General features: G+C 52.5%; 56 protein-coding genes and 3 tRNA genes (2 of these 59 cut by a window edge). 27 read left to right on the forward strand and 32 right to left on the reverse strand.

Annotated features, from left to right (window positions below):
• Window positions 1-460, reverse strand: partial view of a tRNA/rRNA methyltransferase gene (locus AAIG39_RS17010; protein WP_343194330.1) — the 5' portion only. The gene continues 227 nt to the left of window position 1, outside the view; only the first 460 of its 687 coding nucleotides appear in the window; the start codon lies at window positions 458-460; its stop codon lies off the left edge, out of view.
• A gap of 399 nt (window positions 461-859) precedes the next feature.
• Entirely contained in the window at window positions 860-1000 is a 141-nt protein-coding gene (gene yjjY, locus AAIG39_RS17015; protein WP_086870418.1) for a YjjY family protein, read from the reverse strand.
• Between the two features lie 95 nt (window positions 1001-1095).
• Between yjjY and arcA the strand changes: the two genes are divergently transcribed.
• Window positions 1096-1812 carry a two-component system response regulator ArcA gene (gene arcA, locus AAIG39_RS17020; protein WP_039078271.1) on the forward strand — a complete coding sequence of 239 codons (717 nt, stop codon included), beginning with the start codon at window positions 1096-1098 and terminating at the stop codon, window positions 1810-1812.
• 41 nt (window positions 1813-1853) lie between these two features.
• Here the strand turns inward: arcA and creD are convergent, their stop codons facing one another.
• From creD to creA, 4 genes are read right to left on the reverse strand one after another with little or no spacing between them, the layout of a single operon-like run.
• Complete coding sequence (gene creD, locus AAIG39_RS17025) at window positions 1854-3233, reverse strand: cell envelope integrity protein CreD (RefSeq protein WP_343194331.1); 1380 nt, start codon at window positions 3231-3233, stop codon at window positions 1854-1856.
• Between the two features lie 56 nt (window positions 3234-3289).
• On the reverse strand, window positions 3290-4714 hold the full coding sequence (gene creC, locus AAIG39_RS17030; RefSeq protein WP_343194332.1) for a two-component system sensor histidine kinase CreC: 1425 nt from the start codon (window positions 4712-4714) through the stop codon (window positions 3290-3292).
• Window positions 4714-5403 (reverse strand): two-component system response regulator CreB, encoded by a 690-nt coding sequence (gene creB, locus AAIG39_RS17035; RefSeq protein WP_343194333.1) that lies wholly within the window; start codon window positions 5401-5403, stop codon window positions 4714-4716. The genes creC and creB overlap by 1 nt, the downstream gene beginning before the upstream one ends.
• 11 nt (window positions 5404-5414) lie before the next feature.
• Window positions 5415-5885, reverse strand: a complete 471-nt coding sequence (gene creA / locus AAIG39_RS17040; RefSeq protein WP_090081418.1) for a protein CreA — start codon at window positions 5883-5885, stop codon at window positions 5415-5417.
• Between the two features lie 211 nt (window positions 5886-6096).
• Here creA and robA point away from each other — a divergent pair, with 211 nt between their 5' ends.
• A complete protein-coding gene (robA, locus tag AAIG39_RS17045; protein ID WP_090081416.1) occupies window positions 6097-6966 on the forward strand; it encodes an MDR efflux pump AcrAB transcriptional activator RobA in 870 nt (289 codons plus the stop codon).
• Here the strand turns inward: robA and gpmB are convergent.
• Window positions 6963-7610 (reverse strand): 2,3-diphosphoglycerate-dependent phosphoglycerate mutase GpmB, encoded by a 648-nt coding sequence (gene gpmB, locus AAIG39_RS17050; RefSeq protein ID WP_343194334.1) that lies wholly within the window; start codon window positions 7608-7610, stop codon window positions 6963-6965. The two genes, robA and gpmB, sit on opposite strands and share 4 nt — an antisense overlap.
• A gap of 102 nt (window positions 7611-7712) precedes the next feature.
• On the opposite strand from gpmB, the gene yjjX reads away from it, so the two are divergent.
• Window positions 7713-8228 (forward strand): inosine/xanthosine triphosphatase, encoded by a 516-nt coding sequence (gene yjjX, locus AAIG39_RS17055; protein WP_090081412.1) that lies wholly within the window; start codon window positions 7713-7715, stop codon window positions 8226-8228.
• Here yjjX and trpR read toward each other — a convergent pair.
• Entirely contained in the window at window positions 8219-8548 is a 330-nt protein-coding gene (trpR, locus tag AAIG39_RS17060; protein WP_039078263.1) for a trp operon repressor, read from the reverse strand. The genes yjjX and trpR overlap by 10 nt on opposite strands.
• Before the next feature lie 63 nt (window positions 8549-8611).
• Window positions 8612-10552, reverse strand: coding sequence for a murein transglycosylase (gene sltY / locus AAIG39_RS17065; protein WP_343194335.1), 1941 nt, complete (start codon window positions 10550-10552; stop codon window positions 8612-8614).
• 300 nt (window positions 10553-10852) lie between these two features.
• On the opposite strand from sltY, the gene ettA reads away from it, so the two are divergent.
• Entirely contained in the window at window positions 10853-12520 is a 1668-nt protein-coding gene (gene ettA / locus AAIG39_RS17070; RefSeq protein WP_090081408.1) for an energy-dependent translational throttle protein EttA, read from the forward strand.
• A 110-nt stretch (window positions 12521-12630) separates the two neighbouring features.
• Here the strand turns inward: ettA and nadR are convergent, their stop codons facing one another.
• The 3 genes from nadR to serB all read right to left on the reverse strand — a co-directional run bounded on the left by nadR (window position 12631) and on the right by serB (window position 16409).
• Window positions 12631-13857, reverse strand: coding sequence for a multifunctional transcriptional regulator/nicotinamide-nucleotide adenylyltransferase/ribosylnicotinamide kinase NadR (gene nadR, locus AAIG39_RS17075; RefSeq protein ID WP_343194336.1), 1227 nt, complete (start codon window positions 13855-13857; stop codon window positions 12631-12633).
• Window positions 13858-14044: 187 nt separating this feature from the next.
• A complete protein-coding gene (gene radA / locus AAIG39_RS17080; RefSeq protein ID WP_090081407.1) occupies window positions 14045-15427 on the reverse strand; it encodes a DNA repair protein RadA in 1383 nt (460 codons plus the stop codon).
• Window positions 15428-15437: 10 nt separating this feature from the next.
• Window positions 15438-16409: a phosphoserine phosphatase gene (gene serB, locus AAIG39_RS17085; RefSeq protein WP_090081406.1), complete on the reverse strand. Its 972-nt coding sequence runs from the start codon at window positions 16407-16409 to the stop codon at window positions 15438-15440.
• 105 nt (window positions 16410-16514) lie between these two features.
• On the opposite strand from serB, the gene AAIG39_RS17090 reads away from it, so the two are divergent.
• Together AAIG39_RS17090 and lplA are read left to right on the forward strand one after the other, a co-directional pair.
• Window positions 16515-17159 (forward strand): YtjB family periplasmic protein, encoded by a 645-nt coding sequence (locus AAIG39_RS17090; protein WP_090081404.1) that lies wholly within the window; start codon window positions 16515-16517, stop codon window positions 17157-17159.
• 83 nt (window positions 17160-17242) lie between these two features.
• Window positions 17243-18259, forward strand: a complete 1017-nt coding sequence (gene lplA / locus AAIG39_RS17095) for a lipoate--protein ligase (protein ID WP_090081402.1) — start codon at window positions 17243-17245, stop codon at window positions 18257-18259.
• 396 nt (window positions 18260-18655) lie between these two features.
• Here lplA and deoD read toward each other — a convergent pair whose 3' ends face one another.
• The 4 genes from deoD to deoC form a co-directional block, all read right to left on the reverse strand.
• Entirely contained in the window at window positions 18656-19378 is a 723-nt protein-coding gene (gene deoD / locus AAIG39_RS17105) for a purine-nucleoside phosphorylase (RefSeq protein WP_047371922.1), read from the reverse strand.
• Window positions 19379-19465: 87 nt separating this feature from the next.
• A complete protein-coding gene (gene deoB / locus AAIG39_RS17110; RefSeq protein ID WP_090081399.1) occupies window positions 19466-20689 on the reverse strand; it encodes a phosphopentomutase in 1224 nt (407 codons plus the stop codon).
• 51 nt (window positions 20690-20740) lie between these two features.
• Window positions 20741-22063, reverse strand: coding sequence for a thymidine phosphorylase (gene deoA, locus AAIG39_RS17115; protein ID WP_090081398.1), 1323 nt, complete (start codon window positions 22061-22063; stop codon window positions 20741-20743).
• A gap of 56 nt (window positions 22064-22119) precedes the next feature.
• Entirely contained in the window at window positions 22120-22899 is a 780-nt protein-coding gene (gene deoC, locus AAIG39_RS17120) for a deoxyribose-phosphate aldolase (protein WP_249572993.1), read from the reverse strand.
• A gap of 252 nt (window positions 22900-23151) precedes the next feature.
• On the opposite strand from deoC, the gene AAIG39_RS17125 reads away from it, so the two are divergent.
• Window positions 23152-24717: a YjjI family glycine radical enzyme gene (locus AAIG39_RS17125; RefSeq protein WP_249572994.1), complete on the forward strand. Its 1566-nt coding sequence runs from the start codon at window positions 23152-23154 to the stop codon at window positions 24715-24717.
• Between the two features lie 90 nt (window positions 24718-24807).
• A complete protein-coding gene (locus tag AAIG39_RS17130) occupies window positions 24808-25662 on the forward strand; it encodes a YjjW family glycine radical enzyme activase (protein ID WP_343194337.1) in 855 nt (284 codons plus the stop codon).
• A 1-nt stretch (window position 25663) separates the two neighbouring features.
• Here AAIG39_RS17130 and AAIG39_RS17135 read toward each other — a convergent pair whose 3' ends face one another.
• From AAIG39_RS17135 to AAIG39_RS17170, 8 genes are all read right to left on the reverse strand, one after another.
• Window positions 25664-26443 (reverse strand): metal-dependent hydrolase, encoded by a 780-nt coding sequence (locus AAIG39_RS17135; protein WP_343194338.1) that lies wholly within the window; start codon window positions 26441-26443, stop codon window positions 25664-25666.
• Complete coding sequence (locus AAIG39_RS17140; RefSeq protein WP_090081385.1) at window positions 26440-27516, reverse strand: patatin-like phospholipase family protein; 1077 nt, start codon at window positions 27514-27516, stop codon at window positions 26440-26442. Before AAIG39_RS17140 ends, AAIG39_RS17135 begins: the two co-directional genes overlap by 4 nt.
• A gap of 116 nt (window positions 27517-27632) precedes the next feature.
• Window positions 27633-27794, reverse strand: coding sequence for a DUF1328 domain-containing protein (locus AAIG39_RS17145; RefSeq protein WP_007373037.1), 162 nt, complete (start codon window positions 27792-27794; stop codon window positions 27633-27635).
• Window positions 27795-27923: 129 nt separating this feature from the next.
• Entirely contained in the window at window positions 27924-28541 is a 618-nt protein-coding gene (gene osmY / locus AAIG39_RS17150) for a molecular chaperone OsmY (protein WP_343194339.1), read from the reverse strand.
• A 384-nt stretch (window positions 28542-28925) separates the two neighbouring features.
• A complete protein-coding gene (prfC, locus tag AAIG39_RS17155) occupies window positions 28926-30515 on the reverse strand; it encodes a peptide chain release factor 3 (protein ID WP_090081381.1) in 1590 nt (529 codons plus the stop codon).
• 91 nt (window positions 30516-30606) lie between these two features.
• Window positions 30607-31284: a pyrimidine 5'-nucleotidase gene (gene yjjG, locus AAIG39_RS17160; RefSeq protein ID WP_071193585.1), complete on the reverse strand. Its 678-nt coding sequence runs from the start codon at window positions 31282-31284 to the stop codon at window positions 30607-30609.
• An 18-nt stretch (window positions 31285-31302) separates the two neighbouring features.
• On the reverse strand, window positions 31303-31743 hold the full coding sequence (gene rimI, locus AAIG39_RS17165) for a ribosomal protein S18-alanine N-acetyltransferase (protein ID WP_343194340.1): 441 nt from the start codon (window positions 31741-31743) through the stop codon (window positions 31303-31305).
• Window positions 31712-32125: a DNA polymerase III subunit psi gene (locus AAIG39_RS17170; protein ID WP_090081376.1), complete on the reverse strand. Its 414-nt coding sequence runs from the start codon at window positions 32123-32125 to the stop codon at window positions 31712-31714. Before AAIG39_RS17170 ends, rimI begins: the two co-directional genes overlap by 32 nt.
• Before the next feature lie 289 nt (window positions 32126-32414).
• Here AAIG39_RS17170 and rsmC point away from each other — a divergent pair, with 289 nt between their 5' ends.
• The 4 genes from rsmC (at window position 32415) to AAIG39_RS17190 (ending at window position 33928) form a co-directional block, all read left to right on the forward strand.
• Window positions 32415-33443: a 16S rRNA (guanine(1207)-N(2))-methyltransferase RsmC gene (gene rsmC / locus AAIG39_RS17175; protein ID WP_090081373.1), complete on the forward strand. Its 1029-nt coding sequence runs from the start codon at window positions 32415-32417 to the stop codon at window positions 33441-33443.
• 167 nt (window positions 33444-33610) lie between these two features.
• Window positions 33611-33696, forward strand: a tRNA-Leu gene (locus AAIG39_RS17180).
• A gap of 28 nt (window positions 33697-33724) precedes the next feature.
• Window positions 33725-33810: transfer RNA gene (locus AAIG39_RS17185), tRNA-Leu, on the forward strand.
• A gap of 32 nt (window positions 33811-33842) precedes the next feature.
• Window positions 33843-33928: transfer RNA gene (locus tag AAIG39_RS17190), tRNA-Leu, on the forward strand.
• A 33-nt stretch (window positions 33929-33961) separates the two neighbouring features.
• Here the strand turns inward: AAIG39_RS17190 and AAIG39_RS17195 are convergent.
• A complete protein-coding gene (locus tag AAIG39_RS17195) occupies window positions 33962-34201 on the reverse strand; it encodes a DUF1435 domain-containing protein (protein WP_343194341.1) in 240 nt (79 codons plus the stop codon).
• 252 nt (window positions 34202-34453) lie between these two features.
• Between AAIG39_RS17195 and AAIG39_RS17200 the strand changes: the two genes are divergently transcribed.
• Together AAIG39_RS17200 and fhuF are read left to right on the forward strand one after the other, a co-directional pair.
• Window positions 34454-35518, forward strand: coding sequence for a GGDEF domain-containing protein (locus tag AAIG39_RS17200; protein WP_090081370.1), 1065 nt, complete (start codon window positions 34454-34456; stop codon window positions 35516-35518).
• 104 nt (window positions 35519-35622) lie between these two features.
• The gene (gene fhuF, locus AAIG39_RS17205) at window positions 35623-36411 is read left to right on the forward strand and encodes a siderophore-iron reductase FhuF (protein ID WP_090081369.1); all 789 of its coding nucleotides are present in this window, start codon (window positions 35623-35625) and stop codon (window positions 36409-36411) included.
• Between the two features lie 43 nt (window positions 36412-36454).
• Here fhuF and AAIG39_RS17210 read toward each other — a convergent pair whose 3' ends face one another.
• The gene (locus tag AAIG39_RS17210) at window positions 36455-37795 is read right to left on the reverse strand and encodes a PTS sugar transporter subunit IIC (protein WP_090081367.1); all 1341 of its coding nucleotides are present in this window, start codon (window positions 37793-37795) and stop codon (window positions 36455-36457) included.
• A gap of 337 nt (window positions 37796-38132) precedes the next feature.
• Between AAIG39_RS17210 and AAIG39_RS17215 the strand changes: the two genes are divergently transcribed.
• On the forward strand, window positions 38133-38591 hold the full coding sequence (locus AAIG39_RS17215; RefSeq protein ID WP_090081366.1) for a YbaK/EbsC family protein: 459 nt from the start codon (window positions 38133-38135) through the stop codon (window positions 38589-38591).
• 43 nt (window positions 38592-38634) lie between these two features.
• On the opposite strand, the gene bglJ is transcribed toward AAIG39_RS17215, so the two are convergent.
• Together bglJ and AAIG39_RS17225 are read right to left on the reverse strand one after the other, a co-directional pair.
• Entirely contained in the window at window positions 38635-39261 is a 627-nt protein-coding gene (bglJ, locus tag AAIG39_RS17220; protein WP_090081364.1) for a DNA-binding transcriptional activator BglJ, read from the reverse strand.
• Window positions 39261-39995, reverse strand: coding sequence for a helix-turn-helix transcriptional regulator (locus tag AAIG39_RS17225; protein WP_090081363.1), 735 nt, complete (start codon window positions 39993-39995; stop codon window positions 39261-39263). Before AAIG39_RS17225 ends, bglJ begins: the two co-directional genes overlap by 1 nt.
• A 514-nt stretch (window positions 39996-40509) precedes the next feature.
• Between AAIG39_RS17225 and AAIG39_RS17230 the strand changes: the two genes are divergently transcribed.
• The 9 genes from AAIG39_RS17230 (at window position 40510) to opgB (ending at window position 48025) form a co-directional block, all read left to right on the forward strand.
• Window positions 40510-41286, forward strand: a complete 777-nt coding sequence (locus AAIG39_RS17230; protein ID WP_090081359.1) for a threonine/serine exporter family protein — start codon at window positions 40510-40512, stop codon at window positions 41284-41286.
• Complete coding sequence (locus AAIG39_RS17235) at window positions 41277-41735, forward strand: threonine/serine exporter (protein ID WP_343194342.1); 459 nt, start codon at window positions 41277-41279, stop codon at window positions 41733-41735. The genes AAIG39_RS17230 and AAIG39_RS17235 overlap by 10 nt, the downstream gene beginning before the upstream one ends.
• A gap of 66 nt (window positions 41736-41801) precedes the next feature.
• Complete coding sequence (locus AAIG39_RS17240; protein ID WP_343194343.1) at window positions 41802-42443, forward strand: TetR/AcrR family transcriptional regulator; 642 nt, start codon at window positions 41802-41804, stop codon at window positions 42441-42443.
• A 45-nt stretch (window positions 42444-42488) separates the two neighbouring features.
• Window positions 42489-42944 carry a MarR family winged helix-turn-helix transcriptional regulator gene (locus tag AAIG39_RS17245; protein WP_343194344.1) on the forward strand — a complete coding sequence of 152 codons (456 nt, stop codon included), beginning with the start codon at window positions 42489-42491 and terminating at the stop codon, window positions 42942-42944.
• A gap of 82 nt (window positions 42945-43026) precedes the next feature.
• On the forward strand, window positions 43027-43455 hold the full coding sequence (locus AAIG39_RS17250) for an organic hydroperoxide resistance protein (protein WP_039078233.1): 429 nt from the start codon (window positions 43027-43029) through the stop codon (window positions 43453-43455).
• 185 nt (window positions 43456-43640) lie between these two features.
• Window positions 43641-44180: a primosomal protein DnaT gene (dnaT, locus tag AAIG39_RS17255; protein WP_249572644.1), complete on the forward strand. Its 540-nt coding sequence runs from the start codon at window positions 43641-43643 to the stop codon at window positions 44178-44180.
• 2 nt (window positions 44181-44182) lie between these two features.
• Window positions 44183-44920, forward strand: a complete 738-nt coding sequence (gene dnaC / locus AAIG39_RS17260) for a replicative helicase loader DnaC (RefSeq protein ID WP_343194345.1) — start codon at window positions 44183-44185, stop codon at window positions 44918-44920.
• 74 nt (window positions 44921-44994) lie between these two features.
• Entirely contained in the window at window positions 44995-45498 is a 504-nt protein-coding gene (locus AAIG39_RS17265) for a YjjA family protein (protein WP_090081344.1), read from the forward strand.
• Window positions 45499-45733: 235 nt separating this feature from the next.
• Window positions 45734-48025 (forward strand): phosphatidylglycerol--membrane-oligosaccharide glycerophosphotransferase, encoded by a 2292-nt coding sequence (gene opgB, locus AAIG39_RS17270; RefSeq protein ID WP_343194346.1) that lies wholly within the window; start codon window positions 45734-45736, stop codon window positions 48023-48025.
• A 127-nt stretch (window positions 48026-48152) separates the two neighbouring features.
• Here opgB and AAIG39_RS17275 read toward each other — a convergent pair whose 3' ends face one another.
• Both AAIG39_RS17275 and tsr read right to left on the reverse strand, forming a co-directional pair.
• Window positions 48153-48965 (reverse strand): GNAT family N-acetyltransferase, encoded by an 813-nt coding sequence (locus tag AAIG39_RS17275; RefSeq protein ID WP_343194347.1) that lies wholly within the window; start codon window positions 48963-48965, stop codon window positions 48153-48155.
• Between the two features lie 81 nt (window positions 48966-49046).
• On the reverse strand, window positions 49047-50708 hold the full coding sequence (gene tsr / locus AAIG39_RS17280) for a methyl-accepting chemotaxis protein (RefSeq protein ID WP_090081337.1): 1662 nt from the start codon (window positions 50706-50708) through the stop codon (window positions 49047-49049).
• Between the two features lie 355 nt (window positions 50709-51063).
• Here tsr and AAIG39_RS17285 point away from each other — a divergent pair, with 355 nt between their 5' ends.
• From AAIG39_RS17285 to yjiA, 3 genes are all read left to right on the forward strand, one after another.
• On the forward strand, window positions 51064-53217 hold the full coding sequence (locus AAIG39_RS17285; protein ID WP_343194348.1) for a carbon starvation CstA family protein: 2154 nt from the start codon (window positions 51064-51066) through the stop codon (window positions 53215-53217).
• A 155-nt stretch (window positions 53218-53372) separates the two neighbouring features.
• Window positions 53373-53576: a YbdD/YjiX family protein gene (locus AAIG39_RS17290; protein ID WP_090081333.1), complete on the forward strand. Its 204-nt coding sequence runs from the start codon at window positions 53373-53375 to the stop codon at window positions 53574-53576.
• Between the two features lie 10 nt (window positions 53577-53586).
• Complete coding sequence (gene yjiA, locus AAIG39_RS17295; protein WP_343194349.1) at window positions 53587-54540, forward strand: GTPase; 954 nt, start codon at window positions 53587-53589, stop codon at window positions 54538-54540.
• 7 nt (window positions 54541-54547) lie between these two features.
• On the opposite strand, the gene AAIG39_RS17300 is transcribed toward yjiA, so the two are convergent.
• Together AAIG39_RS17300 and AAIG39_RS17305 are read right to left on the reverse strand one after the other, a co-directional pair.
• The gene (locus AAIG39_RS17300) at window positions 54548-55333 is read right to left on the reverse strand and encodes a hypothetical protein (RefSeq protein ID WP_343194350.1); all 786 of its coding nucleotides are present in this window, start codon (window positions 55331-55333) and stop codon (window positions 54548-54550) included.
• Between the two features lie 68 nt (window positions 55334-55401).
• Window positions 55402-56846, reverse strand: the 3' portion of a protein-coding gene (locus tag AAIG39_RS17305) for a DNA recombination protein RmuC (protein WP_343194351.1). The gene runs 94 nt beyond the window's last position; 1445 of the gene's 1539 nt are visible here — the last part of the coding sequence; its start codon lies beyond the right edge, outside the window; its stop codon occupies window positions 55402-55404.

The following is a 56846-nucleotide window of genomic DNA, read 5'->3' on the forward strand; positions in this document are numbered from 1 at the left end:
GATAACAATAGACCATGACCGCCTGCCCCAGATTGAGTGAGGGATAGTCGGCTACCATTGGCACACCTGTCAGGATGTCTGCAAGCGCCAGTTCATCGTTTGTCAGGCCCGAATCTTCCCGACCAAACACCAGGGCGGCCGAGGGAATCCACGCGCTTTTTTCCGCCAATAATGGCACCAGTTCCGCGGGCGTTGCATAGTAATGGAATTTCGCGCGGCTGCGCGCCGTCGTGGCGACGCTGAACGAAATATCAGCCAGCGCATCGGATAATGCGGGATAAGTTTTAATATTATCAAGCACATCCCCGGCACCATGTGCGACACGGCGAGCGCCTTCCTGTAAATGGGCATCGCTATCAACAATGCGCAAATCGGTAAAGCCCATCGTTTTCATCGCGCGCGCGGCAGCGCCAACATTCTCCGCTCTGGCGGGAGAAACCAGTACAATAGCCAGGTGCATTTTTTACTCTCTTTTTTATCGTCCGACGCGCAAATGGAGGGTTATGTCAGCATATTACGCGTCGCGAATTTACAATTTTGTAACAGCAATCACTGAATTTCGCTTTGCCACCGGTTAAAAAAAGCTAAACTGTTGACTGGCGGTATTATCCGCTCAAATGTTAACAGAAAATGCTTATCCCTATGTTTCTTCATGGCATTTTAATTATGAAGCTGAATCTTCTATTGGATTCAGCTTATTTATCAATTAATATCCGCAACTAGTTGGTTTATTGAAAAATTGTGATAATCGCTAGCATTTAGATATCAAGATTTCACCAAACTGTTAACGTGCTACAATTGAACTTGATATATGTCAACGAAGCGTAGTTTTATTGGGTGTCCCTTGCGTCTTAGCCTGTTATGTTGCTGTTAAAATGGTTAGGATGACAGCCGTTTTTGACACTGTCGGGTTCAAAGGGAAAGTGCCCACGACCAAGCTAATGATGTTGTTGACGTTGATGGAAAGTGCATCAAGAACGCAATTACGTACTTTAGTCATGTTACGCCGTTCATGTTAATTTGCGACATGTACCAGGCTGGTCAGGGACTTTTGTACTTCCTGTTTCGATTTAGTTGGCAATTTAGGTAGCAAACATGCAGACCCCGCACATTCTTATCGTTGAAGACGAGTTGGTAACACGCAACACGTTGAAAAGCATCTTCGAAGCGGAAGGTTACGATGTCTTTGAAGCGACAGATGGCGCTGAAATGCATCAGATCCTCTCCGAAAATGATATCAACCTGGTGATTATGGACATCAATCTGCCAGGTAAAAATGGCCTTTTACTTGCCCGTGAATTACGCGAGCAAGCGAATGTCGCGCTGATGTTTCTGACCGGTCGTGACAACGAAGTAGACAAAATTCTGGGCCTCGAAATCGGTGCGGATGATTACATCACCAAACCGTTCAACCCGCGTGAACTGACCATCCGTGCGCGCAACCTGCTGTCCCGCACCATGAATCTGGGAACAATCAGCGAAGAACGCCGCAGTGTCGACAGCTACAAGTTCAATGGCTGGGAACTGGATATTAACAGCCGTTCGCTAATCAGCCCTAACGGCGAACAGTACAAGCTGCCACGTAGCGAATTTCGCGCGATGCTGCATTTCTGCGAAAACCCGGGCAAGATCCAGTCCCGTGCCGAATTGCTGAAAAAAATGACTGGCCGTGAGTTGAAACCACACGACCGTACGGTCGACGTCACCATCCGTCGTATCCGTAAACATTTTGAATCCACGCCGGACACACCGGAAATCATCGCGACGATTCACGGTGAAGGCTACCGCTTTTGCGGTGACTTGCAGGAATAATCTCCCTTCATAAAAAAAGCGGCGCCAGGCGCCGCTTTTTTTTATTTCCATATCCGTAAATCTTCATCGACAGGAATCTGACTCTCCACGGGCTTTTTCGCCGTTCGTGAGAGTGAGTACCAGTCAAAACGTCGTGTGAGTATCATCACGGTACTCAGCGCCGCAAATAGCACTCCTGTTCCAAGCAACAACGCATTGTCTTCTGAGTTCAGCAGACTCCACATTACGCCATAGAGCATCAATAGCGCGCCGCTAAAAGGCAGGCTGGCACGCCAGCTTTTCAACACGCCCTGCAGATAGACACCATTGATCGCCGTTCCCAGCCCACTGGCGATGATCCACGCCCAGGTAAAGCCAACATGCTCTGACAACGCCAGCAGGACCAGATAGAACATCACCAGCGACAACCCCACCAGCAGATACTCCATAGGATGCATTTGTCGCCCGGTAAGACTTTCAAAGACAAAAAACGCAGCGAAAATAAGAGCGATAAGCAGAATCGCATATTTTACCGCTCTGTCAGTCAGTTGATACTGATCTGCGGGCGTGGCGATATTGACGCTGAATGCAGGCAGACGCCATACATTGTCATCACTCAGACTCAGGATATCGCGGATTTTGCTATCCAGGTTATTGGCAAACCAGGTACTTTGCCAGTGTGCCTGGTAACCCGCCGGGGTAACTTCGCGTTTAGCCGGCAGAAAGTCACCGGTAAAGCCGGGATGAGGCCAGTCCCCCATCAGCGCCATTTCACTGTTTCTGCCAAGGGGAACCACAGAAAAGGCACCGGAGCCATTGAGACTGAAAGAGGCGTTGAGTTTGATACTTTTCTGCATAATATCCGGCGCAGTCAGTGGAACGTGAATACCCTGTAAATCGCTCATCAGCCCCGCCCCTGGCTCAACCCTCAGCGAATCACCATTCACTTTCATCGTCCGTATTTGCCCAATCCCTCTGGCATCACTCAGGGCAAACACGACAAACGGCTCGCCCAGTTGCCTGGTCGCACTCGCCTCCAGGCCAACACGCTTTGGGTCAAACTCCGCGTTAATGCTGATATCTCCATTCCAGACTTGCCCTTCGTAAATACCCACCTGACGATTTTCGACTTGCTGTTTACCCTCGACCAGGAGCGTTTCAGGCAGCCAGAAACGGATATAGCTTTTCGAACTGCGAACCTCCCTGGGGGGTTCATTTCCCGTCGACTCAAGCGTGGTCACAATTTCCGTCACCGGAATGGCAATCAACGGTCCAATCAGCTTTTGCGGTCCGGCGCTACTTTGCCGTAACATGTCGGCGACCTCATTATGGTAATCGCCTCTCTCTTTGATTAAATTGCCAACCATCATCAGTGGGATCAGCAACAGACAAATACACCCTGCCAGGGTGGTAATTTTCCAGAATAATGGTGATTTAAACATAGCCCCTCCTTTGTGTTGCAGGCAGAATAACGGGGCTATAAGAGGAGAATTTGAAGTTATGTGAAGTGACGGTGAAGTGTCAGTCGCGCCTCTGCGCCACCCTGCGGCAGGTTACGTACCTGAATCGTTCCCTGGTGCAAACGCGCCACCTCCTGCACGAATGCCAGTCCAAGCCCACTACTCTTTTGTCCATTCTCTCGCGGTAATGAGTAAAACCGTTCAAAGATCCGCTCAAGAGCGTAATCCGGAATTCCCGACCCGTTATCGCACACGGTGAAGACCGCCTGTTCATCCTGCTCGCGAGCATATAACAAAATGTGTCCGCCGCGAGGGGTAAAATCGATCGCATTGTCGAGAAGATTTCCTAATGCCTGGCTAAGAAGCCCGGCATCCGCCTCAGTGACGAGTTGTCCTGCGTCGCATTCGAGGGTCAGATTTTTGGCGGCCAGCACCACGCTACGTTCGTCCTCAAGCTGTCGGAACAGAGCGTCAACAGGGATGGATGTTGTCACTATCTCCTGGCGATTTTCGAGCTTCGCCTGCTGTAGCAATTTCTCAACCAGCATCTGCATCCGCGTATTTTGCGCCAGAATATTGTTGGTAAAACGAGTGGCGATATCCGGTGGGGGGTTCTCATGGAGAATTTCTGCCGCGCCGCGAATGGCCGCCAGCGGGCTTTTAAGTTCATGAGTAAGCGCATAAACGTACTGCTCAATATAATTTTTCCCTTCGAGCTTAAGGCGCATACTCTCCAGCGCCTGCGCCAGCTTACGCAGCTCACTACTTCCCAGATCAGGAAGTGGTAAAGGATTTTTTTCGCTCACAGCATCCGCATAGCGTGTCAGCTTGCCAATAGAACGGTTAATCCACAGCGTCACCCCAAACCCAATCACCAGAGCAATTCCCAGCAGAGCCGCACTGGCCCAGAGCATGCGCCGCTCACTACGTTTGATGACCGGGGCAATTGCACTGTTGGGTTTACCCACGCTTAAAACGCCAATAATTCGCCCCTGATCGGTGACAGGAGCCGCCACATACATAACCGTACTTTCCGGGTCGTTTGGATCGGAAGGCGTGCTTCGCGCACCATATTTTCCACGCAGCGTAAGCCAGACGTCATTCCAGCGTGAAAAATCCTGACCTACGGCCCGGCCTGCAGAGTCGAAAACGACCTTACCCACCGCATCTGTCATGTAGACATGGTATTCGTTACGTACCTTGCGAATGCCGCTGATATTGGCGTTAATGTTGCTTTGGTTGAGCGAAGTAAACGCCTCTGCCAGCTTGCCATTTTGCGCCTGCCCGGAGAGCAAATCATCGCGCGCCACCTCTGCCAGCAGCGTGGCGGTATCAATCAGCGTACCTTCGGTGGCCCGCCTGACGCCCGGTTTGATCTCCTGGACAAAAATCGACAATACAAACCAGGCGGCAACCGCCACAAGTAAAAAGTAGCCCAAGAGCAGTCGCATTCCAATACGCATTAGCGAATGCCCAGGCTATAACCCATACCGCGATGAGTATTAATCGGCGACACGTCGCTATTCACCGCACGCAATTTAGCGCGCAACGTTTTGATGTGAGTATCGACAGTCCGATCGAAGCTCTCTTCGGCATCGGTCCAGACAAGATCCATGAGTTGCTGGCGCGAAAAAACTCTGCCCGGCGCATGCAGCAGGGTTTTGAGCAGCAGAAATTCATAGCGTGTAAGGGGAAGAATATCGCCACACCAGCGGATAATAGCCGCCTCTTCATCCAGTTCGAATTGCCCGACACGAAGGAGCGAAGATTGCACAGTCGCTTTCTGAAAGCGGCGCAGCACGGTACGTACCCGGGCACATACTTCCCTGGGCGAAAACGGTTTGGCGATATAATCATCGGCCCCCATTTCCAGCCCCAGTAGTTTATCGATCTCATCGCTGCGTGCGGTCAGAAACAGCACCGGTAGCCCCGGTGCCCGAGCCAACAAACGGCGACATAGCTCAAAGCCACTGATATCCGGCAGCCCGACATCCAGGATCGCAAGGTCCGGCAACTGCCGCGTCGCCGCGTCAAGGACAGGCAATCCCCGTTCAAATGACGTAACGGCGAACCCATCCTGCTGCAACATATAAATCAGCGTCTCGGCGATACTTGCCTCATCTTCAACCAGCCAAATTCGCGGTTGTGGCATCTCCATTCCTTTTATTTACCCCACGGCATAATCGGCACCGCACTTAGTGCGTTTTTCGGCGAACCTTCTACCACTTTATCGGAATAGGTTAAATAAACCAGCGCGTTACGTTTGCTGTCATAAAAGCGGACTACCTGCAGTTTCTTAAATACCAGCGAGGTACGTTTCTGGAAGACTACATCACCCTGCGCTTTGCCGTTTTTGATCTTATCACTGAGTTCAATTGGCCCCACCTGCTGGCACGAGATCGCCGCGTCAGATGTATCTTCAGCCAGCCCAAGGCCGCCTTTAATGCCGCCTGTTTTTGCCCGGCTCAGGTAACAGGTCACATTTTGCACCTCAGGATCGTCAAAGGCTTCCACCACAATTTTGTGATCCGGGCCGAACATTTTGAATACCGTATCCACTGAGCCAATCTGTTCCGCATGCGCAGAGCTCCAGAGCAACGCTAATGAGGAAAGTATTAAACGTGTGTATTTCATATTGTTACCATTTTTGAATATAACGTTGAGCGACTATTCTCGGGTTTATCAGGAAAAGGTTTATAGATCACTAATTTACAAAAATTATCATGAAAATCAGACACAATGGGCACTAATGCACAAAAAAAACACTGAATGCTAAAACAACAAACAGTGGTATTATCCCTTTCCTGGTATCAGGCGTAAGCCGTTTTAAGGATGAGGATATTTTATGGATCAGGCTGGGATTATTCGTGATCTACTAACCTGGCTGGAAGGTCACCTGGATCAGCCATTGTCGTTAGATAATGTGGCGGCAAAAGCAGGTTATTCCAAGTGGCATCTGCAAAGGATGTTTAAAGACGTGACGGGCCATGCGATTGGCGCTTATATTCGCGCGCGCCGCCTGTCGAAGTCTGCTGTTGCTTTGCGTCTGACCTCGCGCCCCATTCTGGATATCGCCTTGCAGTACCGTTTTGACTCTCAGCAAACCTTTACTCGCGCTTTTAAAAAGCAGTTTAATCTGACGCCCGCGCTGTATCGCCGTTCACCTGACTGGAGCGCCTTCGGTATTCGTCCACCGTTGCGCTTAGGCGAGTTTGCCATGCCGAGATACGAATTTATCACCCTTCCGGATATGCAGCTTATCGGTACGACGCAGAGCTATACCTGCTCGCTGGAAGAGATTTCCGATTTCCGCAATCAGATGCGTATCCAGTTCTGGCGTGACTTTTTAGGTAACTCGCCAACCATTCCGGCTGAGATGTATGGCCTGCATGAACCGCGACCAAGCCTGGAAAAAGATGACGAGCAAGAGGTGTTTTACACTACCGCCTTAACGCCGGAGATGGCGAACGGCTATATGCATAACGCCCAACCAGTGACGCTCGAAGGCGGTGAGTATGTCATGTTCTTCTATGAGGGGCCGGGGAGTGGCGTGCAGGAATTTATCCTGACCGTCTACGGCACCTGCATGCCGATGCTGAATCTGACACGCCGTAAAGGTCAGGATATTGAGCGCTTCTACCCGCAGGAAGATGCGCGTGCGCAAGAGCCGCCGCTTTACATCCGCTGCGAGTATCTGATTCCGGTCCGCCGTTAACGCTGCAGTTCATCGAGTGCAGGGGCGTCAAGATGTGAGACGTCTCCTGCCGTTTCCACCACCCATCCCGATGCCAGCCATGCGCTATCCTGATAATCGATACGGGAAATAGAGCAGTTACGCAAGCGCAGGCGGCGCTCAGCATAGGCCGGAAGACCCAGAATAGTGCTGACCAGGCAGCCCAGGGCCATACCGTGGCTGACGATCATCGGACGGCTGCCCAGCGGTAACTCCAGCGTGGTCGCAAGGGCGGCATGCATACGATCGGCAAGCTCCTGCATAGACTCACCGCCGGGAATGCGCCCCCCTGCGGTACCATTTACCAGTTGGCGACGCCAGCCTTCTTCTTCTTCGGTCAGGGTTTCAAGGTTACGCTTTTCAAGCACGCCCATATCGAGTTCACGCAGGCGCGAATCGAGGGTGATATCGCAGCCGCATAGCTCTGCGATGATTTCAGCCGTGCGACGTGTACGTCCGAGATCGCTGGCAATGATATGGGTGATGCCCAGCGCTTTCGCGCGTTCGGCCACCTGCCATGCCTGCTTCTCCCCTTTTTCGGTTAACGGACTGTCTGAATGGCCTTGAATACGACGCTCGGCGTTCCACTGCGTTTCACCGTGGCGGACAAGGTATACCTGTAACATGCTTTTATATCCATTATACTGCGATGAAGTTTATTATATGAGGAAGGCCTTACCCGTCATGCGGACAGAACACGTCTCATTACGGGGAGCCAGCTATTGATTATGCACCATGTTGTCGCTGCTACCACAAACCCCGCCAAAATTCGGGCTATTCTGCACGCTTTTAATGAAATTTTCGGTGAAGGTTCCTGCCATATTGACGCTATCGCTGTTGAGAGCGGTGTACCAGAACAGCCTCTGGGCAGTAAAGAAACGCTTGCAGGTGCACGTAACCGTGTCGCAAATGCACGCCACGCCTGCCCGGATGCGGACTTTTGGGTAGCTATCGAAGCCGGCATTGATGAAGGCAGCACGTTTAGCTGGGTGGTCATCGAAAATCAGGAACAGCGTGGCGAAGCGCGTTCTGCCACCCTGCCCTTGCCGGAGGTTATTTTGCAAAAAATCCATGCAGGTGAAGCGCTTGGCCCGGCGATGTCGGCGTACACCGGTATTGATGAGATTGGGCGTAAAGAGGGCGCAATTGGCGTGTTTACCGCCGGAAAACTGACGCGCGCCAGCGTCTATCATCAGGCCGTGATACTGGCATTAAGCCCCTTTCACAATGCAGTCTATCGCTGATCGTTAAGCAGCGTCTGCTCCAGCCATAAACGCAGATCGGCTGGCGCCGCTTTCAGGCTGTTAGAACCGCGGGTGATCGTAGCAATGCCCGCGCCGAGTTCACTTTTGAGTTCACGCTGACTCATCTCCCCGCGCAACAGTTCTTCGATAATGCGTACGCGGGTACCCAGCGCTTCCCGTTCATCAGGGGTGAGCATCAGGTTAAGTAACGGAAGATGCAGATCCTGTTCGTAAGACTGCCTGACGAGTTCAACAAAGCGTAGCCATTCCTGGTGACGCTGTTCGGCCATGGCCGCTGAATAAGGTGATTGCTGGGTCATAATATGCCGCCGTTATGCTATGTACTCGCTAGAGAGTACACAGCATAACACAAACCACAGAAATCAGTAACGACGCTGCCACTCCGCGTCCGTCAGCACTGGCGCTTTGTTACCATTGATAAAGAAACGGTAATACGCGTCATAGGCCAACACGTTTTTCACATAGCTACGGGTTTCGGAAAACGGGATACTCTCGATAAAGGCTACCGCATCGATTCGCCCACCACTGTTGTTCAGCCAGGTCCGTACCCTACCCGGTCCGGCGTTGTACGCTGCGGAGGAGAAGATGCGGTTGTTACCAAACTGCTGATAGACATATTGCAGATAGCTGGTACCGATGTTGATATTTACTTCCGGTTCCAGCAATTGAGCCGCATTGCTGTAGCCTGGAATATTAAACATTTTTACCGTATGCGTTGCCGTCCCCGGCATGATCTGCATGAGTCCACTTGCCCCAACCGGGGAGCGCGCTTTAGGGTTCCAGGCGCTCTCCTGACGAGAAATCGCCATCGCATAGCTTTGCGGAATATCTTTACCGCTCGTATAGCGGGCATACAAGTCGCTGTAGGCCAGCGGGAAGCGTTCTTCAAGGTGATCCCACAACTTACCGGCAATGGTCGCCTGTACGCTTAAATCCCACCAGTGCTGGTTAAACGCATAGCGCGCCAGTTGCGCCTGTTCCTGCACGCTGCGGCTGGTTATCAAGTTAGCCCACTCGCTACGGGCAGTGTTGTCCTGATTCCAGTACATTAGCTCGCGCACACGGGACATTTCAGGCCCGTTTGCCAACGCAGGATCGATACTACCTGGCGCTTTATCAATTTTCATTGTGTACTCTTCGCCCAGGCGCTGTGCCGCCGCCATTGGGTAGAATCCACGTTGTTGCATCAGCGCATGCAGGATCTCTTTCGCCTCGCCGTCACGCCCACGTTCCAGCAGCAGGTCGGCCTGCCAGTAGCGCCACTCATCCTTCTCTTTTGCCTCCATCGGCAGACGCGCAAGCCAGGTATTCAGCCCACGGCGGTCACCGTTGCCGATAGCCATTCGCACGCGTCGCTCGACAATCGAGACAGACTGCGAACGCATGATAGCGTCATCGCGCCAGCGCGCCTGCTCGCTGGTCACATCATTCCCCATCAAACGCCAGGCAACAATATCACGCAGCGCTTGCGTCTGTTCTTCATTGAGTTGTTGCGCCTGTACCAGCGACGGGATCATCAACCGGGCGTTTTCCACATCGTCACGCGCGACGCTTTCGAACGCTTCGGCAGCCATCTGACGGGTGAAATCGGTCGCCCCTGTGGTTCGGGCAAAGGTCATAACACTACCCGGATCGTTGGCCAGCGTAATGATGGCAGAAGAGATGGTCTGATAGTCCGATGGCATCTGCCCCGCCAGCAGAATAACCAGCCGCGTATTGCCCGCTTTCATTGCCAGACGAATACGTTCCAGAAACGCCAGTGGATCTTGCTTGCCGGAAGCGCGCCATGCACCAAACAACCGGTCACAGGCGTTCGGCTGGCTGTTGCCCGTCAGCCACAGCTCTTTCGCCCCTTGCCAGGCCTCTTCAGCCTGGCCGGTGTTCCATTTCGCAAAATAGTAGTTACATTGCGCTTCCGTTGTCGTGGGTTTTTCCGGACTAAACACCAGCAAACCGCGCCAGTCTTCCCGACGCGCCAGCTCATTGATAAAACGTGTTTTCAGAGTGCGGGCCGGCGGCAATGTAGGATTTGCCTGGATGAAATTGGTCACCGTTACGGCGGGCTGATTCATCAGATCATCGGTTATCTGTCGGTACTGCAGATAAGGGTAAAGCGGATAGTTTTGCAGGCCCGGCATCAGTTGCGATACCACATCCATCTGCTTGTTATCCCATGCCTGCTTGATCTGAGCATAGCGATTACGTTGTTCGTCCAGTGAGTCCGCTCGCGCCACATTGCTGAGGGACAGCAAACAAATACTGGCCGCCAGAAAACGCCAGGCGGCATGTTTAGCTCTCTGCACAGCTTATTCCTCTTATATAAACGATACCTACAGCATCATGCCGCATAATGCCTTAATGCTAACCGTGCACGTCGTAACGCGCCACGTAATGCACACTTTTTTACCTTTCTTGTGCGATTTAACACTACGGGTGCTGCTGGCTGGGATTGAGCACGGAAAACGGCTACACTTCGCCTTTGAAAACTATCACCATTCATTAGCCCTGAATAATTCAGGTTACAAGGCGGCGGTACAGGAATCCCTCCTGGCCCGGCACCTGCAACCTGATGGATGAAGGGATAAAAAGAGGCGAAGTCCAACGTGGCTCAATTCGTTTATACCATGCATCGTGTCGGCAAAGTGGTTCCGCCGAAACGTCATATTTTGAAAAATATCTCGCTGAGTTTCTTCCCTGGCGCAAAAATCGGTGTACTGGGCCTTAATGGCGCCGGTAAATCTACCCTGCTGCGGATCATGGCTGGCATCGATACCGATATTGAAGGTGAAGCCCGTCCACAGCCCGGTCTGAAAATCGGCTACCTGCCGCAGGAACCGCAGTTGAACCCGGAACAGACCGTGCGTGAATCCGTTGAAGAAGCGGTCTCCGAAGTGGTTAACGCGCTGAAAGGTCTGGACGAGGTGTACGCGAAATATGCTGAACCAGACGCTGACTTCGATAAACTCGCGGCACAACAGGGTAAGTTTGAAGAGATTATCCAGGCGCACGACGGTCACAACCTGAACGTGCAGCTTGAGCGTGCCGCTGATGCCCTGCGTCTGCCGGACTGGGATGCGAAAATCGCCAATCTCTCCGGTGGTGAACGCCGCCGCGTAGCGCTCTGCCGCCTGCTGCTGGAAAAACCAGACATGCTGCTGCTCGACGAACCGACTAACCACCTGGATGCGGAATCCGTGGCGTGGCTGGAGCGCTTCCTGCATGACTTCGAAGGCACCGTTGTGGCGATTACCCACGACCGTTACTTCCTCGACAACGTCGCTGGCTGGATCCTGGAGCTGGACCGCGGTGAAGGTATTCCGTGGGAAGGCAATTACTCTTCCTGGCTGGAGCAAAAAGATCAGCGTCTGGCACAGGAAGCGTCACAGGAAGCGGCTCGCCGTAAATCCATCGAGAAAGAACTCGAGTGGGTTCGCCAGGGCGCGAAAGGGCGTCAGTCTAAGGGTAAAGCCCGTCTGGCACGCTTTGAAGAGCTTAACAACGTCGAGTACCAGAAACGTAACGAGACTAACGAACTGTTTATTCCGCCTGGAGCACGTCTGGGGGATAAAGTGGTGGAAGTCAGCCATCTGCGTAAATCCTATGGTGACCGCGTACTGATAGACGATCTGAGCTTCTCAGTACCGAAAGGCGCTATTGTCGGCATCATCGGTCCTAACGGCGCGGGTAAATCGACTCTGTTCCGTATGATGTCCGGTCAGGAGCAGCCTGATGCCGGGACTATCACCCTGGGTGAAACCGTCAAGCTGGCCTCCGTCGATCAGTTCCGCGATGCGATGGATAATAGCAAAACCGTGTGGGAAGAGGTCTCCGGCGGGCTGGATATCATGAAGATCGGCAACACCGAGATGCCGAGCCGTGCTTACGTGGGCCGCTTTAACTTTAAAGGCGTTGATCAGGGCAAACGCGTTGGCGAACTGTCCGGTGGTGAGCGCGGTCGTCTGCATCTGGCGAAACTGCTGCAGGTGGGCGGTAACGTACTGCTGCTCGATGAACCGACCAACGACCTGGATATCGAAACCCTGCGCGCGCTGGAAAACGCCCTGCTGGAGTTCCCGGGCTGCGCGATGGTTATCTCGCATGACCGCTGGTTCCTTGACCGTATCGCGACCCATATTCTGGATTACCAGGACGAAGGCAAGGTGGAGTTCTTCGAAGGTAACTTTACCGAATACGAAGAGTACAAGAAACGCACGCTGGGCGCCGATGCGCTGGAGCCGAAGCGTATCAAGTACAAACGCATTTCGAAATAAAAGCAAAAGGGCAACGCAAGTTGCCCTTTTTAGTATTTGCTCCCTTTCCTGGGGGAAGAGAGCCTGGGTAAGCCAGTAGCCAGGCTAAGTAAAACGCCTTATCCGGCCTGCTAATCCCCCATCAACTCTTTTACCAGTTCCACGCAGTGCAAAAACCGTGAGTCGTAATCAGGCTCTTCTACATGTCGCCAGGTAATATTGTTCTCTTTGAGCATATCCACCAGCATCTGCTGGAATTCGCTGCGATCCACCGAACTGCCCAGGCTTCTCAACCCATCGGCAACCCACGGCGTATTATTTTCCAGCAGAATCACCAGATCGAAACGGTATTCATCGATCATCGCCTGCACAAAAGGGTGCTCGCGCCCTTCATACTTCACGCAAAACGCCTGCGTCGTGACAAAATCGGTATCGATAAAAGCCACTTTATTGGCATATTTTACTGCAAAATCAATATACTGCGCCTGCCCCAACGCGATCTTGTCATAGTCAGAATACTGCAAAGCCATCTCATCGCCGCCCAGATGAGAGAAGACATAATCCCGTCCGTACTCCCACGCGCTGGTGGTATTAAAGATATTCGCGAGCTTATTGACCAGCGTTGATTTCCCACTGGATTCGCCCCCAAGTATCGCCACGGTACGCACGAAAAAGGGTTTCACTTCGGTGGGAATATAATCCCAGTAGCGGAACGGGTTCTCACGGATAAGCGCGCCGCTGATGTTCATAAACGTGCGTTTAGGATCGATAAGCACCGTTTCAATACCCAGATGCTCAAGGTATTGAGGAGCGTCTGCCTCTTCCGAACTGTAGATCCGGTCAGGCTGAATGCCCTTTTCATCCATAAAGGCTTTAATACCTTTACTCCAGACATTCCAGCCATGCGGATAAGGCTCCATTCCCTCTTCATTAAACGCATGAATGCGGATGTTTTTTTGATATTTAAAAGTCTGGAGCAACCAGCGCAGGCGGTCGCTGATGGTCGGCTGCTGGGACATCGCACTGTCTTCAAACAGTTCTCGGTCACGCTTCTCGTCGTAACCCATCACGATATGCAACTCGTCCACCTGGCTACAGGCACGCTGAATGAGATAGATATGCCCGGTATGCAGCGGGTAAAACTTACCAAAAACGACGCCAACGCTTTTTTGCCGACGCGGAAATTCTAATCCGAGAAAACGGTGCAGCGCCTCGAGTTTTTGCGCACTGGGACTTTTAATTTTGGCATTCAGGAGTTGGCTCAAATAGCCTTTGGTCATGCCGCTGGCGTCGGCCACCTGCTGCAATGTGCAGCCTTTCTGACGGATTGCGGTCTTGAGATAGTCGAATGACGACACGAGTGCCTCCTGCTGGCTGAACCTGCCTGGCAGCATCAACGTGCCAGGCCTATTATGCAAAATTCCCTATGCATTTCGGGGCAGGAGGCGGTGAGTAAACGAACCCCGAGGAGCATAACTATTGCAGTGCTCCGGGGAAGTAAACGCAGCCATCACACCTGCCGCCAGAAAGACGACGGGAATATAATTATAAGTCGTCAAAGACACTTAGTGCATCTGCGAGTTTTTTAACACCGAAGACCTGCATCCCTTCTGGCGGTTTTTTCGGCACATTCGCTGCAGGTACAATGGCCCGCCGGAAACCATGTTTCGCCGCTTCGGAAATACGCTCTTGTCCGCTGGGGACCGGGCGAATCTCACCCGCCAGCCCAACCTCGCCAAAGACCACCAGATCCTGAGGCAAAGGCCGGTCGCGCAGGCTCGAAACCATTGCCAGTAACAGCGCCAAATCAGCGCTGGTCTCCGTCACTTTTACGCCGCCAACCACGTTAACGAAGACATCCTGGTCGGCCATCTGCAGGCCGCCGTGGCGATGCAGCACCGCCAGCAAAATGGCAAGGCGGTTTTGTTCGAGGCCAACAGCAACACGCCGGGGATTGGACATCATTGAGTGATCGACCAGCGCCTGAATCTCTACCAGCAGCGGACGTGTTCCTTCCCAGACCACCATCACCGAGCTACCAGAAGTTACCTCATCGCCACGGCTAAGGAAAATGGCAGACGGATTGCTCACCTCCCGAAGCCCTTGTTCAGTCATGGCAAAGACACCCAGCTCATTTACCGCGCCAAAGCGGTTCTTATGGCTGCGCAGCGTACGGAAACGGGAGTCCGCATCGCCATCCAGCAAGACCGAACAGTCAATACAGTGCTCAAGGACTTTCGGCCCGGCCAGCGAGCCATCTTTGGTCACGTGCCCGACCATCACAATCGCCACCCCGCGTGTTTTCGCAAAGCGCGTGAGATAAGCCGCCGTTTCACGCACCTGCGCCACGCTGCCCGGCGAGGACTGGATATCTGCCATGTGCATAACCTGGATGGAGTCAATGACCATCAGCTTCGGCTGCTCTTCATCGGCAATCTGGCAGATTTGTTCAATGCTGGTTTCCGACAACATATTCAGATTGGCGGTGGGCAGACCAAGGCGGTGCGCGCGCATCGCCACCTGCTGCAATGACTCTTCACCGGTGACATACAGCGTTTTCATCTGTTCCGCGAGTCTGCACAGGGTTTGTAGCAAAAGCGTCGATTTGCCCGCGCCGGGGTTGCCACCAATTAATATGGCGCTTCCAGGCACTACACCGCCGCCTAACACGCGGTCGAACTCTTTAAAGCCGGTAGAAAAACGCGGCAAGGCTTCCAGGCTGATATCGGAAAGTTTCTGTACTTTCGCCACGCCCGCATTGCCCGCATACCCACTTAAGCGCTCATTTCGCGCTACGGCAGGTGAGGCGGCTACACGCACTTCGGTAATCGTGTTCCAGGCATGGCAGGCGCTACATTGCCCCTGCCAGCGGGGGTAATCGGCACCACATTCATTACAGACAAATGCGCGTTTTGGAGCTTTCGCCACAGAGACCTCGTTATTTCTTCGCCAGACTGGCTGAGAGAATGCAGAACACCCCCATCAGGTCAGCGTGACGGATGGTGACTTCCGCTTTTTCATTCACTTTCGGTTTCGCGTGGAACGCGATACCCAACCCGGCCGCTTTAATCATTGGCAGATCATTCGCACCATCGCCAATGGCGATCGTTTGAGTGGCCGGGATTTCATGTTCCTGCGCCAGGCGTTTCAGGGTATTGGCCTTGTACTGCGCGTCCACAATGTCGCCCAGCACATTGCCGGTGAATTTACCATCAATCACTTCCAGATGGTTGGCTACCGCCGCAGTCAGGCGCAACATCTCGCGCAGGTGGTCGGCAAAGAAGGTAAAGCCGCCAGACGCAATCGCCACTTTCCAGCCCAGCGTTTCCAGTTTTAGCACCAGTTGCGTAAGACCTGGCATCAAGGGCAGGTTATCGCGGACCTGATGCAGAATTCTCGCATCAGCTCCTTTGAGCGTTGCCACGCGTTGACGCAGGCTGGCCGTGAAATCCAGCTCACCGCGCATGGCGCGTTCCGTCACTTCGGATACCATTTCGCCCGTACCAGCCAGTTTAGCGATTTCATCAATGCACTCAATTTGAATCGCGGTTGAGTCCATATCCATTACCATCAGACCGGGATGACGCAGAGACGGAATTTTACCCAGAGGCGCAACGTCCAGCCCTTCGTCATGCGCCAGGCGGGTAGCACGCGGGGTGAGTGAACCGGCAAGCCGGATAACCTGATAATCTTCCACGCACCAGGCTGCCACGATCACCATTGCCGCGCCCAGTTTACGCTGCCAGGCGGTCAGACGTTCTTTATTCAGCGCGCGTCCATACAGAAGCCATCCGCTACGACCCGCGTGATAATCCAGGGGCATGACCTCATCACCACTTAAAGAGAGCGGCAACCCAGGCCACTGAGAAACGTCGTTGGGCAGGTCGCACCAGGTCAAATTATTCGGCATTACAGCTCCTGTAGGGGTATGTGCTGAGGTAAAAATAACGCATGAGGCTACCTTGTAACCAGCGCTTCTGGCAACATTAAGCCGCAAATTTTCAACAGGTGGAATATGGCTCGCGCAAAACTCAAATTCCGGCTTCATCGCGCCGTGATCGTGCTTTTCTGTCTGGCGTTGTTGGTCGCCCTTATGCAGGGCGCATCGTGGTTCAGTCAGAATCATCAGCGTCAGCGCAATCCGCAGCTTGAAGAGTTGGCCCGCACGCTGGCGAAACAGGTCACAATAAACCTTGCTCCACTGATGCGTGCGGAAACGCCTGACGACAAGCGTATCAGCGTTATGCTCCGGCAATTGACGGAGGAGAGCCGAATTCTTGATGCGGGCGTCTATGACGAACGCGGCGATCTGATTGCCCGTTCTGGCGAAAGTATTGATGTGCGCGACAGGCTGGCTCTGGACGGCAAAAAAGCCGGGGGCTACTTCAACCAGCAAATCGTCGAGCCGATTCAGGGAAAAAGCAGCCCGCTGGGCTACCTGCGTTTAACGCTGGATACCCATACCCTGGCGACGGAGGCCAAACAGGTCGACAACACCACCAATATTTTACGCCTTATGCTACTCCTTTCTCTGGCTATTGGCGTCGTACTGACCCGCACACTGTTGCAAGGGAAACGTACCCGCTGGCAGCAGTCCCCTTTCCTGCTTACGGCCAGCAAGCCGGTGCCGGAAGAGGAAGAGAACGAAAAGAAAGAGTAATCTATATACCCTGCGGATTTCACGTTGCACTCTTTGCAACGGCAACGTGAAAAACGACGAGTTTTCAGGAAAGGAAATCTGCCATGTCCACACTGCGTCTGCTTATCTCTGATTCATATGATCCCTGGTTCAATCTGGCAGTGGAGGAGTGTATTTTCCGCCAGATGCCAGCCACCCAGCGCGTACTTTTCCTCTGGCGTAACGCCGATACGGTGGTTATCGGGCGGGCGCAAAACCCGTGGAAAGAGTGCAATACCCGGCGCATGGAAGAAGACAATGTTCGTCTGGCACGACGCAGCAGCGGCGGTGGCGCGGTGTTTCATGATTTAGGTAATACCTGCTTTACCTTTATGGCGGGCAAACCGGAGTACGACAAAACAATCTCTACCGCGATTGTATTGCAGGCGCTGAACTCGCTGGGCGTAACGGCAGAAGCGTCCGGGCGTAACGATCTGGTGGTCAAAACGCCACAGGGCGATCGCAAAGTCTCTGGTTCCGCCTACCGGGAGACTAAAGATCGTGGTTTCCATCATGGTACGCTGTTGCTCAATGCCGACCTCAGCCGCCTGGCAAACTATCTCAATCCGGATAAGAAGAAGCTTCAGGCCAAGGGAATTACCTCCGTGCGCGGACGCGTCGCAAACCTGGTCGATCTGTTGCCGGACATCAGCCATGAGCAGATCTGCGAGGCAGTAACAGAGGCCTTCTTCTCCCACTACGGTGAGCGAGTTGAAGCCGAGATAATTTCACCGGACAAAGCCCCGGATCTGCCGAATTTCGCCGAGACCTTTGCCCGCCAGAGCAGTTGGGAGTGGAATTTCGGTCAGGCGCCTGCGTTCAGCCATTTGCTTGATGAGCGCTTTACCTGGGGCGGCGTGGAGCTACATTTTGACGTGGAAAAAGGGCATATCACCCGCACGCAAGTGTTTACCGATAGCCTGAACCCCGCACCGCTGGAGGCACTTGCCGCACGCCTGCAGGGCTGCCTGTATCGCGCAGATATGCTGGCACAGGAGTGTGACGCGCTATTAGGGGATTTCCCGGAACAGGAAACCGAATTGCGGGAATTGTCCGCGTGGATTGCAGGGGCGGTGAGATGACCTTTTTATGCAAGTCGCTGGCTAATCGAGGCGGCGAGCGGTAAAGCCCACTCCCGGGCTATTTTGCAGACCGGAGAATCCACATTAATATCGCTTCGCAGCACATTGCGCCTGAATTCACTGACGCAAACGACATCGGTAGCATGTCATAGACTGGCGTCATCCGCGTTGGCGGGGCGGACAAATAAAACGAACGTTTTCCGGCATGCATATCGCTGTTGGCGATCAGTCGCCCAAATGCCCATACTTTTTCACTTTGCTGAATAGATTTATGAACAGACACCTGAATGGATTCATAGCGCTGTTCTTATTAAAGAAAAAGAGGAAAACGAGTAGAAGAAAAGTAAATGAGTTGATAAAACGGGCAGCGTATAAGCCGCCCGTTTTGAAACATGCTTACTCTTTATCGCCCAGCAGAACAGATTCCAGCGCGATTTTGATCATGTCGTTGAATGTGGTCTGACGCTCGGCAGAGGTGGTCTGCTCGTGGGTACGGATATGGTCGGAAACAGTACAGATGGTCAACGCTTTCGCACCGAACTCTGCGGCAACGCCGTAGATGCCCGCCGCTTCCATTTCCACGCCCAGAATGCCGTATTTCTCCATGACGTCGAACATCTCGCCGCCGTCCGGTGCATAGAACAGATCCGCAGAGAAGATGTTGCCAACGCGAGCATCTACACCCAGCGCTTTGGCCGCATCAACAGCGTTACGCACCATATCGAAATCAGCAATCGCAGCGAAATCATGGTCTTTAAAACGCATACGGTTGACTTTAGAGTCCGTGCACGCGCCCATACCGATGACGATATCACGCAGTTTCACGTCCATACGTACCGCGCCGCATGAGCCCACACGGATGATTTTTTTCACGCCGAAATCGGTGATCAGCTCTTTCGCGTAGATGGAGCAGGATGGGATACCCATACCATGGCCCATTACGGAGATTTTGCGGCCTTTATAGGTACCGGTGTAACCCAACATGCCGCGCACGTTGTTCACTTCACGGATGTCTTCGAAAAAGGTTTCAGCAATGTGCTTTGCACGCAGCGGGTCGCCAGGCATCAGCACAACGTCAGCGAAATCACCCATTTCTGCGTTAATGTGAGGAGTAGCCATCTTCAGTTCCTTTTTATTCGTTGTGTTTTCCCCCTCTCCCGCAGGAGAGAGTCAGGGCGAGGGCATCAAACGATGCCCGTTCCCAAATCAAAGCATGTTTTTGCCGTAGTCCATGGGTGACGTACCGAAGTACGACGCAATGGTCTGGCCGATATCGGCGAATGTTTCACGGTGGCCAAGTGAGCCTGGTTTTACTTTCGGGCCGTAAATCAACACCGGAATGTGCTCGCGGGTATGATCGGTGCCCTGCCAGGTCGGGTCGCAGCCGTGGTCAGCGGTCAGGATCAGAATGTCATCTTCCCCCACCAGTTCCATCAGCTCCGGCAAACGACGGTCGAACAGCTCCAGCCCACCCGCATAACCGGCAACATCGCGACGGTGGCCCCATGATGAGTCGAAATCAACGAAGTTGGTAAAGACGATTGTCTTATCACCCGCGCTTTTCATCTCCTTCACGGTAGCGTCAAACAGCGCATCCAGGCCTGTCGCTTTCACTTTTTTGGTGATACCGCAGTTGGCATAGATGTCTGCGATTTTCCCCACGGAAACCACCTGACCGTCTTTCTCGTCGACCAGTTTTTGCAGCACCGTCGCTGACGGCGGCTCCACGGCCAGGTCATGACGATTCCCCGTACGCTGGAAATTTCCGGCTTTATCGCCAACGAACGGGCGGGCGATAACGCGACCGATGTTGTAACCCCCTTCGGTCAGCTCTTCGCGGGCGATTTCGCATAGCTCGTAAAGTTTATCCAGACCGAATGTCTCTTCATGGCAGGCAATCTGGAACACAGAGTCAGCAGAGGTGTAGAAAATCGGCTTGCCGGTTTTCATATGCTCTTCGCCCAGTTGATCAAGGATAACCGTACCGGAAGAGTGGCAGTTGCCGAGGTAGCCAGGCAGGTTTGCGCGTTCAACCAGTTTATCCAGCAGTTCCTGCGGGAAGCTGTTTTCATGATCGGAAAAATAGCCCCAGTCAAACAGCACCGGCACGCCCGCGATTTCCCAGTGGCCTGACGGCGTATCTTTACCTGACGATAACTCATGCGCCCAGGCGTACGCGCCTGCGATCTCCGCATTGCCATCCATACCCGCCGGAATGAAGCCGGTCGCGCCTTCATGCGCCTTCGCCAGGCCCAGACGAGTCAGATTGGGTAAATGCAGCGGACCTTTACGACCATTGTCAGCTTCTCCTTTCGCGCAAGCTTCTGCGATATGGCCCAGCGTATCTGAACCTACGTCGCCGAAACGTTCCGCGTCTTCGGTCGCACCGATGCCAAAGGAGTCCAGCACCATAATAAATGCACGTTTCATAGTTTCTCCGTACTTAGTGCTTTAAAAAAAAGCGATCAGATCAGTATATCGTTAATCGGTAATGCGTCGCCAGACTGTTGGTGTCTCTTTTGGCGCTTCATCAGCAATTACAATCGCGGCTTTGACCGCATTTGCCGCTTCCTGCCAGCTTGCTTCATCTTTTGCATGGATCACCGCTAAAGGACGCTGCCCGTCAATCGCATCACCCAGACGCGCCATGTCGGTAAAGCCCACGCTGTAATCAATGGTATCGGACGCCTGACGACGGCCGCCGCCCATTGAGACTACTGCCATCCCCAGCGCACGCGTGTCCATCCGGGCAATAAATCCTTCGGTATCGGCATACACGGCCTTGCTGAGCGTCGCGGTTGCCAGGTATTTGTCATAGTTTTCGACAAAATCAGTAGGGCCTTTTTGTGCAGCAACCATGCGGCCAAATATTTCCGCCGCTTTACCGTTATCCAGCACCGCCTGCAATTGTCTACGCGCCTCGGCGTCGTCTTTCGCCAGTTTGCCGGAGACCAGCATTTCTACGCAGAGCGCCATCGTCACGTCATAAAGACGCGGGTTGCGGTAATCGCCGGTCAGAAAGCGGACGGCTTCACGCACTTCAACAGCGTTACCGGCGCTGGAGGCGAGTACCTGGTTCATATCGGTAAGCAGCGCGGTAGTACGAACGCCGGCGCCATTAGCCACACCAACGATCGCCTGTGCCAGTTCGGCAGAAAGCTCTGGCGTCGGCATAAAGGCCCCGCTGCCCACTTTGACGTCCATGACCAGCGCGTCCAGCCCTTCCGCCAGTTTCTTGGCGAGGATCGAGGCGGTGATCAGCGGAATAGAATCGACCGTAGCCGTAATATCGCGCGTGGCATAAAAGCGTTTATCAGCAGGGGCTAAAGAATTCGTCTGTCCGATAATCGCGACGCCCACATCTTTAATGATGTCGCGAAAGCGTTTGTCATCCGGGAAAATATCAAACCCCGGGATGGCTTCCAGTTTGTCGAGCGTACCGCCTGTATGGCCAAGCCCACGCCCGGAAATCATAGGGATATAGCCGCCGCAGGCCGCAACCATCGGCCCAAGCATTAGCGAGGTGACATCTCCCACGCCGCCAGTGGAGTGTTTATCGACAACAGGCCCGTTGAGATTAAGGTGTTTCCAGTCGAGAACAGTCCCTGAGTCTCGCATCGCCATGGTCAGCGAAACACGCTCCTCAATTGCCATGTCGTGGAAGAAAATGGTCATCGCCAGAGCGGCAATTTGCCCTTCGGACACGGTGTTGTCACGAATCCCGTTGATAAAGAAACGAATCTCTTCATCACTGAGCACATGGCCATCGCGTTTTTTACGAATTATTTCTTGAGCGAGAAACAAGGTAACCCCCTGAAAATCAAGGTTGGTTGCGGCGGACGAGCCGCCGCAAAGGAGAATTAATAGCCGCTTGCGCTCTTACCGTCGCCATGGCCCAGTGCTTTGAGCAAGCTTGCCAGCAGACTGGACGCACCAAAGCGATAGTGGCGCGAATCCGCCCAGTCAGCGCCAAAGAGTTCATCGGCAATCGCGAGGAATTTCTGCGCGTCTTCTGCTGAACGCACGCCGCCAGCCGGTTTGAAACCAACGGTTTTCGAAACCCCCATATCGCGAATCACTTCCAGCATGATGCGCGCGCTTTCCGGCGTGGCATTCACTGGCACTTTACCGGTGGACGTTTTAATAAAATCCGCGCCCGCTTTGATTGAGATTTCAGACGCTTTGCGAATCAGCGCCTCTTCTTTCAGCTCACCGGTTTCGATAATCACTTTCAGCAGAACATTGGCCGCTGCGCAGGCATCTTTACAGGCCTTAACCAGATCAAAGCCCACTTGTTCGTTGCCTGCAATCAGCGCACGGTACGGGAATACCACATCGACTTCATCAGCACCGTAAGCAATTGCCGCACGCGTTTCCGCCAGCGCGATCTCAATATCGTCGTTACCGTGCGGGAAGTTAGTAACCGTTGCGATGCGGATATCTGGCGTACCCTGCTCTTTCAGCGTCTTGCGCGCAATTGGGATAAAACGCGGATAGATACAGATAGCGGCAGTGTTACCAACCGGGGTTTTTGCCTGATGGCAGAGCGCGATCACTTTTTCGTTCGTGTCGTCGTCGTTCAGGGTAGTCAGGTCCATCAGTTTCAACGCACGCAGGCTGCTTGCAGTTAAATCAGTCATTTTTCTCTCCGTCGGCATAAGCCGGTTAAATACGGGTCTGTTATTATTCTAACATTAACCCATCATCACACTTCGACACCCATCACAGTTAATGAAAACCACATTCATATTTGCAAAACTGTAATGAGACATTCATCAAACTTTTAGCCTTAACATAGCCACATACCCGGATCTTTAGGGGTGTGGATCAAAGGCGGGCTCCATTCGGTTGCCTACACTGGGCCGGATGCTCAAGGACTAAGAGGAACGAAGATGTCCATGCCAAATGATTCAGCATACCTGGCTCGTTGCCAGCAGATTGCGACAAGCAATACCCTGACTCCCGCACAAAAACGCCACTTTCTTGCACTTGAGGCCGAAAATAGTCTGCCTTATCCCTCACTAACAAAAGAAGCGCGAGCTGCGCTTGATGAGGGTACTATTTGCGATATGTTCGAAGGGCATGCGCCCTACAAACCACGTTATGTACTGCCGGACTATGCAAAATTCCTCGCGAATGGCTCGCAATGGCTGGAACTCGAAGGGGCAATCGATCTTGACGACGCGCTGTCGATGCTCACCATCCTTTATCACCATGTTCCTTCAGTCACATCCATGCCCGTTTATCTGGGTCAACTGGATGCGATACTGCAACCATATGTTAGAATTCTAACACAAGAAGAGATCGATATTCGAATAAAACGTTTTTGGCGTTATCTCGACAGAACCCTGCCGGATGCGTTTATGCATGCCAATATTGGCCCTGCAGATACGCCGATCACCCGAGCTATTTTGCGCGCCGATGCAGAGCTTAAGCAGGTTTCGCCTAATCTGACCTTTATTTATGACCCGGATATGACGCCAGATGATTTACTGCTTGAAGTGGCGAAAAACATCTGTGAGTGCAGTAAACCCCATATCGCCAACGGCCCCGAAAATGATAAAATTTTCACAAAAGGTGGCTATGGCATCGTCAGTTGTTACAACTCGTTGCCGCTAAGCGGCGGCGGTAGCACGCTGGTACGCCTGAACCTGAAAGCAATTGCCGAACGCAGCAGCACTGTTGAGGATTTCTTTACACGCCAGCTTCCCCACTACTGTCAGCAGCAAATCGCGATCATTGATGCGCGCTGTGACTTTCTCTATTCGCAATCCGGCTTCTTCGAGAATAGCTTCCTGGTCGCCGAAGGGCTGATAGATCCGAATCGTTTTGCGCCTATGTTTGGCATGTACGGACTGGCAGAAGCGGTGAATATCCTCTGCGAACGTGCAGGTCTCAGCGTACGCTACGGCAAAGATGCGCAAGCCAATGCGCTGGGTTACCGGATCAGCGAACAGCTTGCGACATTTGTAGCGAACGCGCCGGTAAAACATGGCTGGAATAACAGAGCGATGTTGCACGCTCAGTCGGGGATAAGCTCTGATACTGACACCACGCCGGGAGCACGCCTGCCCTACGGCGACGAACCCGACCCTATTACCCACCTGCTGACGGTAGCCCCGCATCATACCTGGTACACGGCGGGCATCAGCGACATTCTGACGCTCGATGAGACCGTCAAACGTAATCCGCAGGCCGTGGTACAGCTCTGCCTCGGCGCGTTTAAAGCCGGCATGCGTGAGTTCACTGCCAATATCAACGGCAACGACCTTGTACGCGTAACAGGTTATATGGTGCGCCTGTCAGATCTGGAAAAATTCCGTGCCGACGGGTCACGCACGAATACGACCTGGCTGGGTGAGGAAGCCGCCCGCAACACTCGCATCCTTGAAAGACAACCACGCGTGGTCAGCCATGAACAGCAGATGCGCTTCCCAACAAAAAACTATTCAGGTTGAGTCGAAGCGGCAATGAAGATGCTCCGAGAACATCGATACGCGCTGTGCCCAGGGTTCGACGGCCTGATCAGTAAGGAGGAAGCCTGAAGGATGAAGAGTTTAGTCAGTAAGATTATCCCGTTCTCCTGCGTTGATGGGCCTGGCAGTCGTCTGGTGCTGTTTTTACAGGGTTGTAATTTGAACTGTAAAAACTGTCACAACCCGTGGACAATCGGACGCTGCAACCACTGTGCACAGTGCGTTCCCGCCTGCCCGCACGGTGCCTTAACTCTGGTCGATGGGCGGGTAAACTGGGATGAGATTGCCTGTCAGCAGTGCGATACCTGTCTGCATCTCTGTCCACAGCAGTCCACGCCTATGGCGCAAACGCTAAGTGTGGAAGAGGTGCTAACCCACGTACGCAGAGCGGCCCTGTTTATCGAAGGGATCACCGTCAGCGGCGGAGAGGCAACAACGCAGTTGCCGTTTCTGGTTGCGCTGTTCAGTGCACTCAAAACGACCCCCTCGCTTCAACACTTGTCCTGCCTGGTTGACAGCAACGGTCTGCTTAGCGAAACAGGCTGGCGCAGGCTTCTGTCGGTGTGTGACGGGGCAATGATCGATCTCAAAGCCTGGGGCAGCGCTCATCATCGGTTTCTGACCGGGCGCGATAATGCGCAGATCAAGGCCAGTATCCGTCTTCTGGCGGCGCATCAGCGGCTGGCGGAGTTACGCTTGTTGGTCATTCCCGGGCAATGTGATTATCTGCAACACATTGATGAACTTAGCGAATTTATCGGCGAATTAGGGGATGTGCCGGTGCGTATTAACGCCTTTCATGCTCATGGTGTGTATGGTGAAGCAAAACAGTGGCGTAGCGCCACTGCCGGAGATGTGGAACCGCTGGCGCTGGCGCTTACTGCCCGGGGAGTGAAAACAGTGCGCCTTCCGGCGTTGTATCTGTAACTCAGCTTAATGAAAAGGTGGCGTGAGTATTGTCGAACAGCGCCTGAGCAATCACATCTGGCGCTTCCGGGCGCAATTCGCAAAGCGTTGCGAAGACCCGCGCCGCCTGTTCCGGGCGATTAGGCTGGCCCTGAAAACCGTTTAATGGCATATCCGGGGCGTCGGTTTCCAGCAACAGGGCGTTTAATGGCAGTTGCGCCATCACTTCGCGGGTCTTGCTGGCTCGCGGGTAGGTAATAGTACCGCCAACGCCAATTTTATATCCCAGGCTGATAAAACGTTCCGCCTGCTGCAGGCTACCGGCAAAGCCATGTACGACTCCCGTTCGCGGCAGGTCATGACGTTTAAGGTGCATCGCCAGCTTGTCGTGTGTGCGACGCGAATGCAGGATCACTGGCAGGTCAAAACGTTTTGCCAGCTTAAGCTGCGCATCCAGCACCGCCTGCTGACGTTCAAATTGCGGATCGTCACGATACAGATCCAGGCCAATTTCGCCAATCGCCACCACCTTCTTCGGACGTGTTTCAAGTAGTTGCTCAAGCTGCTCCACGCACGTCGGCGTGTGCTCTTCAATGACGATCGGATGCAGCCCCAGCGCGGCATAAAGGGCCGGATAATCCCGGGCAAGTTTGATAACGCGAGCAAAATATTGTGAGCCAATCGCCGGGACGATAATCCGTTCGACCCCAGCAGCACCGGCGCGGGTAATGCTGTTCGATTCATCATCCTGGAAAGGAGGGAAATCGAAGTGACAGTGAGTGTCGATAAAGCGGAACGTCACGCAGTATCCTCATTATTAAAGGGCAAATCGTTGGCCTGAACCGCGCTGACAAGGGGCGTATCGACCGCATCGTTGGCCACGGCTGCTGGTGGCACAACGATGGTAGCAGATGTCGTGGGCACACGCGGAACATGGCGAATTAATGGCGGCTTCTCTACCAGCAGTTTACCCACCGTCGCCAGGAAATAACGCCCGCAAAGTCTTCCCAGCTTGTAGTCATCGCGCAACGCTGGTAAACGGCTTCCCAGCGCCATACTGTGCAAAAGCTTCGGCGGATAGATTTCAAAAATGCGCAACTTTCCGGGGGGCGCTTCAATAAATTTCTGCGTCGCCGAATAGGTCTTCTCATGATGCTGAACGAGGTTAACGAAAGGCTGCAAGCTGCTTTCCCCCAGCCAGCGTTCCATCCGCTTAAACCATTGTGGGGTGTAGTACATTTGCGACGGCACGGTGCGGATAACCACAATTGTCTTCGCACCGCGTTTCGCCGCCTCCTGAACGGGAATCGCATCGCTGACGCCGCCATCAAGATAATTCACACCGTTAAGGGTTACGCCCGGGCGGTAGAATCCGGGGATAGCACTGGACGCGCGGATGATATCCAGCCAGGTGCTACTGTCAGGGGAGAAATATTCTGGCGTGTAGTCATCCTGACGGCAGGCACACATATAGAAGGCTTTGCCTGTGTCAAAAGCACGCGCGGCATAGTCCATCGCCAGCGGCATATGGCTTGAGGTGGAAGTAATAAGCCAGTCCAGATCGATCAGGTTGCCACCACGCACGAAACGTACGGGATCAAAAAAGTCGCGGGTGGTTGTGTAACGCATGATGACCTTACGCGCATAACCCGGCTGATTGCACAAGTATGCCGACAGGTTTTGCGCCCCGGCGGATGTACCAAGGAAAAGGTCGAAAGGGTTAAATTCAGCGCGCATGAACTCATCCAGTACGCCGGCCGTAAAAATGCCCCGCTGACCTCCTCCCTCACACACCAGAGCGAGTCGGCCTGGGCGAAATGGGGTTAACGCTAATGGTGCAATGTTACCAAGCGTTACCGGAATATATTGCCCCACCCTGCTTTCCTTTAGATTTTAGGTATTAACAAAGTAACGCAATTTTTCCCTTCCAGAAACAATGAAAGCCAGTCACGAGGACTGGCTTGATGATTCGTTTAAGAAAGAGACTCGCGCTACGGACGTCTGCGACCCATAAACAGGCTGACGAGGAACAGGATGATACCGACGATAAAGACGATTTTCGCGGCACCCGCTGCCGTACCTGCCAGACCACCAAAGCCCAGAGCGGCGGCAATTAACGCGATAACCAGAAATATAATGCCCCAACGAAACATAAGACTCTCCTTAACCATAGTTAATGTCGACCGCTAATGTGAGCGCTCAGGATGCTCACTGGCGATATTTTCCAGGTGCGTTCTACTTACTTCCCGGCAAAACGCCGGGATTGCACATTTCAGGAATCGTTACTTAGCTTTCAGATCGTTTTTCACACTTTTGACGCCATCTACCGCTTTAGCGATACTTTCGGCCCGCTCAATTTGCGCCTGTGAATCTACGGTACCGGACAGCTGTACAACGCCATCGGTCGTTTCTACTTTCACCTTACGGGAAGGAACGATGTCGTCAGCCAGCAATTTTGCTTTGATTTCACTGGTAGTCGCAGTGTCGCCGGCATAGCCTTTCGCAGAGGTGTTTTTACCGTCACGAACATGGAGTTTGTCGCTTACTGATGCAACGCCTCCAACCCCTTTCGCTACGGTTACCGCCTGTTCTGCCTGCGCCTGGCTTTCAACGAAGCCACTTAACGTCACCACTTTTTTCTCAGTTTTTACGGAGATATCGGTGCTCTTGATATCTTCGTGATCGACCAGCGCAGCTTTGACTTTCGCCGTAATAGCGCTGTCATCCATGAAATTACCGACTTTATTCATAGAGCTATCGATTTTTTGCCCTGCGTTGTCGGCCGCGTTTTGCGCTTTATCGGTCGTCGTGTTTGCCGCCATTGCGGAACCACTTGCCAGAGTTGCTCCCAGCACGACAGCCAGCAGAGTTTTCGAAATCTTCAGTCTTGTCATCGTCATCGATCTATATCCTATTGGTTTGCCCACAATTTGGGCCGTAAGCAGCAATGAAGGCCGCTTTTCCTGCTGTGGTGAATCACCAGTCTGACAAATCAATGAGTTAGATAAATAACGCTAATTCATTAGACTTAAGTCAGTAATTAATATTATGTAATGCACCATTTTCTGAATAAAAAACCACTAAACACGCATTGAATAGGATTAATACCCAGCCGAAATGTCATTACTTTGTTAAATATAGAACACAATCGCAGAAACGCTTGCGAAAGCGGTTAAAAAATGACCATAGAAGAGGGAAATGCGGCTATTTAAGAACTTTCCGCAAGAGGCTAAAAAGACAGGTAAAGTGACGGAGCACGGCGTCTGCCGCGCTCCGTAGAGGGATTAGTGTTCGCGGGTCTGGTGGAACTGAACATCCGGGTAACGCTCACGCGCCAAATTCAGGTTGACCATTGTTGGGGCAATATATGTCAGGTTATCGCCGCCATCGAGCGCCAGCTGCACTTCGTTTTTGCGTTTGAACTCTTCAAATTTCTTCACATCGCTGCACTCCACCCAACGGGCGGTAGCGACGTTAACGGACTCGTAGACCGCCTCTACGTTGTATTCGCTCTTAAGACGCGAAACGACGACATCGAACTGCAGCACCCCCACCGCGCCCACGATAAGATCGTTGTTAGCGATGGGGCGGAAGACCTGAACCGCACCTTCTTCTGACAACTGAACCAGCCCTTTGAGCAGTTGTTTCTGCTTTAACGGATCTTTCAGACGGATGCGGCGGAACAGTTCCGGCGCGAAGTTCGGAATACCGGTGAACTTCATCATTTCACCCTGCGTGAAGGTGTCGCCAATCTGAATCGTGCCGTGGTTGTGCAGACCAATGATATCGCCCGGATAAGCCTCTTCAACATGCGAGCGATCGCCGGCCATAAAGGTCAACGCATCAGAGATCACCACATCTTTGCCAAGACGCACCTGACGAAGCTTCATGCCCTTTTCATATTTGCCCGACACCACACGCAGGAAGGCCACGCGGTCACGATGTTTCGGGTCCATGTTGGCCTGAATTTTAAAGACGAAGCCGGAGAATTTCTCCTCCGCCGCTTCCACTTCACGGATGTCCGTCGCGCGCGGCATCGGTGCGGGCGCCCACTCCACCAGGCCATCCAGCATATGGTCCACACCAAAGTTACCCAGCGCGGTACCAAAGAAGACAGGGGTGATTTCACCGGCCAGGAACAGCTCTTTATCGAACTCGTTAGAGGCACCCTTAACCAATTCAAGCTCGTCGCGCAACTGCTGAGCCAGATCTTCACCGACAGCAGCGTCGAGATCCGGGCTATTTAACCCTTTAACGATTCGTACTTCCTGGATCGTATGGCCCTTACCGGTCTGATAGAGATAGGTTTCATCTTTATAGAGGTGGTAAACGCCTTTGAACAACTTACCGCAGCCAATCGGCCAGGTGATCGGCGCACAGCCGATTTTCAGCTCGTTTTCCACTTCATCCAGCAATTCCATCGGATCGCGAATGTCACGGTCGAGTTTGTTCATAAAGGTGATGATCGGCGTATCGCGCAGACGGGTAACTTCCATCAACTTGCGGGTACGATCCTCAACGCCTTTTGCGGCATCAATAACCATCAGACAACAGTCAACTGCCGTCAGCGTACGGTAGGTATCTTCGGAGAAGTCTTCGTGCCCGGGGGTATCAAGCAGGTTGACCAGACAGTGATGATAAGGGAACTGCATCACAGAGGTAGTAATAGAGATACCACGCTGCTTTTCCATCTCCATCCAGTCAGATTTTGCATGCTGATTAGAGCCCCGGCCTTTAACCGTACCAGCGGTCTGGATAGCCTGTCCGAACAACAACACTTTTTCAGTGATCGTAGTTTTACCGGCATCCGGGTGCGAGATGATGGCGAACGTGCGTCGCTTGGACACTTCTTGTAAATAAGGAGACAACGTCATAATAAAATTCTTCTGTGAAAATGCGCGGCCTCGGCCACGCTATGAAATAAGAAAAATGCGGCTATTGTACTCAACGACTGAGTGCAGACAATTAATGTTTACACAGGAGTTGCTCCAGTTCGGTTAACGATGTCACGGTCCAGGTCGGGTTGATTCCCTCGGGCAACGCGCGACCGTTAGCATTCAGCCAGCAGGTGGAAAGCCCGGCGTTAATGCCGCCCAGGATATCCGATTCAGCGGTATCTCCAACCATCAATACCCGTGAGCGGTCCGGGTTTTGTGCCTGTTCCAGCGCGTAATCGAAAATACGCGGATCGGGCTTAGCCACGCCGACCTGCTCAGAAATCACCAGCAAATCAAAGTAGTCGCGAAAACCGGTGCGTTCCAGGCGCGTCTGCTGTAACGCGGTAAAGCCATTGGTGATAATGCCAAGCTTTACCTTTCCTTTTAACGCCGACAAGAGCGACACCGCCCCTGGTAGAGGGGCGCAAATTTCTGCCATCGCATTGAGAAACGCATTATTCAGATCGCCAGGCGCAACGCGCAGGCGCTCCGCCCATCCCTGAAAGCGCTGATGCTGTAATTGTAGTGCGGTGATGGCGCCGTTCTGATATTCCACCCACAACGGTTTATTAATGGCCTGATAATCTTTAAAATCCTCGGCAGTAAATGTCACGCTGTAGTCCAGAAACATTCGCTGCAGGCCACCAAACGAATCGAAGGTAAACAGCGTTTCGTCGGCGTCAAAAAAGATCCAGTCCCATTTCATTACATCACCTTTCATTTATTAAATTGGCAGCGCCATGATGATGGCGTCTTCGCGTCCTTGCGCTGTGGGGTAATAGTTGCGGCGAATCGTCGCTTCATTAAATCCCAGGCTCTCATATAAAGCGATGGCCGCGGTATTTGAGGCCCGCACTTCCAGCCACAGCGTCAATACGCCACGTTTTTCCAGTTCGCCGATCAGATGCTCAAGCAGTTGACGCCCCAGCCCCTGACGTTGCCAGGCGGGATCGACGGCAATATTAAAGAGGGTGGCTTCATCCAGCACCACCTGTGTAATGGCGAAGGCCGCCATTACGTCATCCACCAGTAAACGGTAATTAAGGTAGCGCTCGCCCTGGTTACTGGCGAAGGTCTTCTCACTCCAGGGAAACGCGTGCGCCCGGGTTTCGATCTGGTACGCGCGGGCTAAATCAGTCGTTGTGAGGGAAGAAATCGTGTTCATAATTGCAAATTTGTCGCCATAGCGCGGCGCGTGCCGCAGGGTTGCCCCTTAGTTCATCAAGGCCAGGCGTCGTAACCTGCGCCCCCTTGAGCGCGATGGGTGATTCAATGCCCAGCCGCCAGCTGTTGCAGGTACTGCCCGGCGGTAACATCTCTACCCGGTCAGGGGTGAGCTGTAAAACCTGATCCGGACTGACGGCAAGCGCACGCAGCACATCGCCAACGAACGGCTCAGTGAGTGCGGGAAGATCAGGAGCCACCATCACTAACCGGATGTGCGCGGGTAGGGAAATTGCGATTTCCCCTTGCAGCGTCGCCGGACGGCGCAGGGACCACTGGGTGATACCCAGTTGCTGTAATTGCCAGTCGCGTCGGGAACTCATAGAGAAACACTCCTGTCTGTCAGGCGCGCAAATATAGCAAACTCGTCGAATTTTCGCCATCCAGTCGATCAGAAGCATTGAGGGATGAAGACGCTGCCAACAAAGAGGCAGCATGGAGGATAACGTGGCCCTACACTAAATCATTCATGATGCGTCGAGGCGGCAAGGATGAGTATCCCCGGGAGCTTACACCAGTAAGTGACCGGGTACGAAGACGCTGCCAACAAAGAGGCAGTATGAAGGATAACGTGTATAATCCCCGCCTAAGTTTAATGAGGAACAACCATTCATGTCTGCTTTAACTCCGGCAAGTGAAGTCTTGCTGCGCCACAGTGACGATTTCGAACAGAGCCGCATTCTTTTTGCCGGTGATTTACAGGATGACCTGCCTGCGAGGCTGGAGTCGGTTGAGAGCCGCGCCTGGACACAACAGTACCATCAGTGGCAGACACTCAGCCGCCAGATGGGCGACATGGCCGTTTTCGGGCTGACCCTTGACAAGGCTGCCGCTGGCGAGAGTGATACACTGATTTACTTCTGGCCGAAAAATAAGCCGGAAGCACAGTTTCAGTTGATGAATCTGCTGTCGCTGCTGCCGGTTGGTACGGATATTTTTGTGGTGGGTGAAAACCGCAGCGGCGTTCGTAGCGCTGAACAAATGCTGGCTGAGTTTGCACCGCTGAATAAAGTCGACAGTGCGCGTCGTTGCGGGCTTTATCATGGACGTCTGGAAAAACAGCCGACGTTTGATGCTCAGTCATTCTGGGATGAATACCAGCTGGATGGGCTGTCTATTAAAACATTACCGGGCGTCTTTAGCCGCGACGGCCTGGATGTGGGTAGCCAGTTATTGCTCTCCACGCTGACCCCGCATACGAAGGGCAAGGTACTGGATGTGGGCTGCGGTGCGGGTGTACTGGCAGCCGTGCTGGCCAGCCACTCGCCGAAAGTACGTCTCACCCTGTGCGATGTCTCGGCGTCGGCAATTGAAGCCAGCCGCGCAACCCTTGCGGCGAACGGCTTTGAAGGCGACGTTTTTGCCAGCAATGTCTTCTCTGAGGTGACGGGCCGTTTCGATATGATCATCTCAAACCCGCCGTTCCATGATGGCCTGCAAACCAGCCTGGAAGCCGCGCAAACGCTGATTCGCGGCGCAGTACGTCATCTGAACAGTGGCGGCGAATTGCGTATCGTCGCCAACGCCTTCCTGCCCTATCCGGCAGTGCTGGACGAGACCTTTGGCTTCCACGAAGTGATCGCACAAACGGGACGTTTTAAAGTCTACCGCACCGTGATGACCCGTCAGGCGAAACGCTGATATTTCCAGCCCGGTAGCATTTCGTTATCGGGCAATTCCGCAGCAAATTCCAGGTGTTGGTTTTTAAAGCAGTTATAAAATCGGCATGCAATTAACTATTGACGAAACCTGGAAAACATCTAGAATGCGCCTCCGTGGTAACGATACTTATTGGGTATCGATGGTATGCGAAGGTGGCGGAATCGGTAGACGCGCTAGCTTCAGGTGTTAGTGTCCTTTGGATGTGGGGGTTCGAGTCCCCCCCCTCGCACCATAATCCACGTTGATATTGCTCTCACCGGGCGAAGGTGGCGGAATTGGTAGACGCGCTAGCTTCAGGTGTTAGTGTCCTTTGGATGTGGGGGTTCGAGTCCCCCCCCTCGCACCAACGAGGCGATATCAAAACAATAAGATAGATGTGCGAAGGTGGCGGAATTGGTAGACGCGCTAGCTTCAGGTGTTAGTGTCCTTAGGATGTGGGGGTTCGAGTCCCCCCCCTCGCACCAAATATCTTATAACTTCCCTGCGTGACCTCTGTGTTACATCAGCCACTTTAAATTCAGCATTACCAGCATTATCCCCCCGACAAGCGCAATCCTTGACGGCAGTAAAACAAAATGACGTAATCTTTTGTGATAAAGCATTGCGGGCGTTAGCAACAAACCAATGACAATCACCGAGCGCCAGGCTCCTGCGGAAAGACCCGCAAAGGCCATTATCGCGACGATAAACCCGGCCAGCAAGATTGCCCATCCACTACCCAGAGCGCGTTGCAGCATGCTTTAGACTCTCACAACGATAATGATAACCAATATCATATGATATGTTTTCTCATTTGTCAGCATAGCCAGCGAATCGGTATGAACTTTACGCATCTTCTGGTGACAGGGATTGCCGAAGGTGATAAATTAAGCACCACTTAATTAAATCTTAAAAATTGCTTTTTTTCGCGGTAACCTTTCTTCGCGTTATTTTTCACTTTGGCAACCAGTTCAATTTTATATTGCAGATTAATAACGACTTTTTTAAATATGACACCACACTCCTGGCAATCCCTTTGTAACAAGAAATATCGCTTATCTGTGCGACTCTTTTTGTTACTTAATACCATTTCGGCCATTTTTTCGATCGCACTGCCACTTTATAATCTGCGTGCGTTTACGTTGCCCATATGCCTGATCCTGGCGTCAAGCCTGGCTGGCTTGCTCTGGCACTGGAAATTTCCAAAAAAGAAAATAAATATTACGCTGATCTCATTTTTATTTGGCTGTATGTGGGCGTGGCATATCATTATTAAATCTCTGGAATCAGGAGATAATGATTCAACCTACCTCCTTATCGCCCTATTAAGTGTTTTATTTATTGGTTCGCTTGCTTTCTCTAATAATATCATTGCATTTATGTTGCACTCTTTGCCTTCCTTCATGGGGTGCTTCTGGTTAAGCAGCGGTGAAATAACACTGCGGATTATCTATGCTTTTGCACTCCCCATGATCGGGATTGCTATTCAGCATGTGATTCAAAAGCGCAACGATAACTTCTCGCAGGCTCTGATGTATCGTCTGATGCAGGAGCGTAAGACGCTGAATGATTTGAGTATGCTCGATCCGCTCACCGGGCTCTACAACCGACGTGGCCTGCAAAACAAGCTCGACAATCTCCTGGCGCTCGATGACGGTACCCGCTTTGTGCTACTGCTGGATATCGACCACTTCAAAGCTTATAACGATCACTACGGTCATATGATGGGTGACCAGGCGTTAATTCGTGTTTCTGCTGCCATTCGTAATGCAGTGCGCTCCAGAGATATTGTCGCCCGCTTCGGTGGTGAAGAGTTTCTGATCTTATTAAACAGTGTCGACCTGGAACGCGCTCGCGTTGCGGCGGAGCGGATTCGTCAGCACGTTTACGATCTGAAAATTCCCCATATGTTTAATGAGAGTGTAGCGACTAACGTCACTGTGAGTATTGGCATTGCGCCGCTGGAAGATGGCGACATCGAGGACGCACTCGATAAAGCAGATAAAGCCTTGTACGAAGCGAAACATCAGGGACGGAACAGTATTCTCGTCAGCAGTGACTTGCAGGTCGCCTGATTCGGCCTGTCCAGGCTGGCTTTACGATAAACATCTTGCTATAGGTATAGCCTCTCGCTAGGATTAGAAATCATTATCATTTAGATTTCTATCTTTCTGACACTATGGCTTATCGTTGCGTACCCGTTAATGAATTCGTGATCCGCCAGGCGAGGCTTTTTACTGAGAGCGACACTCTGGCGAATGAAGTGCGCGATATCCTTGCCCGCCTGCGCCCTCATCTTCTCGATTTCATTAAGCTGAACGAACTTCCGCCACAACAGGCGCTAACCCTTACGCAATGGGCGCGACCGGATCGTTTACAGTCACTACGGACAACTTACGCAAATCATATCTACCTAAAGCAGCCGACACTGCCGCGTGAAGGCAAACCGCTGCTGTCATTATGGGCTCAGTGGTACCTCGGCCTGATGGTGCCCCCCCTGCTGGTGGCCTTATTAACGCAAAAAATTGCCCTGGACCTTTCCCCGGAACATCTGCATGTCGAGTTTCATGAAACCGGCCGCGCCGCCTGCTTCTGGATGGATATAGAGCAGGATGAGGCTCTGACGGCGCAGGGTGATATCCCTCGTATTGAGGCATTAATCGTTCGGGCGATGGCCCCCGTCGTAGCGGCACTGGAAGCTACCGGCGAGATCAACGGTAAGCTTATCTGGAGCAATACGGGGTATCTGATTAACTGGTGCCTGGGCGAAATGAAGCCTTTGCTGGGTGATGAGCGGGTCACCACGCTGCGCCAGTTCTGCTTCTTCGAAAAACAGCTTTCGAACGGTAACGACAACCCCTTATGGCGGACTGTCGTTCCCCGTGATGGCGTGCTGGTCAGGCGTACCTGTTGCCAGCGATATCGCTTGCCAGATGTTCAGCAATGCGGAGACTGCACTCTAAAATAATCTCCACAAAAACGGCAACCTGAGGTTGCCGTTTTGCCTTCACCTATGCCACTTGCTGGCTTTCTTCAGCGCGTTGCGCCTCTTCCGCTTCCTGTTCCAGTAACTGTTTCTCATACACTTTAAAGAACGGGTAGTAAATGATGGCGGAAATGACCGCGAGTATCACGACAAGAATGGCGGCACGGAAATCCCAGCCGAGCGCCCACGCCCCGCCAATAGGTGCAGGAGCGGTCCACGGAACAACAGAAATCACGCGCCCAATCAGATCCATTTTCATCGCCGCCCAGGCAATAATGGCGTTAACTAACGGCGCCAGAAGGAATGGAATAAAGAACACCGGGTTCATAACGATCGGCGTACCGAAAATAACCGGCTCATTAATATTGAACATACTGGGGACGATACTCAAACGGCCGATGGAGCGTAAATGCACCGAGCGACTGCGCAGATAACAGAACACCAGACCCATGGTCGCACCCGACCCCCCAATAACGATAAAGAATGTCCAGAAGGCCTCCATAAAGATGTGCGGCAATGGCGCACCCTGCGCAAGCGCCGTCTGGTTCAGCCCCAGGTTAGTCAGCCAGAACATTTGCAACATGCCAGACACAATTGCCGCCCCATGAATCCCGGCAAACCACAATAAATGTCCGATCAACACCGCCAGTAAAATAGCAGGCAGAGAATCCGCAGCCGAGACCAGCGGCTTGAAGAGCGCCATAATGGCTTGCGGAATCAACACATTGAAATGTGTCTGTATGAGGAGACTCAATGGATAAAGTGTCAATACAACCACCAACACCGGAATCAGCAGATCAAATGAGTTTTTGATCATCGGCGGCACCTGGTCCGGCAAGCGGATACCGATATTGTGCGCCTTGAGGAAACGCATCATCTCCACACAGTACACGGCGACCAGAATCGCAGTAAAAATACCGGTACCCCCCAGGCTATCTACCGGTAATGTGCCATTGGTTTTGGGAGCCGCAACCAGTAAAAAGGCCATCAGGGACAGCATGGCACACATAAAGGGATCGAGCTGATGTGACTTCACATAATGCTTGCCCAGGTTATAGGCGATGGCCGCGCAGATATAAATGGACATAATGCCCATCGTCATGTCGAACGGCGTCAAAATGCGGCCTTCATACTGCTTTGCCAGATCGAGCCACGCACGGGCGAAGCCCCACGTCGTGTCCGGCGAAAACGGTGGGTAAGCGAAGACCAGCAGGAAAGAACCGACTATCATAAACGGCATGGCCGAGATGAAACCATCACGGATGGCCATGACGTGACGCTGGGAAGAAATCCGCCCGGCTATTGGGCTGACGTAGTTTTCGATGAAGCGAAAAATCACGTTAAACACTGCATGATTGGCAGACATAGCGGCTCTCCTGTCAGTCTATATAATTCAGCGCAACAGCGAATGTTCTGCCGTGCAGCAATCCATTTTTAGGGTTTAAGACCATACTGGCTAACGAACCAGCATTACAGCGAAGCAGGATACGTTTCATAGACGGCTCTTATTGATTATCGGGACAGAGGAAGTGACAAAATCAGTATTAACCCCGATGAAAAACACTGCAACCGGTTACTGTAACCGGTTTCTGCGATTGTGAAGGTGATCGTGAAACGCGTGTTAACGGGATTGTTTTGACAAGATATTTACAGGGATCACAGGGTTGTGACAGATTATTGAAGGTTATGTTCAGGAGAAGAAAATGAGTTTGCAGTCCGTCAGGCAATTTTTTGCCGAACACGCCCCCGATATTGACATCATCGAGCTCAACCAAAGTACCGCAACCGTCGCGCTGGCTGCTGCCGCCCATCATGTTGAACCCGGTCAGATAGCCAAAACGTTATCCCTCAAAATTAAGAACGACGTGGTGCTGGTTGTCGCAAAAGGCGATGCCCGTCTGGACAATAAGAAGCTGAAATCTACCTTCGGCGCGAAAGCAAGAATGCTTAGCAGTGATGAAGTGGTAACCCTTACCGGTCATCCGGTTGGCGGTGTCTGCCCGTTCGGGCTGGAAAACCCGTTGGCGGTGTATTGTGATGTTTCATTAAAAAACTATGAGGAAGTCCTTCCGGCTGCGGGATCAATTCATAGCGCCGTGCGCATTTCCCCGGAGCGTATGGCACAGTTAACGGATGCAAAATGGATTGATGTTTGTGAGTAACAGAGACCGTGCCAGGCCGATAACCTGGCACTTAACAAGCTGACTACGCTGCGGACTGCGGCCCTTTCAATGCCGCAGCCGCAGGAACCCAGGTTAAAATATCTGCCGCATTTAACAGTCCCACATCGGAATTTACCCCTAACTTAGCCATGGCGTTAAATTTATGCGCCCGGATAGTCTTGATGTTGCGCTCCAGATGTACGGCGATCTCCGGCATCGACAGGCCTCGCGTCATGCATTGCAAAATGGCGCGTTCAGTCGGACTCAATGTGCGATTCTGGCTGACATACCAGTGATTGACCACATTCTCATTGACACGGCGGGTCTCCCCCAACAGGGTACAAATGTGTCCAAGTAAAATGGGCAACGAAGCTGATTTACTTAAAACGCCATGCAATCGTGACGGAGAAAGGCGACTGACAAGGCGTGCTTCACGGTCATCATCCGCCAGTACAATCCGCTGGATGCCTGGGTTTGTCAGCGACAACGCATGTAAGCAAAGCAGACATTCCCGACGGAGTTCTCGCATACTCGATAGCGAATAAATGACTGAAAAAAAGAACGTCTTTTTCTGTGCTTCGGCAAATGCTTTATGACTGTTAAAAAAATGAAAGTGATATGATTTCATGACTGGCGATGCGAATAAATGGCGCAGGCCAGCCTCACTCATCATGCATCTCTCGATGATGGCAACATGTTTTTTCCCGGCACTGATTTCCATTCTGATTGCTCTCCATACGCCGACACAAGATTCAGTTCTTTAGCCCCCTGCGCGCTATTAATCCATGCGTACATTTCCGCGTTGCTTCGTAATGACAGCCGACGCATTGCACTGTTTTTTTGCGCGCTAATCGTTTTATTGCTTTTTTTAAGCAACATCGCAATTTGATTAATACCCCACCCTTTACCCAACAGATGGAATACCTTTCGTTCAGAAAGCGTTAATGACTCCAGCTTATTACCTGAGTCATCTGTATCAAAAAAATCTGCTGATAATAAAGTCTGACTTATTCTTTCTGCGCTTTCATCACCAGCGCGAATAGCTTTTATGACACCGTCCACCGGTTCTCTGTCTGAAAGTAAGGTGCTACAAGGACGCATCAGTAATTCAACAGCCATGGGATAAATCGTACGTGAAACAAAGAATATCCAATGGATATCAGAGTATTGAGAAAGAAGGGAGTAGTATTGTTCACAGGCATTGCGCATTTGACGCTGTTCACCAGAAAGATCGGCGATGACCAGTGAGGCGCGGCGTAACTGTAATAATGTTATCTCTTCTAAAGCACGGCAAAAGGTTAATTCGTATTCGGGGAAATGTCGCTCCAGAATATCTCCCAGGCCAACAGTCATGACAGGAATTTTGCTGACAACAATTCCATATTTACAGCTTCTCGATAACATATAACCTCCGCATCCATTCGCGAGCCTTATAAAATAAGTTATGTGAATATTTACTAATAACGCCAACCACCATGTCAGCGGAAACCACCTATTAATAAATATTAAATGAAAATATAACGAGAGTGTTTGTCAACATTCTGTTGTAACAATTGGTGATTATAAAAACAGCTTTATAGGGTGTCAATATATCTTACGAGCCAATAATGATATCCGGCTTATATAATTTAAAAGAAAAAAGAGAAACAGGATTTAATTAATCATAAAATATATATTTATTGGAAAGAAATACACTAACGAAATGAATCCATTGTTTTACCCCTCATGCCACCCAGGTTTACCTTTCCCTTTCTGTAAATGACGCACAATCCTGCCAGTAAGCAGCAAAAAAGCACCATTTTGTGATTTATTACGCGAATCTTGATCTATCACCACGCCAAATACAGGGCTTCCTGTGCTAAAAATTACCTTTTCGTGCCACGCCTTGTGGACCTTGAGCAACATTACCAGGGCTATCATGCAAGAAGACCAGTCAACACAACGCGCCATTACACGTCTGTGTATCCAGTGCGGCCTTTTATTATTGCAACACGGTGCAGAAAGCGCACTGGTAGAGGAATTATCCACGCGTCTGGGACTGGCGCTGGGCATGGATAGCGTCGAAAGCTCTATCTCATCGAATGCCATTGTACTGACTACCATTAAAGATGGTCAGTGTCTGACGTCGACGCGAAAAAACAGCGATCGCGGCATTAATATGCATGTGGTGACCGAGGTTCAGCACATCGTCATCATGACGGAACACAAGTTGCTGGACGCCAGGGATGTCGAAAAGCGTTTTTCGCAGGTCAAACCGCTTCGTTATCCGCGCTGGCTGGTTACCCTGATGGTTGGCCTGTCCTGTGCCTGCTTTTGTCGGCTTAATAATGGCGGATGGGATGGCGCGTTTATCACGTTCTGCGCCAGCAGTACGGCGATGTATGTCCGACTGATGCTGGCGAACCGTCATATGCACCCGCAGATAAATTTCTGTATCACTGCGTTCGTGGCAACCACTATTTCCGGGCTTATGCTCACACTGCCAGCTTTCCTGCATACCTCCACGGTCGCCATGGCGGCAAGTGTCTTACTGCTGGTCCCCGGCTTCCCGCTGATTAATTCCGTCGCAGATATGTTTAAAGGTCATATCAATACAGGCCTCGCGCGCTGGGCTATCGCCAGCCTCTTAACTCTCGCTACCTGTATTGGTGTTGTGTTGGCTATGACCATGTGGGGGCTACGCGGATGGATGTAATCTGGTTTTTGCTTAATCTGATACAGGACATGGTACTGGCCGCCATTCCGGCCGTGGGTTTTGCAATGGTGTTTAACGTTCCCCATCGCGCTCTGCTCGGCGCGATTGGTCACGGTACCCGCTTTGCCATAATTTCCTGGGGTTTTAATATTGAGTGGTCGACGTTTATCGCCTCCATGCTGGTAGGCAGTATTGGTATTCGCTGGTCGCGCTGGTATCTCGCGCATCCAAAAGTCTTTACGGTTGCCGCAGTGATTCCCATGTTTCCCGGGATATCAGCTTATACGGCGATGATCTCCGCCGTGAAGATCAGCCATCTCGGTTATAACGAAGACCTGATGATTCTTTTGTTGACCAATTTTCTCAAAGCGTCATCGATTGTCGGCGCGCTCTCAATCGGCTTATCCATTCCCGGCCTGTGGATTTACCGAAAACGCCCGCGCGTGTGAAATTTGAGTTATTTCTTTGCCATGGTGATAATCCCCCGAACCGATTGTGACTGACGAGGAGCGGATGTGGAACACCATGGCATTTATTCACCGGACAGTTTTGACGATACCCGAGTGAAGGACAAAATTTTCCTCAGCGCAATTACCCTGTTTGCAGAATATGGGCTCAATGGCGCCCGCATGGAGCAAATCGCTGAAAAAGCCGGCACAACAAAGCGCATGGTGGTGTACCACTATAAAACCAAAGAAAACCTGTACCTGCAGGTTATCGAGTATGTTTATGCGGCCATTCGCGACAACGAAAAATCCCTTGAACTCGCCACACTGCCGCCTGTCGAAGCGCTGGTAAAGTTGGTAGAGAGTAATTTTGATTACCACGCCGACCACCCGGATTTTATTCGCATCATCTGCATGGAGAACATGCAACGCGGCCGTTTCATCCAGCAATCGGCCTGGCTGCGTGAAGTCAATCTCAGCGCCCTGACGCTGCTGGAAGATATTTTGCGTCGTGGCCAGCAAAAACAGCTCTTCAACCAAAACGTCTGCGCGCGCGACCTTCATCGACTGATCAGTAGCTTTAGTTTCCATTACGTTGCCAACAGTTATTCATTCTCGATGCTCTTCGAAGCGGATGAAGATCAACAGCAGCAGCGTCAGCACTATCGACAAATGGCGGTACAAGTTGTGTTGCGTTATATCTGCCCCTAAAAAAATAACTTGCAATTAAATCGTGCACTATCTATATTCAAAAACATGAAAACGAAATCAACTCCGCCCGCGAATGCGCAGCTCGCGTTAGATAACCAGTTTTGTTTTACGTTGTACTCAACAAACCTGGCGCTGCACAAGTTGTATCGGCAGCTTCTGACACCGATGAATCTGACCTACCCACAATATCTGGTCATGCTGGTGTTGTGGGAACAAGATGACGTCACGGTGTCAGAGATTGGTGAACGGTTATTTCTGGATTCGGCAACCCTTACCCCGCTGTTGAAGCGGCTGGAAAGCGCCGGGTTCATTATTCGCCAACGTTCCCGCCAGGATGAACGCCAGGTCGTCATTACCCTGAGCGACGCAGGTCGGGAATTGCAACAAGAGGCAAAAGCGATACCGAATGCGGTCATGTGTTCATTCGATTGTGACCACAAGCTTTTGATGGAGTTAAAGCAACAGCTCGAAGTATTGCGTCAACAATTTCAGCAAGCATAAGCCCGACTGCGGACGGTTTTATGCGACCATATATATAGCGCGCTATTTTATAGCAAACGACAATTATGAAAAGGAACCTGTTATGTCTTTAGAAAAAGTGATTTATACCGCCAAAGCCAAAGCAACTGGTGGCCGTGAAGGTCGCGCAACCTCTTCTGACGGCGTACTGGATGTCAAACTGGGTTTACCGAAAGAGATGGGCGGCGCAGGCGGTGAAGTCACCAACCCGGAGCAACTGTTTGCCGCAGGTTATTCAGCCTGCTTCCTGGGTGCGATGAAGTTCGTCTCTGGTCGCGACAAAATCGCTATTGCAAAAGACGCCTTTATCGAAGCAGAAGTGGGTATCGGTCCGCTACCGACCGGGTTTGGGATTGAGGTTAAACTCAATATCCACCTGGAAGGAATGGACGCCGCAGAGGCGAAGAAACTGGTCGATGCCGCACATATTGTCTGCCCTTATTCTAACGCCACTCGTGGCAACGTCGATGTTACGTTAAACATCATCGCGTAATACTAAGCCGGACGGGCATTAGCCAAAGATCCGGCAGCCAGCACCATTGGGAAAACACACAGCCGGGGCAACCCGGCTTTTTCGTCTCTGCTCCCACCGCCTTCCACTGTGTTACTATGTGTCATTATGTCTGCGAAAATCTTCGCAGAACGTCTTTCTGTTGTTGCCCTGTTTGAGAACGCGCTATGTCTTCCAGAATTCTGACTTCTACAGTTATCGGCATTGATGATTTTATGCGCGATCACGAAAGCGTTCTGGCGCGAACGGAAGGGGGCGCAGTCGCTGTTTTTGCCAATAACAGCCCTGCGTTTTATGCCATTACCCCTGATCGTCTGGCAGAATTGCTGGCGCTGGAATCACGTCTGGCGCGCCCGGCCAGTGATATCGCGCTGGATAATCAGTTCTACGAAGAGCCAGCCGCCGCGCCGGTAAATGTCCCAATGGGGAAATTTGCCATGTATGCCGGCTGGCAGCCCGATGCGGATTTTCAGCGTCTTGCGGCGCTTTGGGGCATCGCCCTTGCCCACCCCGTTGCGCCGGAAGAGCTGGCGGCTTTTATTGCTTACTGGCAAGCAGAAGGGAAAGTGTTCCACCATGTGCAATGGCAGCAAAAACTGGCGCGAAGCATTCAGATAAATCGCGCCAACCAGGGCGGCGCGGCGAAACGCGACATTAACGCGATTTCCCAGCCTGACAGCCAAATTCCACCAGGTTTTAGAGGATAACGATGAAAAACGTCGCTGAACTGATGAAACGTCTGCAACGGATGATGCCTGCCAATACTCAGCCCGCGTTTAAAAACGGCGAGGAACTCATGGCCTGGCAGAAGGAACAGGGCAAGATCCGCGCCGCCGCGATTGCCCGCGAAAATCGGGCGATGAAAATGCAACGCACCTTTAACCGTTCAGGTATCCGTCCGCTTCACCAGAACTGTTCTTTTGATAATTACAAAGTGGAATGCGAAGGCCAGATGCGCGCACTGAGCCTGGCGCGGCAATATGTGGCCGAATTTGATGGAAACATTGCCAGCTTTATCTTCTCGGGCAAACCGGGCACCGGTAAAAACCACCTCGCAGCCGCGATCTGCAATGAACTGCTACTGCACGGCAAATCCGTGTTGATCATCACGGTCGCTGACATCATGTCCGCCATGAAAGAGACATTTGGTAACCGCGAGAGCAGCGAAGAACAGCTGCTGAACGATCTTAGCAGCGTGGATCTGTTGGTTATCGATGAGATCGGCATGCAAACCGAGTCTCGCTACGAAAAAGTGATCATTAATCAGATTGTCGATCGTCGTTCTTCTTCAAAACGCCCGACAGGTATGCTCACCAACAGCAATCTGGAAGAGATGAACAAGCTATTGGGTGAACGCGTCATGGACAGGATGCGCCTGGGCAACAGTTTATGGGTCATCTTTAACTGGGACAGCTACCGTAGCCGCGTTACCGGCAAAGAGTATTGAGAGTTTTCCACTCCTTAATCCGGACACGGGCAGGTGTATAATGGGCGCTTTCAGGCCACCCCCAGGATCACGCCATGTCCTTTGCTAAACACCTTTTCTGCGTCGCTTTCGCCAGCGGCGCATTGTTCACTCACGCGAGTTACGCCTCTTCCTGGCAGGAAAATCTTTCCAGCGCAGCCAGTCAGCTTAGCCAGCAGAGCAGTTCCGGCGCAGGTCAGCAGCAAGGCGGTATGTCCCTCTCTTCATTGACGGGCCTGCTCAACGGTGGCAACCAGTCACTAAGCTCGGGCACCATGAATAATGCAGCAGGCGTTATGTCTTACTGTGCCAGGCATAAGCTCGCCTCACTGACTAACACAGATAACATCAAAAATCAGGTACTGGATAAGCTTGGCCTGAATACTCAGGCGGAGCAACAGAAGGACACTAACTATCTCGAAGGCCTGCAGGGAATGTTAAACACCAAAAACGGCGAGCAGCTCAATTTGAATAATATTGGCAGCACGCCGCTGGCGGAGAAAGTGAAAACCAAAGCCTGTGATATTGTTCTGAAACAGGGCGTAAACTTCCTCTCATGAGTTAAAAACGTCGCGTTTGCCGCCCCAACGGCCCAGGCGCGACGCCTGCCTTAAATCTGCCAGCCTACTCTCCCCATACAGAAAGCGACCGCGGTCATACTTAAATCTTTCTAAACCAATTCCGAATAAATCCGTATAAAGATGACACTACAATTGCAGCAACATGACATCGCAATTAAATTGAAGCCCAAAGGATTTCTGCCAGCAGGATGCTGGTATCGCAGAGGAATGACGGTTGTCCGAGTTACTTTCTATTGTTTTATTTCTGGCGTCCGTGGCGATTTACGCCTCTAAAGCGGGCCGTAATACCTGGTGGTTCACTGCAGTATTGCTGGTGCTGGGTTTCTTTGTGCTGTTAAACATCACCCTTTACGCCAGTAACTACTTCACTGGCGATGGAATCAATGATGCGGTTATCTATACGCTGACCAATAGCCTCACGGGCGCGGGGGTGCGCAAATATCTGCTGCCAGGTGCGGCCCTGGTTCTCGCACTGGCGGTGGTTTTCGGCGCTCTGGGCTGGATACTACGCCGTCGTCGCCATCACCCCTGCCACTTCGGTTACAGCCTGCTGGCGCTATTGCTGGCACTCGGCTCCGTGGATGCGAGCCCGGCATTTCATCAAATTACTGAACTCGTCAAATCCCAATCCCGTGAAGGCGACCCTGATTTTGCAGAATATTATCTTGAACCTGCGAAAAAGATCCCTAATCCGAAGCTGAACCTGGTCTATATCTACGGCGAGAGTCTGGAACGCACCTATTTCGATGATGTCGCGTTTCCTGGTCTGACTCCTGAACTGGGGGCATTAAAAGAAGAAGGTCTGGATTTCACGCAAACGGAACAATTGCCCGGTACGGATTACACCATTGCCGGAATGGTCGCCTCTCAATGTGGGATCCCACTGTTTGCGCCGTTTGAAGGTAACGCATCTGCGTCCGTTTCCAGCTTTTTTCCGCAAAATCTCTGTCTTGGCGACATCCTGAAAAACTCCGGCTACCAGAACTATTTTGTCCAGGGAGCAAACCTGCGCTTTGCCGGTAAAGATGTATTTCTGAAATCGCATGGCTTTGATCATCTTGTCGGCGCAGAAGAGTTAAAGGGCGAAGTAAGCGACCCTAAATACCGCAATGACTGGGGCTTCTACGATGATACCGTGCTGGATGAAGTGTGGAAAAAGTACGAGGCGCTTTCGCGTTCCGGGCAGCGTTTCTCATTGTTTGCATTAACTGTTGATACCCACCACCCGGACGGTTTTATCTCCCGCAGCTGCGGTCGTAAAAGCTATAGCTACGACGGTAAACCAAACCAGTCGTTTAGCGCCGTCACCTGCAGCCAACAGCATATCGCCGCGTTAATTAACAAAATAAAAGCCTCACCCTGGTTTAAAGATACGGTCATTGTGGTCTCCTCCGACCATCTCGCCATGAACAACACGGCGTGGAAATACCTGAATAAAGAGGATCGTAAGAATCTGTTTTTCGTTCTGCGTGGCGATGAACCAGAGCAGAACACGCTGGCAGTAAAGCGCAGCACCATGGATAACGGCGCCACGGTGCTGGACATTCTCGGTGGCGATAACTATCTCGGTCTTGGGCGTAGCAGTTTGTCCGGGCAGTCGCTTTCCGGTGAATTCCTGAATATGAAAGAGAAAATTGTCGCCTGGAAGCCCGATATCATTCGCCTGTGGAATTTCCCAAAACAGATGAAGGACTTCACCATCGATCGCGATAAAAAGATGATTGCTTTTTCCGGCAGCAATTTCCGCCTTCCGCTGCTGGTACGTGTGTCATCAAAACGCGTCGAGCCTATCCCGGAAAGCGAATACTCCGCGCCGCTGCGTTTCCAGCTCGCTGATTTCGCCCCCCGGGATAACTTTGTCTGGGTTGATCAATGCTACAAAATGGCCCGCCTGTGGGCGCCGGAGCTGGCGCTTTCCACCGACTGGTGTGTATCGCAGGGGCAGCTCGGCGGTGAGCAGAAGGTCCAGGCGGTCGATAAAGATCAGTGGAAAGGGATCACCGCCTTCAAAGATACCGTTATCAGCACAGACCGTTACAAGCAGAACGTGGATATGCTGAAAATTGTCGATGACGACATCCGTTACAAAGCCGACAGCTTCGTCTTCAACGTCGCGGGCGCACCGGAGGAAGTGAAAAAATTCAGCGGCATTTCTCGCCCGGAAAGCTGGGGGCGCTGGTCGAATGCGCAGCTCGGCAACGAAGTCGAAATAGAGTTTAACAACCCGCTACCAGAATCCTTTGATCTGGTGATCACCGCAAAAGCTTATGGTGCAAACGCCAACCGCCCTATTCCGGTAAGGATAGGTGATGAAGAGCAAACGCTGATGCTGGGCAACGATCTTTCCACCACCACGTTGCGTTTCAACAACCCGACACGCAGTAATACACTGGTGATTGTGCCACCAGAACCCGAGTCCACCAATGAGGGGAACATTCTCGGCCACTCCCCACGTAAGCTCGGTATCGGGATGGTAGAAATCAAAATTATCAAAACAGCAGGGTAAAAAAGAGCCCGAACGGCCCCAGGCGCTGATTACCTGCGGCTTTGTGGCGATGCCGGGAGCCATTGCTTATATTGTGCCGGCCCGCCAGCCTATCGACGATCCGAAGCAACAGTGAATAAACGGGCGATCACAGCATCGCCCGCATTTCAAACTGGCTGATGTCCATCGTGGAGTAACCCGCTGACGCAAACAGCGGGGTGAAGGATTCCGGCACCGCTACGCTGGTCGTCAACCCGGGGAAGTGGTGATTGAGGGTCATCAGCATCTCACGGGCAAAACCTTTGCGGCGGTACTCCGGCTCAACATAGAGAAAGCGGAGTTGCGGTTGTTCTGTCAGCGTCGCAACGATGGCGTAGGCGTGTTTGCGATACTCAAATGCCCTGCACGGCAACGACACCACAGAGAGCGGGTCGATCAGCCACGGCAGCGCCCCTTTCACTTCCCCCACCGAGCGCCAGACCACCTCGAGCGGATTAATATCACGCAGCAAATTTTCATCAACACAGGGACGCGCAGCCCCCTGAAAACCGTGTAATGCCTGGCGAATCTCGAAGCCAAGTGAGCGATAAAGCCCAACGCCCGCCAGGTTGTCCTGAATCACCTCCAGCCACATTTGCCGAACGCCTTTTGCCCGCAAATCCTGCAACAGCGGTGTCAGCAGTTTTTTACCGTAGCCTTTCCCGCGATAAGCCGGAATAAGGGAGAAAGCCCCCAGCCTTGCCGATTCGCCACGCCGGGTAATAACCGCCGCCGCGGCCAGCATGTCGTCATTCCACCAGATGCAGGAGTCCGTCAGACTGATATCCTCCGCGCCAAAACGCCGGGCAAAGCGTTCTGGGGGAAGCGAAAAAGGGACACTGTAGCCTTCAAAGCACGCGCCAAGGTGGGCGGCGAACTGTTCGCAACTGTAGTGAAGGGCAGAAATGGCAGTGAGATTCATAGTGCTCCTCCGGATAAAAACTAAGGATAGCACGATGAAAAAAGAGGAAACGCGCCCCACGTCAGCAGGGCGCGAGGTTTATCAGAAGGTTTCCCAGTTATCGTCACCACCCGCCGCTTTACGCGGCATTGGGCTTGCGGATGCGGTTTTCAGCGTGGACGCCACAACTGGCGCTTCACGGGAGACACGACGGGTGCGGAACACGGCTACCGCCTGCGTCAGACGGCTGGCCTGCTCTTCCAGCGCGGCTGCCGCAGCGGCAGACTCTTCTACCAGCGAGGCGTTCTGCTGGGTCACACGGTCCATTTCCGCTACTGCCAGGCCCACCTGGTCGATGCCGCGGCTCTGCTCATCGGAGGCAGAGGCGATTTCGCCCATGATGTCGGTCACGCGGGTTACCGCGCTGACAATTTCGTCCATCGTTTCACCGGCGCTTTCCACCAGCGTAGAGCCCAACTCAACGCGACCGACAGAGTCTTCAATCAGACTCTTGATTTCACGCGCTGCCTGCGCACTGCGCTGGGCCAGGTTACGGACTTCCCCTGCCACGACCGCAAAGCCACGCCCCTGTTCGCCGGCACGCGCGGCTTCTACCGCGGCGTTCAGCGCCAGGATGTTTGTCTGGAAGGCAATACCATCGATCACGCTGATAATATCGGCAATTTTCTGCGAACTGGCGGTAATGTCACGCATCGTCTGCACAACGTTATCCACCACTTTGCCGCCTTTCTGCGCGGTATCCGATGCGCTTTTCGCAAGATGACTGGCCTGACGGGCATTTTCGGCGTTTTGTTTTACGGTTGCGGTCAGCTCTTCCATACTGGCGGCCGTCTCTTCCAGCGAAGCAGCCTGCTGTTCAGTACGGGAAGAGAGATCATTGTTACCCGCCGAAATTTCGCTCGCGCCGCTGTAAATGGCATCGGCACCGTTACGGACATCGCCTACGGTACGCACCAGCTCAGCCTGCATATGACGAAGGCTGGAGGCCAGCTGGCCCATTTCGTTACTACCGTGCACGTCGATAGTCTGTTCCAGATCGCCACCGGCAATATGGCGGATGTTTTCGATCAGATGATTCATCGGACCGATAACGCCACGCTTAATACCGAGCCATACGGCAACAATCACCACCAGCACGACCACCAGGACACTGATAATTATCCATACGGCAGTGGAGTAAGAGCTGTTGCTTTCTTCGACCGCAATAGCATACAGGCGGTCGTTTTGCTGCAAGTAATCAAGATACGGCTTCTCAAAGGCATCCTGATAGCCCTGGGTCGGCTGGTCAAAGAACTCATTGATTTTGCCTGCGCCCAGCAACTGAATCAGCTCAGCGAGTGCATTGTGGTAAATATCATAAGTACGATTGATTTCCGCCGCCGCAGCCTCATTCTGACGCGGATCGCGAGGTAAAGCCTGATACTCTTTCCAGTGCGTTTCAGCCTGCTTTAACGAGGTAGTGGCGATCTGCATGAGATCGTTCACCGTTGCACCGCTGCCGATCTGATTCTGATCCATCATGTAACGGATCCCGGCGCGGTTGAGCGTGTTACGCGTCTGCAAAAGCGCCACCCAACTGGCGTTTAGCGTGGATTGTTGCTGACGGATAGTCTGCAACACAGTGAAGTTTTCTTTGTCGTGCTTAAGTGCGTTAAAGAATAAGCCGCCAGATGTGAGTTGCAAAAGACCAAAAAGTCCCAGTACAAAAAGTAAACTGGTGACAAGTTTCATACGATTCAACATGTTTTCTATCTTCCATTAGCCAGGTAACAGATTTTCGGCCCGACCAGAGAAAACTTTAAAGGAAATCATGCTGAAACGCGCTTGCATCATTAACATTACAGCAACATATGCCGCCAGATTTCCCTCCTGCGACCTGCCAGCAGAACGTGCAGCAAGTGATCCTTATCACATATTTTCAGCCGCTTAGCACCGTATAAAACCGCTTATCCGCTTAGCTGACCGCTTACCCCGCTATTCGTACCGCTCAGTCAGATCGCGCCCTTTTTACGCTTGTAATTTGCCATGATCGTCACCAGCAAGGCCGTCTTTCAACACATCATCTCCGATTTCATTTTTCTTGATAATCAGGTCTGACATGGATACTAAAAAGCTATTCAAACATATACCCTGGGTGCTCCTCGGCATCCTCGGCGCCTTCTGTTTATCCGTCATTGCTTTACGACGCGGTGAGCATGTCAGTGCGCTGTGGATCGTGGTTGCTTCCGTTTCTGTATACCTCGTGGCGTATCGCTACTACAGCTTGTACATCGCGCAAAAGGTGATGAAGCTCGATCCGACACGTTCAACACCAGCTGTTATTAATAATGATGGTCTGAACTACGTTCCGACCAACCGTTACGTCCTGTTTGGTCACCACTTTGCCGCTATCGCAGGCGCGGGTCCGCTGGTCGGCCCGGTACTGGCAGCGCAAATGGGCTACCTGCCGGGTACCCTGTGGCTGCTGGCAGGCGTGGTCCTGGCGGGTGCGGTGCAGGACTTCATGGTGCTGTTTATCTCTTCACGCCGTAATGGCGCCTCTCTGGGTGAGATGGTTAAAGAAGAGATGGGCCGCGTGCCGGGGACTATCGCCCTGTTCGGCTGCTTCTTAATCATGATCATCATCCTCGCCGTTCTGGCACTGATCGTGGTAAAAGCACTGGCAGAAAGCCCGTGGGGCGTGTTCACCGTTTGCTCCACTGTACCGATTGCCCTGTTTATGGGTATCTACATGCGATTCCTGCGCCCTGGCCGCGTGGGTGAAGTGTCGGTAATTGGTATCGTGCTGCTGGTGGCTTCCATTTACTTCGGCGGCATCATCGCGCACGACCCTTACTGGGGTCCGGCGCTGACCTTCAAAGACACCACCATTACCTTTGCGCTGATTGGTTATGCCTTTATCTCTGCGCTGCTGCCGGTATGGCTGATCCTTGCGCCGCGTGACTATCTGGCAACCTTCCTGAAAATCGGTGTTATCGTTGGGCTGGCGCTGGGGATCGTTATCCTCAATCCGGAACTGAAAATGCCTGCGGTGACGCAGTACATCGACGGTACCGGCCCGCTGTGGAAAGGTGCGCTGTTCCCGTTCCTGTTTATCACTATCGCCTGTGGCGCGGTCTCTGGCTTCCATGCGCTGATCGCTTCCGGCACCACACCGAAACTGCTGGCGAATGAAACGGATGCGCGTTTTATCGGTTACGGCGCCATGCTGATGGAGTCCTTCGTAGCGGTAATGGCACTGGTTGCAGCGTCTATCATTGAACCGGGTCTCTACTTTGCAATGAACACCCCGCCGGCTGGCCTTGGCATCACAATGCCGAACCTGCATGAGTTGGGCGGCGATAATGCGCCGATGATTATGGCACAGTTGAAAGATGTCACTGCGCACGCGGCGGCAACGGTTAGCTCCTGGGGCTTCGTCATCTCCCCTGAGCAGATTCTGCAAACGGCAAAAGATATCGGCGAACCGTCCGTACTGAACCGCGCAGGCGGCGCGCCAACGCTGGCTGTGGGTATCGCACATGTGTTCCACAAAATCATGCCGATGGCAGACATGGGCTTCTGGTATCACTTCGGTATCCTGTTTGAAGCCCTGTTCATCCTGACCGCGCTGGATGCGGGTACCCGTGCTGGTCGCTTTATGCTGCAGGATCTGTTGGGTAACTTTGTACCGTTCCTCAAGAAAACCGACTCCCTGGTCGCCGGTATCATCGGTACCGCAGGTTGCGTTGGACTGTGGGGCTACCTGCTGTATCAAGGCGTTGTTGACCCACTGGGCGGCGTGAAAAGCCTGTGGCCGCTGTTCGGTATCTCCAACCAGATGCTGGCGGCTGTCGCACTGATGCTGGGTACGGTAGTGCTGGTGAAAATGCAGCGTACCAAATACATCTGGGTAACCGTGGTTCCGGCACTGTGGCTGCTGCTGTGCACCACCTGGGCACTGGGTCTGAAATTGTTCAGCACTAACCCGCAGCTGGAAGGCTTCCTGTACATGGCTAACCAGTACAAAGAGAAGATCGCTGCCGGTGGCTCTGAGCTGACCGCACAGCAGATTGCCAACATGAACCATATCGTGGTGAATAACTACACCAACGCAGGTCTGAGTATTCTGTTCCTGGTGGTTGTGTACAGCATCATCTTCTACGGGATCAAAACCTGGTTGAACGTGCGTAACAACACTGTGCGTACCGACAAAGAAACCCCTTATATTCCGGTACCGGAAGGCGGCGTGAAGACCTCTTCACATCACTGATCCTTTTACCCCTCATCCCCCCTCTTCCTAAAAGGGAGAGGGATCTGTAGGGTGCGATCCTTTCCCCCTCGCCCCTGTGGGGAGAGAATCGGGGGGTGAGGGGAACAATGCCCGGCGGACTCATCTCGCCGGGCTTTTTCTTATCAGGATGGGCTATGTTTGATAACTTAAGTCAGGCAAAAAAATACCTCGGCCAGGCAGCAAAAATGCTGATTGGCATCCCGGATTACGACAACTACGTCGAACATATGAAAACCAACCATCCGGATAAACCCTGCATGACATACACTGAATTTTTCCGCGAACGTCAGGAAGCGCGCTACGGCGGAAGTGGAGAAGGTGGCGTGCGTTGCTGCTAAAGGAGAGAACATGACACCCATTGCTGTCACCCTGTTAACCGGTTTTCTTGGCGCCGGCAAAACCACCCTGCTGCGTCATATCCTCAATGAGCAGCACGGCTTTAAAATCGCCGTTATTGAAAATGAGTTCGGTGAAGTCCCGGTTGACGATCAGTTGATTGGCGACCGCGCCACGCAGATCAAAACGCTCACCAACGGCTGCATCTGCTGTACCCGCTCCAGCGAGCTGGAAGATGCGCTGCTGGATTTACTCGATAGTCTCGATCGTGGCGATGTCACCTTTGATCGTCTGGTGATCGAGTGCACCGGCATGGCCGATCCAGGGCCGATTATTCAGACCTTCTTTTCCCATGAGATCCTCTGTCAGCGTTATCTGCTGGATGGCGTGATCGCGCTGGTGGATGCCGTCCATGCGGATGAGCAGATGAACCAGTTCACCATCGCCCAGTCGCAGGTAGGTTATGCCGACCGCATTCTGCTGACCAAAACCGATGTCGCCGGTGAAAGCGAAAAACTGCGCGAACGCCTGGGCCGCATCAACGCCCGCGCGCCGATTTATACTGTCACCCACGGCGATATCAACCTGAGTCAGTTGTTTAATACCAACGGCTTTATGCTGGAAGAGAACATCACCGCAAAACCACGCTTCCACTTTATTGCTGACAAGCAGAACGATGTCTCATCCATTGTGGTAGAGCTGGACTATCCGGTTGATATCAGTGCGGTCTCACGGGTAATGGAAAATCTACTGCTGTCATTTGCCGATAAGCTATTGCGCTATAAGGGCATGCTGTGGATTGATGGCGAGCCCAACCGCCTGCTGTTCCAGGGTGTACAGCGGCTTTACAGCGCCGACTGGGACCGCCCGTGGGGCGACGAGCCGCCACACAGCACGCTGGTGTTTATCGGCATCCAGTTGCCGGAACAGGAAATCCGCGACGCCTTTGCCGGGCTGAAAGCCTGACGTTACACTACATAAAAGCCAGTTTACCGACCTTCGCCAGTAAACTGGCTTTTGCCTGATCCAGCATGTCCGCATTAGTGCGACTCGACAGCATGTCGCGCGTTTTTAGCCCGAGAAAATAGCTAATTCGCTCCATGTTGGCGCCGGACGGATGTGGCAATCCCGACAAAATCCGCGCCTCATCCAGCACGCCCCGACTTGCCAGCAGATTCACCCCTTCGGTCGCCACCGGCCCCAGCGGAATAAATACCGCTTTTTTCAGCGCCGCCGCCTCCTGGCCGAATCCCTCGTCAATCGACGCTCTCAGTAACGCGGAACGGGAAAAATGCGGCTTACCATTGTAATTAACGCCCTGTAAAAACAGCGGCTGGGTATAGAGCGAGGTGCAATGCACTAACCCGGTATGGTCGGTAAAAAGCTGCGCCGTGGAATCAAGCGCGAGCATCTGCGCCAGGCCAATACCATCAAGCAATTTGACCAGGTTATTACGCAGTGGCCCGCTAAAAGCCCCATGTTTTTTCGCCTCACGTAACGCCAGCGCGTCATCGCCGCCGCCACGCAGCACCTTCTGTGCCGTCGTCACCGCGTTATACCATTGCACGTACCCTGGCGTTATCCCCACCAGCACCACCAGCGCACGGGTATTTACCGCATCAAAGGGGATGTAGTACTGCGCGAGGTCTCCCTCCTGGGACAGCAAAAATTCAGCGGGTAACTCGCCGGGCGTTTTACGACCGGAAAAATTGACAATAGCGTCACGAAAGCGGGATAAATTTGCAGAAATAGCGCTCATGGTTTCTTTTCACTTAGAGTCAGGAAAGGGCTTCTCATACACTGCACAATGGCCAGGGTGCGCAAACCTTAACGTTCATTAACGGCCTGCGAAGGGGTTTCCGGCAGCGCGACAGACTCCTCCCCGATACCCTCGGGTTCCTGTAACGCTTCAACAATCATCGCCATCCGTTCGTGCTCGAAGTCGCGGTGAGAAATCTCCAGCTTCGGCAGCTCCTTGTTGACCTTCTCAGAGAGTTTGCCAAAGCGCTCCACTCTGCCATACAGCCCCTGGCTACCCACCAGCGAGGTTACGGTGGCGTTGTACTGATTGCTGGCGGTGGTCAGTGTACCGCCAAGCTTACTTAAGCGCTCTGCCACCAGGCAGACGGTATTGAAGATCTCCCCGGCACGCTCGCTGATTTCCCGCGCTTCGCTGTTACTACGTTCAATCATCCACAAGTTGGAGACGGTACGCAGAATCGGGATCAGTGTGGTATGGGACACCAGCACAATCCCTTTACGGTAACCGTATTCAAACAGCCCCTTATTGGTTTTCAGCGCTTCAATATAGGCCGCTTCGATAGGCATAAACATCAGCACAAAGCTCGGGCTTCGAATGCCCGCCAGAGCGGTGTAATCCTTCGATGCCAGATCATCGATGTGGCGGCGTACCGCCATGATGTGCTCATCCATCGCATGCTGTTGCGCTTGTGGCGTTTCGGCCGAACAGGCGCGGTCATAAGCATTAAGCGACACTTTGCTGTCGATAATGATGTGCTTATTGTCCGGCAGGCGGATCAGGTAGTCCGTCTGCTTCCTGCGCCCGTTTTCGTCTGTAAAGGCGCTCTGTACCTCGAAATGCTCTTTTTCCACCAGCCCGCTCATCTCCAGCGTCCGGCGTAGCTGCGCCTCGCCCCAGGCGCCACGCTGTTGGGAATCGCCTTTCAGCGCCGAGGTCAGGTTGGTCGCCTCGGTACTCATTTTCAGGCCGACATCGAGTACCTTTTTAATCTCTGCATTCAAATCGGCATTGCCACGAATGGAGGCATCGTGCACTTCATTGATCCGTTTCTGGAAGCCTTCAATTTGCTCGCGGAACGGCTTAAGCATGTCATCAAGGCTGTTCTTGCTGGTGGTAGTGAAGGTTTTGCCCTTCTCTTCGAAAATCTTATTGGCGATATTTTCAAACTCCCGCGACAGAGATTTTTTGGTCTCTTCCAGGCTGGCAAATTGTTCGCGAAAATGGTGTTCGCGCTGCTCAAGTGTGGTTTTCAGTTCGGTATAGTCATGGTCAAGCTGGGCCGACACACGGCGCTCCTCTTCCAGTTGCGCTTCCGTCCTGGCCAGACGCTGCAAAACCTCATCCGCTCGCCCTTTCAAATCGCTGATTTGCTGGCGCATGGCGCTGACGTCGATATCACGCTGGTGCTTTTCATTGCGTGCCGCGTCGGTTTTGGCTTCCTGCTCGCGCAGCAGTTTCCTGGTTGCCGCCAGCTCATCTTCCGCCAGCTCATGATCATGCTCCAGCGCGG

This window comes from Phytobacter palmae (assembly GCF_039409775.1).
Classification (GTDB): domain Bacteria; phylum Pseudomonadota; class Gammaproteobacteria; order Enterobacterales; family Enterobacteriaceae; genus Phytobacter; species Phytobacter palmae.

What these genes read in the sequence shown, in the direction of transcription:
- gpmB (WP_343194334.1), bottom strand. Translation starts at nt 7,610, where the DNA reads ATGTTACAGGTATACCTTGTCCGCCACGGTGAAACGCAGTGGAACGCC.
- AAIG39_RS17225 (WP_090081363.1), bottom strand. Translation starts at nt 39,995, where the DNA reads ATGTTATCGAGAAGCTGTAAATATGGAATTGTTGTCAGCAAAATTCCT.
- tsr (WP_090081337.1), bottom strand. Translation starts at nt 50,708, where the DNA reads ATGTTGAATCGTATGAAACTTGTCACCAGTTTACTTTTTGTACTGGGA.
- AAIG39_RS17300 (WP_343194350.1), bottom strand. Translation starts at nt 55,333, where the DNA reads ATGAGCGCTATTTCTGCAAATTTATCCCGCTTTCGTGACGCTATTGTC.
- AAIG39_RS17235 (WP_343194342.1), top strand. Translation starts at nt 41,277, where the DNA reads ATGGATGTAATCTGGTTTTTGCTTAATCTGATACAGGACATGGTACTG.
- yjjY (WP_086870418.1), bottom strand. Translation starts at nt 1,000, where the DNA reads ATGACTAAAGTACGTAATTGCGTTCTTGATGCACTTTCCATCAACGTC.
- serB (WP_090081406.1), bottom strand. Translation starts at nt 16,409, where the DNA reads ATGCCGAATAATTTGACCTGGTGCGACCTGCCCAACGACGTTTCTCAG.
- AAIG39_RS17265 (WP_090081344.1), top strand. Translation starts at nt 44,995, where the DNA reads ATGTCCTTTGCTAAACACCTTTTCTGCGTCGCTTTCGCCAGCGGCGCA.
- AAIG39_RS17275 (WP_343194347.1), bottom strand. Translation starts at nt 48,965, where the DNA reads ATGAATCTCACTGCCATTTCTGCCCTTCACTACAGTTGCGAACAGTTC.
- robA (WP_090081416.1), top strand. Translation starts at nt 6,097, where the DNA reads ATGGATCAGGCTGGGATTATTCGTGATCTACTAACCTGGCTGGAAGGT.
- creB (WP_343194333.1), bottom strand. Translation starts at nt 5,403, where the DNA reads ATGCCACAACCGCGAATTTGGCTGGTTGAAGATGAGGCAAGTATCGCC.
- AAIG39_RS17230 (WP_090081359.1), top strand. Translation starts at nt 40,510, where the DNA reads ATGCAAGAAGACCAGTCAACACAACGCGCCATTACACGTCTGTGTATC.
- AAIG39_RS17125 (WP_249572994.1), top strand. Translation starts at nt 23,152, where the DNA reads ATGTCCATGCCAAATGATTCAGCATACCTGGCTCGTTGCCAGCAGATT.
- deoB (WP_090081399.1), bottom strand. Translation starts at nt 20,689, where the DNA reads ATGAAACGTGCATTTATTATGGTGCTGGACTCCTTTGGCATCGGTGCG.
- yjiA (WP_343194349.1), top strand. Translation starts at nt 53,587, where the DNA reads ATGACACCCATTGCTGTCACCCTGTTAACCGGTTTTCTTGGCGCCGGC.
- AAIG39_RS17210 (WP_090081367.1), bottom strand. Translation starts at nt 37,795, where the DNA reads ATGTCTGCCAATCATGCAGTGTTTAACGTGATTTTTCGCTTCATCGAA.
- rimI (WP_343194340.1), bottom strand. Translation starts at nt 31,743, where the DNA reads ATGAACACGATTTCTTCCCTCACAACGACTGATTTAGCCCGCGCGTAC.
- AAIG39_RS17130 (WP_343194337.1), top strand. Translation starts at nt 24,808, where the DNA reads ATGAAGAGTTTAGTCAGTAAGATTATCCCGTTCTCCTGCGTTGATGGG.
- AAIG39_RS17145 (WP_007373037.1), bottom strand. Translation starts at nt 27,794, where the DNA reads ATGTTTCGTTGGGGCATTATATTTCTGGTTATCGCGTTAATTGCCGCC.
- fhuF (WP_090081369.1), top strand. Translation starts at nt 35,623, where the DNA reads ATGGCTTATCGTTGCGTACCCGTTAATGAATTCGTGATCCGCCAGGCG.
- yjjG (WP_071193585.1), bottom strand. Translation starts at nt 31,284, where the DNA reads ATGAAATGGGACTGGATCTTTTTTGACGCCGACGAAACGCTGTTTACC.
- AAIG39_RS17200 (WP_090081370.1), top strand. Translation starts at nt 34,454, where the DNA reads ATGACACCACACTCCTGGCAATCCCTTTGTAACAAGAAATATCGCTTA.
- prfC (WP_090081381.1), bottom strand. Translation starts at nt 30,515, where the DNA reads ATGACGTTGTCTCCTTATTTACAAGAAGTGTCCAAGCGACGCACGTTC.
- creA (WP_090081418.1), bottom strand. Translation starts at nt 5,885, where the DNA reads ATGAAATACACACGTTTAATACTTTCCTCATTAGCGTTGCTCTGGAGC.
- bglJ (WP_090081364.1), bottom strand. Translation starts at nt 39,261, where the DNA reads ATGAGTGAGGCTGGCCTGCGCCATTTATTCGCATCGCCAGTCATGAAA.
- AAIG39_RS17170 (WP_090081376.1), bottom strand. Translation starts at nt 32,125, where the DNA reads ATGAGTTCCCGACGCGACTGGCAATTACAGCAACTGGGTATCACCCAG.
- yjjX (WP_090081412.1), top strand. Translation starts at nt 7,713, where the DNA reads ATGCACCATGTTGTCGCTGCTACCACAAACCCCGCCAAAATTCGGGCT.
- deoD (WP_047371922.1), bottom strand. Translation starts at nt 19,378, where the DNA reads ATGGCTACTCCTCACATTAACGCAGAAATGGGTGATTTCGCTGACGTT.
- AAIG39_RS17215 (WP_090081366.1), top strand. Translation starts at nt 38,133, where the DNA reads ATGAGTTTGCAGTCCGTCAGGCAATTTTTTGCCGAACACGCCCCCGAT.
- creC (WP_343194332.1), bottom strand. Translation starts at nt 4,714, where the DNA reads ATGCGTATTGGAATGCGACTGCTCTTGGGCTACTTTTTACTTGTGGCG.
- dnaC (WP_343194345.1), top strand. Translation starts at nt 44,183, where the DNA reads ATGAAAAACGTCGCTGAACTGATGAAACGTCTGCAACGGATGATGCCT.
- creD (WP_343194331.1), bottom strand. Translation starts at nt 3,233, where the DNA reads ATGTTTAAATCACCATTATTCTGGAAAATTACCACCCTGGCAGGGTGT.
- dnaT (WP_249572644.1), top strand. Translation starts at nt 43,641, where the DNA reads ATGTCTTCCAGAATTCTGACTTCTACAGTTATCGGCATTGATGATTTT.
- AAIG39_RS17290 (WP_090081333.1), top strand. Translation starts at nt 53,373, where the DNA reads ATGTTTGATAACTTAAGTCAGGCAAAAAAATACCTCGGCCAGGCAGCA.
- lplA (WP_090081402.1), top strand. Translation starts at nt 17,243, where the DNA reads ATGTCCACACTGCGTCTGCTTATCTCTGATTCATATGATCCCTGGTTC.
- osmY (WP_343194339.1), bottom strand. Translation starts at nt 28,541, where the DNA reads ATGACGATGACAAGACTGAAGATTTCGAAAACTCTGCTGGCTGTCGTG.
- AAIG39_RS17090 (WP_090081404.1), top strand. Translation starts at nt 16,515, where the DNA reads ATGGCTCGCGCAAAACTCAAATTCCGGCTTCATCGCGCCGTGATCGTG.
- AAIG39_RS17285 (WP_343194348.1), top strand. Translation starts at nt 51,064, where the DNA reads ATGGATACTAAAAAGCTATTCAAACATATACCCTGGGTGCTCCTCGGC.
- AAIG39_RS17195 (WP_343194341.1), bottom strand. Translation starts at nt 34,201, where the DNA reads ATGCTGCAACGCGCTCTGGGTAGTGGATGGGCAATCTTGCTGGCCGGG.
- rsmC (WP_090081373.1), top strand. Translation starts at nt 32,415, where the DNA reads ATGTCTGCTTTAACTCCGGCAAGTGAAGTCTTGCTGCGCCACAGTGAC.
- AAIG39_RS17245 (WP_343194344.1), top strand. Translation starts at nt 42,489, where the DNA reads ATGAAAACGAAATCAACTCCGCCCGCGAATGCGCAGCTCGCGTTAGAT.
- arcA (WP_039078271.1), top strand. Translation starts at nt 1,096, where the DNA reads ATGCAGACCCCGCACATTCTTATCGTTGAAGACGAGTTGGTAACACGC.
- trpR (WP_039078263.1), bottom strand. Translation starts at nt 8,548, where the DNA reads ATGACCCAGCAATCACCTTATTCAGCGGCCATGGCCGAACAGCGTCAC.
- deoC (WP_249572993.1), bottom strand. Translation starts at nt 22,899, where the DNA reads ATGACTGATTTAACTGCAAGCAGCCTGCGTGCGTTGAAACTGATGGAC.
- AAIG39_RS17250 (WP_039078233.1), top strand. Translation starts at nt 43,027, where the DNA reads ATGTCTTTAGAAAAAGTGATTTATACCGCCAAAGCCAAAGCAACTGGT.